Annotated in this window: 45 protein-coding genes, 1 pseudogene and 1 riboswitch; of the genes and pseudogenes, 31 read left to right on the top strand and 15 right to left on the bottom strand. The window is 59.2% G+C overall.

Annotated features, from left to right (window positions below; all coding sequences use genetic code 11):
• From RCH93_RS13150 to hrpA, 4 genes and pseudogenes are all read right to left on the bottom strand, one after another.
• Positions 1-1079: pseudogene (locus RCH93_RS13150) on the bottom strand (ATP-binding protein); the annotation flags it as partial.
• A gap of 547 nt (positions 1080-1626) precedes the next feature.
• On the bottom strand, positions 1627-2442 hold the full coding sequence (locus RCH93_RS13145) for a DUF882 domain-containing protein (protein ID WP_306548872.1): 816 nt from the start codon (positions 2440-2442) through the stop codon (positions 1627-1629).
• 266 nt (positions 2443-2708) lie between these two features.
• Positions 2709-3002 carry a hypothetical protein gene (locus RCH93_RS13140; protein ID WP_306548871.1) on the bottom strand — a complete coding sequence of 98 codons (294 nt, stop codon included), beginning with the start codon at positions 3000-3002 and terminating at the stop codon, positions 2709-2711.
• 133 nt (positions 3003-3135) lie between these two features.
• Positions 3136-6876, bottom strand: a complete 3741-nt coding sequence (hrpA, locus tag RCH93_RS13135) for an ATP-dependent RNA helicase HrpA (protein WP_306548870.1) — start codon at positions 6874-6876, stop codon at positions 3136-3138.
• 236 nt (positions 6877-7112) lie between these two features.
• Here hrpA and galU point away from each other — a divergent pair, with 236 nt between their 5' ends.
• Together galU and priA are read left to right on the top strand one after the other, a co-directional pair.
• Positions 7113-7994 (top strand): UTP--glucose-1-phosphate uridylyltransferase GalU, encoded by an 882-nt coding sequence (galU, locus tag RCH93_RS13130; protein ID WP_306548869.1) that lies wholly within the window; start codon positions 7113-7115, stop codon positions 7992-7994.
• A 27-nt stretch (positions 7995-8021) separates the two neighbouring features.
• Positions 8022-10325 (top strand): primosomal protein N', encoded by a 2304-nt coding sequence (priA, locus tag RCH93_RS13125; RefSeq protein ID WP_306548868.1) that lies wholly within the window; start codon positions 8022-8024, stop codon positions 10323-10325.
• 125 nt (positions 10326-10450) lie between these two features.
• Here the strand turns inward: priA and RCH93_RS13120 are convergent, their stop codons facing one another.
• Entirely contained in the window at positions 10451-10882 is a 432-nt protein-coding gene (locus RCH93_RS13120) for a hypothetical protein (RefSeq protein ID WP_306548867.1), read from the bottom strand.
• 197 nt (positions 10883-11079) lie between these two features.
• Here RCH93_RS13120 and RCH93_RS13115 point away from each other — a divergent pair, with 197 nt between their 5' ends.
• The gene (locus tag RCH93_RS13115) at positions 11080-13068 is read left to right on the top strand and encodes a nitrogen regulation protein NR(II) (protein ID WP_306548866.1); all 1989 of its coding nucleotides are present in this window, start codon (positions 11080-11082) and stop codon (positions 13066-13068) included.
• A gap of 39 nt (positions 13069-13107) precedes the next feature.
• Here the strand turns inward: RCH93_RS13115 and RCH93_RS13110 are convergent, their stop codons facing one another.
• Positions 13108-13293 carry a hypothetical protein gene (locus tag RCH93_RS13110; RefSeq protein WP_306548865.1) on the bottom strand — a complete coding sequence of 62 codons (186 nt, stop codon included), beginning with the start codon at positions 13291-13293 and terminating at the stop codon, positions 13108-13110.
• A 187-nt stretch (positions 13294-13480) separates the two neighbouring features.
• Between RCH93_RS13110 and RCH93_RS13105 the strand changes: the two genes are divergently transcribed.
• The 12 genes from RCH93_RS13105 (at position 13481) to RCH93_RS13050 (ending at position 22941) form a co-directional block, all read left to right on the top strand.
• Positions 13481-14032 (top strand): YqgE/AlgH family protein, encoded by a 552-nt coding sequence (locus RCH93_RS13105; protein WP_306548864.1) that lies wholly within the window; start codon positions 13481-13483, stop codon positions 14030-14032.
• Positions 14033-14103: 71 nt separating this feature from the next.
• Positions 14104-14538, top strand: a complete 435-nt coding sequence (locus tag RCH93_RS13100; RefSeq protein ID WP_306548863.1) for a YkgJ family cysteine cluster protein — start codon at positions 14104-14106, stop codon at positions 14536-14538.
• A complete protein-coding gene (locus tag RCH93_RS13095; RefSeq protein ID WP_306548862.1) occupies positions 14535-15002 on the top strand; it encodes a 23S rRNA (pseudouridine(1915)-N(3))-methyltransferase RlmH in 468 nt (155 codons plus the stop codon). The genes RCH93_RS13100 and RCH93_RS13095 overlap by 4 nt, the downstream gene beginning before the upstream one ends.
• A 164-nt stretch (positions 15003-15166) precedes the next feature.
• Positions 15167-15727, top strand: a complete 561-nt coding sequence (gene tsaE, locus RCH93_RS13090; protein ID WP_306548861.1) for a tRNA (adenosine(37)-N6)-threonylcarbamoyltransferase complex ATPase subunit type 1 TsaE — start codon at positions 15167-15169, stop codon at positions 15725-15727.
• A 57-nt stretch (positions 15728-15784) separates the two neighbouring features.
• On the top strand, positions 15785-17548 hold the full coding sequence (locus RCH93_RS13085) for a YcaO-like family protein (RefSeq protein WP_306548860.1): 1764 nt from the start codon (positions 15785-15787) through the stop codon (positions 17546-17548).
• Entirely contained in the window at positions 17545-18606 is a 1062-nt protein-coding gene (gene waaF, locus RCH93_RS13080; protein WP_306548859.1) for a lipopolysaccharide heptosyltransferase II, read from the top strand. Before RCH93_RS13085 ends, waaF begins: the two co-directional genes overlap by 4 nt.
• Entirely contained in the window at positions 18603-19232 is a 630-nt protein-coding gene (gene gmhB, locus RCH93_RS13075) for a D-glycero-beta-D-manno-heptose 1,7-bisphosphate 7-phosphatase (RefSeq protein WP_306548858.1), read from the top strand. The genes waaF and gmhB overlap by 4 nt, the downstream gene beginning before the upstream one ends.
• A 95-nt stretch (positions 19233-19327) precedes the next feature.
• Positions 19328-19879: a LemA family protein gene (locus RCH93_RS13070; RefSeq protein ID WP_373693296.1), complete on the top strand. Its 552-nt coding sequence runs from the start codon at positions 19328-19330 to the stop codon at positions 19877-19879.
• Between the two features lie 16 nt (positions 19880-19895).
• Entirely contained in the window at positions 19896-20777 is an 882-nt protein-coding gene (locus RCH93_RS13065; protein WP_306548856.1) for a YgcG family protein, read from the top strand.
• Positions 20771-21469, top strand: a complete 699-nt coding sequence (locus RCH93_RS13060; RefSeq protein ID WP_306548855.1) for a TPM domain-containing protein — start codon at positions 20771-20773, stop codon at positions 21467-21469. The genes RCH93_RS13065 and RCH93_RS13060 overlap by 7 nt, the downstream gene beginning before the upstream one ends.
• Positions 21470-21499: 30 nt before the next feature.
• Positions 21500-22063: a hypothetical protein gene (locus tag RCH93_RS13055; RefSeq protein WP_306548854.1), complete on the top strand. Its 564-nt coding sequence runs from the start codon at positions 21500-21502 to the stop codon at positions 22061-22063.
• A 38-nt stretch (positions 22064-22101) separates the two neighbouring features.
• The gene (locus tag RCH93_RS13050; RefSeq protein ID WP_306548853.1) at positions 22102-22941 is read left to right on the top strand and encodes a glycerophosphodiester phosphodiesterase family protein; all 840 of its coding nucleotides are present in this window, start codon (positions 22102-22104) and stop codon (positions 22939-22941) included.
• Positions 22942-23184: 243 nt separating this feature from the next.
• Here the strand turns inward: RCH93_RS13050 and RCH93_RS13045 are convergent, their stop codons facing one another.
• Positions 23185-23835 (bottom strand): PolC-type DNA polymerase III, encoded by a 651-nt coding sequence (locus RCH93_RS13045; RefSeq protein WP_306548852.1) that lies wholly within the window; start codon positions 23833-23835, stop codon positions 23185-23187.
• 173 nt (positions 23836-24008) lie between these two features.
• Here RCH93_RS13045 and RCH93_RS13040 point away from each other — a divergent pair, with 173 nt between their 5' ends.
• From RCH93_RS13040 to RCH93_RS12970, 15 genes are all read left to right on the top strand, one after another.
• Positions 24009-24515 (top strand): C-GCAxxG-C-C family protein, encoded by a 507-nt coding sequence (locus RCH93_RS13040; RefSeq protein WP_306548851.1) that lies wholly within the window; start codon positions 24009-24011, stop codon positions 24513-24515.
• Between the two features lie 72 nt (positions 24516-24587).
• Positions 24588-25439, top strand: a complete 852-nt coding sequence (locus RCH93_RS13035) for a hypothetical protein (RefSeq protein ID WP_306548850.1) — start codon at positions 24588-24590, stop codon at positions 25437-25439.
• A 473-nt stretch (positions 25440-25912) separates the two neighbouring features.
• A complete protein-coding gene (locus RCH93_RS13030) occupies positions 25913-28036 on the top strand; it encodes a chemotaxis protein CheB (RefSeq protein WP_306548849.1) in 2124 nt (707 codons plus the stop codon).
• A 25-nt stretch (positions 28037-28061) separates the two neighbouring features.
• Positions 28062-28925: a PAS domain-containing protein gene (locus RCH93_RS13025; protein WP_306548875.1), complete on the top strand. Its 864-nt coding sequence runs from the start codon at positions 28062-28064 to the stop codon at positions 28923-28925.
• Positions 28922-32359: a PAS domain S-box protein gene (locus tag RCH93_RS13020; protein ID WP_306548848.1), complete on the top strand. Its 3438-nt coding sequence runs from the start codon at positions 28922-28924 to the stop codon at positions 32357-32359. The genes RCH93_RS13025 and RCH93_RS13020 overlap by 4 nt, the downstream gene beginning before the upstream one ends.
• 153 nt (positions 32360-32512) lie before the next feature.
• Complete coding sequence (locus RCH93_RS13015; protein ID WP_306548847.1) at positions 32513-35374, top strand: PAS domain S-box protein; 2862 nt, start codon at positions 32513-32515, stop codon at positions 35372-35374.
• A gap of 513 nt (positions 35375-35887) precedes the next feature.
• Positions 35888-36487: a sigma-54 dependent transcriptional regulator gene (locus tag RCH93_RS13010; RefSeq protein WP_306548846.1), complete on the top strand. Its 600-nt coding sequence runs from the start codon at positions 35888-35890 to the stop codon at positions 36485-36487.
• A 165-nt stretch (positions 36488-36652) separates the two neighbouring features.
• Positions 36653-37198 (top strand): universal stress protein, encoded by a 546-nt coding sequence (locus RCH93_RS13005; RefSeq protein ID WP_306548874.1) that lies wholly within the window; start codon positions 36653-36655, stop codon positions 37196-37198.
• Positions 37199-37347: 149 nt separating this feature from the next.
• On the top strand, positions 37348-37548 hold the full coding sequence (locus RCH93_RS13000) for a hypothetical protein (RefSeq protein ID WP_306548845.1): 201 nt from the start codon (positions 37348-37350) through the stop codon (positions 37546-37548).
• Between the two features lie 55 nt (positions 37549-37603).
• Positions 37604-37936, top strand: coding sequence for a hypothetical protein (locus RCH93_RS12995; RefSeq protein ID WP_306548844.1), 333 nt, complete (start codon positions 37604-37606; stop codon positions 37934-37936).
• 7 nt (positions 37937-37943) lie between these two features.
• Complete coding sequence (locus tag RCH93_RS12990) at positions 37944-38129, top strand: Hsp20/alpha crystallin family protein (protein ID WP_306548843.1); 186 nt, start codon at positions 37944-37946, stop codon at positions 38127-38129.
• 173 nt (positions 38130-38302) lie between these two features.
• Positions 38303-40483, top strand: a complete 2181-nt coding sequence (locus RCH93_RS12985) for a PAS domain-containing sensor histidine kinase (RefSeq protein ID WP_306548842.1) — start codon at positions 38303-38305, stop codon at positions 40481-40483.
• Positions 40422-40874 carry a response regulator gene (locus RCH93_RS12980; RefSeq protein ID WP_306548841.1) on the top strand — a complete coding sequence of 151 codons (453 nt, stop codon included), beginning with the start codon at positions 40422-40424 and terminating at the stop codon, positions 40872-40874. Before RCH93_RS12985 ends, RCH93_RS12980 begins: the two co-directional genes overlap by 62 nt.
• Positions 40856-41308: a universal stress protein gene (locus tag RCH93_RS12975; protein ID WP_306548840.1), complete on the top strand. Its 453-nt coding sequence runs from the start codon at positions 40856-40858 to the stop codon at positions 41306-41308. Before RCH93_RS12980 ends, RCH93_RS12975 begins: the two co-directional genes overlap by 19 nt.
• Positions 41308-42297, top strand: a complete 990-nt coding sequence (locus RCH93_RS12970; protein WP_306548839.1) for a hypothetical protein — start codon at positions 41308-41310, stop codon at positions 42295-42297. The genes RCH93_RS12975 and RCH93_RS12970 overlap by 1 nt, the downstream gene beginning before the upstream one ends.
• Positions 42298-42439: 142 nt before the next feature.
• Here RCH93_RS12970 and RCH93_RS12965 read toward each other — a convergent pair whose 3' ends face one another.
• The 8 genes from RCH93_RS12965 to RCH93_RS12930 form a co-directional block, all read right to left on the bottom strand.
• Positions 42440-43393: an ABC transporter substrate-binding protein gene (locus RCH93_RS12965; RefSeq protein ID WP_306548838.1), complete on the bottom strand. Its 954-nt coding sequence runs from the start codon at positions 43391-43393 to the stop codon at positions 42440-42442.
• Positions 43390-44142 (bottom strand): ABC transporter permease, encoded by a 753-nt coding sequence (locus RCH93_RS12960; protein WP_306548837.1) that lies wholly within the window; start codon positions 44140-44142, stop codon positions 43390-43392. Before RCH93_RS12960 ends, RCH93_RS12965 begins: the two co-directional genes overlap by 4 nt.
• A complete protein-coding gene (locus RCH93_RS12955; RefSeq protein WP_306548836.1) occupies positions 44139-44906 on the bottom strand; it encodes an ABC transporter ATP-binding protein in 768 nt (255 codons plus the stop codon). Before RCH93_RS12955 ends, RCH93_RS12960 begins: the two co-directional genes overlap by 4 nt.
• 9 nt (positions 44907-44915) lie before the next feature.
• The gene (thiD, locus tag RCH93_RS12950; protein WP_306548835.1) at positions 44916-45731 is read right to left on the bottom strand and encodes a bifunctional hydroxymethylpyrimidine kinase/phosphomethylpyrimidine kinase; all 816 of its coding nucleotides are present in this window, start codon (positions 45729-45731) and stop codon (positions 44916-44918) included.
• A 2-nt stretch (positions 45732-45733) separates the two neighbouring features.
• Complete coding sequence (gene thiE / locus RCH93_RS12945) at positions 45734-46375, bottom strand: thiamine phosphate synthase (protein ID WP_306548834.1); 642 nt, start codon at positions 46373-46375, stop codon at positions 45734-45736.
• A gap of 1 nt (position 46376) precedes the next feature.
• A complete protein-coding gene (thiM, locus tag RCH93_RS12940; RefSeq protein ID WP_306548833.1) occupies positions 46377-47183 on the bottom strand; it encodes a hydroxyethylthiazole kinase in 807 nt (268 codons plus the stop codon).
• 69 nt (positions 47184-47252) lie between these two features.
• Positions 47253-47341, bottom strand: a riboswitch (TPP riboswitch).
• A gap of 98 nt (positions 47342-47439) precedes the next feature.
• Entirely contained in the window at positions 47440-48087 is a 648-nt protein-coding gene (locus RCH93_RS12935; protein WP_306548832.1) for an HAD family hydrolase, read from the bottom strand.
• Between the two features lie 140 nt (positions 48088-48227).
• Positions 48228-49832, bottom strand: a complete 1605-nt coding sequence (locus RCH93_RS12930; protein ID WP_306548831.1) for a YdiU family protein — start codon at positions 49830-49832, stop codon at positions 48228-48230.
• Positions 49833-49934: 102 nt separating this feature from the next.
• Between RCH93_RS12930 and RCH93_RS12925 the strand changes: the two genes are divergently transcribed.
• On the top strand, positions 49935-50822 hold the full coding sequence (locus RCH93_RS12925) for a DMT family transporter (RefSeq protein WP_306548830.1): 888 nt from the start codon (positions 49935-49937) through the stop codon (positions 50820-50822).
• Positions 50823-50879: the final 57 nt, after the last annotated feature.

Below are 50879 nucleotides of genomic sequence, written 5' to 3'. Positions count from 1 at the left end.
GGCACAGGGCCTGCTATTGCGGCAAGCGCGAGTACCAAGAGGGTATCGAGGTCGCTCTTCTGGTGTTGACCAGAAGGACGAGGTAAAATTTTATCAGCCCATTGTGCCAATGCGTCAAAATAATTAATTGCCCCACCGAGAAACAGAATGAGTGCCTTTCGAGGACGACCACTAATCTGGCTGAGTAAACAATGTTGTTCAAGCATAGAAGGCTTGAGGATTTCAACTAACTGCTTTACAGCTTCGGACGACAATCCTTCTAAACAGAACTTTTTCGAACCTTTATACCTCGCAACTTTTGCATTCGATAATTTCTGCCCATTTTTCTCCTGAAGAGTTTGTTCAATTTGGTCCACCACCAATACTCGGACAGGATTTTTCCGGCTTGCTCCTTCAGACAGGTCCACCAACATTTGTACTAATTCCTGGGCGTTCTTGGGTTCATCAATGACAAATGCCGTTGGCTTTCGTGCTCGCCAACCGGAAATATTTTCCGCATCCTCAAAATCAACTGTTCCTACATCCCAACCTTGTTGCCTGGCGACCTCAAGCCATTCAATAGCCAATCGGGTTTTGCCAACACCGCTTGGCCCTGTAAGAGACCACCAGAAGAACTGACCTGTCGGATCCAGTAAAAATTCCTCAAGTGCCGCCAAATCATTCTCCCGCCCAACCAGTGGGAGAAAAGGGAGTGTTTCATTGGGAGACTCAGGATCAATAAAGAGAAACATCGTATCTTGACGAGCTTCATCCAGGTTACTGCGAACAAAATGAGGAGGATCGACAATCCATTTATTCAGTATCTTACGAGTCAACGGGAACCCATAGAGCCATGGGGCAAGAGTTGCCAACGAGATCGGGGCGGCCAACCATTGCAATTTACCGTACCACGCGTTAGGGATGAAGAAATCGAGGAGAAAAACTTTAAGAGTGAGAAATTTGTTGGCAAGAACATCCGTCGGTCGAAAATGGAGGTAATACTCGAGGAAGCCTCCGATTATCAGTCCAAATAAACCAAGCAATAGGATCTTAGAAATTTTCCACTTGAAAAGTGCCTTTTTGGTTTGTTGGTCTGCCATGATCCCCACCCAAGCTTACTCATCGTTAACAATCGCCTGCACAACAGCCGATTGTTAACGATATTGGTGCAAATAATCAACAGGATATGGCCTGCTATTCCTTGTATGGCAATTGCTGTCTGCATTTTAATTCCCGATTTACAACTCGGTCCGCACCTGCGACCGGCTTCCTTCCTTCTTGCCCCTTGAGTACTTCAGATCGATCTCCTCGATGAGCAGCTACAGGGTGAACTCCTGGCGTATCGAGGCGGCGATGATTGGCCGCGACAGGGACAGGGGTATCTGCGAAAATGATAAAAGGGGCGATGGCGAAAGATACTGATGTTGTTGGGGTTGGTTCCTCACCACCAATCTACGTGCTGCCCAACTTACGCAACATCTCCCACCTCCGTCATTTCGACGAGCGCAGCGAGGAGAAATCTCAACTCAAAGGAAAGGCTTGAGATTTCTCGCTACGCTCGAAATGACGCAGCCTTTTCGGGCAAGGTTTTCTTGTGCGCGTCAGGTTTCGTTTGCTTGAGCAAGGAAATAAGCCGATTGCCGTAGCTCAGCGGTGCAGTTCGATGGGATTGGAAAAGGTCTCGGAGGGCATTTGCGGGAAGGGTTTGTCGCAAAACTCAGTTTTGATCAGGTAGCGGCCGGGCGGGGTGTTGGCCGGCAGGCGGGCGGTGAGCGCGTGGGCCGCCTTGCGGTTGCCAATTTGCAGGCAATCGGCGCCTGCGCTTTGATCGAGGCGGACACTGCCAACCGGCTGCTGCGGATTGGCGGCAGCGAAGAGCTGCACCGTTGGCCGCACGCCAAAGGCAAAAGAGCTGAGGCTGGAGAGCGACAGCCGAACCCGATCCTGCGGCGCATAGCGGTCAAAATCGGTGGCCAGGTAGAGGTGACGGTTGTTGTCCGGCTCCGGGGCGCGGGTTCCCGAGGTGGCGGCCTCCCAGAAACGCGGGCGACCGGCGTCGAAATGCACGGTTTTGCCGCCGTAATGGCCGATGCCGCCGCAATTTTTAGCCTTGATCGTCTCCCACAGCCGTTTGCCGTCCACCCCTTCCAGCCAGAAATCAAGCGCCAGGCCGTCCATGTGGGTGCTGGTTTTGGCCGCGTTGTTGCCCTGGGCGCGGATCTGGTCGTTGTATTCCGGGCTGCGATAGGCGGACTCGATGTTGATGGTCTTGCCGGGGGCGAGCCGCTCGGCAAAATAGCTGAGCATGAACAGCATTCGGGGTGAGATGTGCTCGCCGGTCTCCTCAGTGGGATAGCCAAACACCCAGTCCACCTTGGAAAACGCCGGTTCGTTGAACGAGCCGTCGGGCTTGAGCAGCTCGACCTTGGCTTCGCGGTTGTTGCGCAGGTTGTTTAAATGCATGGCGCCGCTGCCCATGACAAAAAAACGTCCCGGTTGTTGTTCGGCAAGGCAATCGTTTGCTGACAACAACGAAAGAACAGAAAATAAAATTGCATATATGATGTTCTGGATAAAGAAAGGCATGTCCGGTTGATTGGTTGGTTGAGACCATCTGGGGTCGGGTGAGGAGAACGCGAATTGGCAGACTAGGCGGATCAATGGATCGGCGGATCAGTGAACTGGCAGACTGGCGGCGACCGGCGGGCAGCCGCAAAGTGGAAAGCCGGTTACTCCGGCAGCTGCTCCACCACAATGCCTTTGCTCTGCACGCCGTGCAGCAGTTCATCGCGGGCGCGTTGTTTGCTTTTGATCTGCAACTGCAGCCAGGCGCGCCATTCTTCCCGTTTCTGCGCCCCGGGCGAGCCGGGCTCCAGGGGCGGACTACTCGCCAGTTGCACCTGGACCTGCTGCATTTCGTGGGTCAGCCGGTCGTACTGCTCTTGAAAAAAGGCCAGATCGCGGATGGTTTCGTAACCAATGACAATTCTCGGGGAAACTGTTTTTTGCGATTCGTTGTCCATGTGGGTGCGCCTCGTTGTGGTTCGGTCGCCTCAACCGTGCAGCCACGGTCCCGGCGGCGATGTCGAAAGGGAGGGAATGGACAAACTGTAGGATAAGAAACAAAAAAACGCAACCAGGGATCAGGCTGGGCAGCTACTCCACCCGCCGGCAGACGCTTTCCACCTCCTGCCATTTCTGCGTGAGCCGCTGTTCGGAAACCGGCTGGGCCGTGCCCAGTTCCGGGGCAAAGATCGAGACCCGGAATTCCTCCAGCAGATCGAGATATTCCTGCTGGCAGAGCCGACAGGGCAGGGTGGGGGCGTTGAAATGGGTCATCTGCTGCAGGCGAGCCAGCGGCGCGCGCAGGCGTTCGGCCTTTTTGTCGTCCTTGAGCGGCGAATGTTCGGCTCGTTCGATCCGCAGGGCCAGGGCCTGGAGGTAGCGCGGTTTGTGCCGCAACTGTTCGGCGTGGAGGGTGTGGAGGAAATGCTCCGGCACGATCTGCTCCAGGGCCAATAAATATTCCTGGTGGCGGGACTGCTGATAGTTTTTGTTCGCCTTGGCCCGGGCGGCCCATTCCATGATCGCGTTTTTGACTAGGCGCCGCTGCTGCAGGGTTTCATGGACCGTGTCGAGCAGGGCGGATGCGATGCGCAGCAACCCCTGTTCGTTGGTCTGCGCCACGGTTTGCTGAAACTCGGCGCAGGAGGGCAGATTGCCCGCATGGGTGGCAAAAACCGCATCGAGCAGAAAGGCCTGAAGGGCAACGCGCAGCTCGGCGGCCGAGGCCTTGGCGCCCAGGCTGAGCCAGGAGGCGGAGCGGCTGGTGAGCGAACCCTTGCACAGTTTGCGCAGCGCGGTCATTTCCTTGGTGAAATGCAGGCCGTAGAGGAATTGCAGCCCCAACCGGTTTTGACGCCTGCTCTGGGGTTCGCTGTCGATAAAGTGCAGCTGCACCGCGCCGCGCGTTTCATCAACCTGCAAGGCCGGAAAGAACAGGCCGATCACCCGGCCGTTTCCGTCGGTCAGCGGCAGCTTGGGGTCAATGCTGTCCAGGTCCTGATCAGTGATTTCGCGCGGCCCCGGCAGTTCAAGACGTCCGCCCTCGGCCTGGGCTCCGCCCCTGTGCTGCTCAAAGGCCAGCAGCTCGTCAAAGACGCGGCTGGCGACCAGGGGTTTGCCCTGATCGTCCACCAGGAGAAAGCGCATCCGCAGATGGGGCGGCAGGGCGTCGGCCTGCCAGTCGCCGCGCTGCACCGTCACCTGATAGGCGCGGAGAATGGCCCGCTCCAGTTCCTGGTAGAGCGAGCCCTTGGTCAGCATCAGGCCGTCCATGATTCGATCCACCGCATCGGGCAGCGGCGCCAGACGGCGGCGTTGCTGCTTGGGCAGCCGTTTGCACAGCAGCAGCAGCTTTTCCGGCAGCAGACCGGGCACCAGCCATTCAAAGATCTGCGGATTGAGATGGTCGCGCAGGGTGCGGGGAATGCGCACCGTGACCCCGTCCGCCTCGTCGCCGGGGGTAAAGAGATAGCTGAGCTCCAGGTCAAACTCGCCCACCCGGATGGTGGCCGGAAACCGGTACAGCTCCTCGGCGTCGGGCACGGCCAGGCAGATGTCCTCCTCGCTCATGCGCAGGAAGGCGTCGCTTTTCTTGCCCCGGAGCATCCGGTTGAGGGTGAAGCGGTCGTACACCTTGCCCAGGCGGGCGTCGTAAAAACCGTAGAGCACCTCGTCGTCGACCACGATGTTGCGGCGGCGGAACCGCTCTTCCATCTCCTGAAACTGAGTCACCAGGGCGTTGTTGTGCTCAAGAAAGGGGTACTGGCCGCCCAGCTGGTTGTCGATCAGGGCCGAGCGGATGAAGATGTCGCGCGCCTCGGCCAGGGTTTGTTCGTTGATCCGGCCGTATTCAACCTTGCGGCCGGCCACGATGGTCAGGCCAAACAGGCTGACCCGTTCCAGGGCCAGGACCTTGCCGCTTTTCTTTTCCCAGTGCGGGTCCGACCAGGAGCGCTTGCACAGCTCGCCGCCCAGCCGCTCCAGCCAGTCGACCTCAATGGCGGCTGCGGTTCGGGCGAACATCTGCGTGGTTTCAATGAATTCGGCGGCAATGGCCCACTGCGGCCCCTTGTTGTACAACCCGGAACCGGGAAACAGCACCACCTCCTTGTTGCCGGCGGAGAGGTAGACGTTTTTCTCTTTTTTCAGGCAGATGTTGCGCAGAAATCCACTGGCCAGAGCGATGTGAACGGAGTCGTAGCCCGCAGGCGATTCGCTTTGGTGAAACCCCTTATCCTCGCGGAGCAGCCGGCTGATCTGTTCGTGCACGTCCATCCATTCGCGCATCCGCTGCCAGGAAAGGAAATGGGCCTTGCAGAATCGCGACAGTTTTGATTTTGACGGCGGCTCCTCGCCGGGAACAAAAAATCCGTTCCAGATGTTGAGCAGGGTGAGGAAATCGGATTTCTTGTCGACAAACTGGCGGTGAACCTCGTCGGCCTTGTGTTCCTTGTCCGGCGGCCGCACCCGTGGGTCCTGGATGGAGAGGGCGGCGGCGAGGATCGTGACCTCGCGGCTCGAGCCCAGGGTCATGGATTCGATGATGATCCGCGAGATGCGCGGATCCAGCGGCAGCCGGGCCATCAACCGGCCGTTGGCGGTGAGGCGATGGTCGCTTGTGAGCGCGCCCAGCTCCCGGAGCAAGCGGTAGCCTTCCCGGACCGCTGTGGAAGGCGGGGCGTCGATAAAGGGAAACCGGGTGGGATCGCCCAGCTTGAGGTTGATCATCTGGAGGATGACTTCCGCCAGGTTGGAGCGCTGGATCTCCGGCAGGGTGTAAGGCTCGCGGCTAAGGAAATCCTCCTCGCTGTAGAGGCGGACGCAGGTTCCCGGCCCGGTGCGGCCGCAGCGGCCCCGGCGTTGCTGGCACGAGGCCTGGGAGATGCGGCTCACCTTGAGGCTGGTGGTTCCGGTGCGCGGATTGTAGCGGGCAATCCGGGCCAGGCCGGTGTCGACCACGTAGCGGATGCCGGGGACGGTGACTGAGGTTTCGGCCACGTTGGTGGCAACGATGATCTTGCGCCGGTTTGTTGGCCGGAAGATCTTGCGCTGATCAGCGGCCGGCAACCGGCCGAAAAGCGGCAGCAGCAGATGGCTGTCGCCCAGGTGCTGCAGGCCGTCCAGGGTGTCGCTGATGTCGCGCTCGGTGGGCATGAACACCAGCACGTCGCCGCCCTGGGGCAATGTGGCCAGTTCCAGAACTGCGGCAACCGCCTGATCGACATAGGAAACTTCCTCGTCGTCCTCTTCAGGCGCTTCTTGGTGCAGGGTGGTGATTGGGTAGGTGCGGCCGGACACCGCGATCACCGGCGCGCCGTCGAAATGGGCGCTGAATTTTTCGGCGTCAATGGTGGCCGAGGAGATGATCAGTTTCAAATCCGGCCGCGCGGGCAGCAGGTTTTTCAGATAACCGAGCAGAAAATCGATGTTGAGGCTGCGCTCGTGGGCCTCGTCGACAATCAGGGTGTCGTAGCGCTTCAGCTGCTGGTCCTGGCGGGTTTCGGCCAGGAGCACGCCGTCGGTCATGAATTTGATCAGGGTGTCTTTGGTGGTGTGGTCGTGGAAGCGAATCTTGGAGCCGACCAGGTTCGGGGCGCGCATTTCCTCGGCCACCCGATCCGCCACCGAGAGGGCGGCAATCCGGCGCGGTTGGGTGCAGCCGATCATGCCGGCGGTTCCGCGTCCGGCCTCCAGGCACATTTTGGGCAATTGGGTGGTCTTGCCGCTGCCGGTGTCGCCGATGATGATCAACACCTGGCTTTCCCGGATGGCGGCAACAATCGATTCCCGCCGCTCGCTGACCGGCAGTTCGGGAGGATAAGAAAGATGCATGAAATTATGGAAATTTTCTTGAGGATGTCTGGGCGTTCGGAGTACAATCAGGAGACGTGCCGCTTGTTCAGGCCTCTATACCTGAATTTCAGGGCCATCACATCTGAAATGTGACCACCCGGCGGAAACCCTTGAAGCGAAAGCCTGGGAAACCTACAAACAGCATGTTGCGAGCAGGGAACGCTGTTCTCTGGGCTTTGCACGAGAACGACCAATAATCGCACAGCGAGGATCAAATGAAACCTATCAGAAAAGCCGTCATCCCGGTGGCGGGATTGGGAACGCGATTTTTACCGGCAACCAAGGCTATTCCCAAAGAAATGCTTACCATTGTTGATCGTCCCACCATCCAGTACATCGTCGAGGAGGCGGTGGCCTCGGGCATTGAGGAGATCATTTTGGTCACCAGCGCCGGCAAATCGGCGATTGAAAACCATTTCGACTACGACTTCCAGCTGGACACGATCCTCAAAGATCGGAAAAAAGATCAGTTGCGGGAAGAGCTGAGCAATATTTCGAACCTGATCGACATCATTTCCGTGCGCCAGAAGGAACCGTTGGGCCTGGGGCACGCCATCTGGATGGCCCGCAATGTGGTCGGCGACGAACCGTTCATGGTGCTGCTCGGCGACGACCTGGTGATGAGCAAGGTCGCCTGCTGCAAGCAGATGATCCAGCTCTACGAAGAGGTGGGCGAGTCGATTGTGGCGGTGCAGCGGGTGCCCATGGATCAGACCCACCAGTACGGCATTGTCGAAGGCGTTGCCGTTGAGCAGGAACGGACCTACAAGGTCGACCGGATGGTCGAAAAACCAGCCCCCGGCACTTGCAATTCGGACATGGCGATCATCGGCCGCTACCTGTTGATGCCGGAGATTTTTGAGCTGCTGGAGCGCACCACCCCCGGCCACGGCGGCGAAATCCAATTGACCGACGCCCTGCTGGCCCTGTCCAACAAACGGGCGATGTACGCCTATGAATTCAACGGCAAACGCTACGACGCCGGCGACAAACTGGGCTACCTGAAGGCGATTGTTGATTTTGCCGTCAGCCACAACAGCCTGGGCAAACCTTTTCAAGCGTATTTACGTAAAGTTTGCACTGAATTGGGACAATAACAGGCATTTTTTTCGTCCGGAGCGTCAGTGGAGTTTGTGTATGAAGTCGCGGTTGACGCGCCGCTTGCCGCTCCCCTGACCTACAGCCAGCCCGTCGGAAGAATCGAACCGATTCCGGCGGGCTGTTGCGTTCGCGTGCCGCTGGGCAACCGTCGGGCCATCGGCTATGTGCTTGGCCTGGCCCCGCCGGTCAACCCCGACGCTGCCGCCTTTGTGATCAAACCCATTGCCGAGGCGCTCACTTCGGCGCCTGTTTTCCCTCCTGGCCTGATTCCCTTCTATCGCTGGATTGCCCGCTACTATCATCACCCCCTGGGCGAGGTGCTGCGCACCGCCCTGCCGCTCTCGCCCACCTCGCGAAGCACCCGTCAGGTCAAGGCCAAGATGCAGGAGACCCTGGCGCCGGGGCGGGCGCTGGCGCTGTTGCTCCAGGCGCAGGGCATGAACGATGTGACTGGGATTGCAGCGGCGCTGGAAAAAAACGCAGGCATTGTCCTGAAAAAAGCGGAATTGAAAACCCTGGGGATATTTTTAGCGCTGCATTGTCAGGGCAGCAGCCAGCCTGTGCCGCGCACCCTGATCAATCATCAGTATGCCGGCGCCGGGCCCCGGTTAAACCGGTTGCTGGAACTGGACGTTTTGCGCTCTGCCAGCGAACGCGTCTACCGCGACCCTTTTCGTGAAGCGCCCGCCTTTTTTCCGGCTCCGGAACAGCTGACCGTCGAGCAGGAGCAGGTGCTGGCGCGCCTCCTCCCGGCGGTGGACGCGGCCGCCTTTGCCCCTTTTCTCCTTTTTGGGGTCACCGGCTGCGGCAAGACCGAGGTCTACCTGCGGGCGGTCCGGCATGCCCTGGAAGCAGGCAAAACCGCCCTGGTGCTGGTCCCCGAGATTGCCTTGGCCGCGCAGCTGGAGGCCCATTTCCATTCCCGCTTTGGCTCGCAGTTGGCGGTGCTGCACAGCGGCCTGGGCGACGGCGAACGATTTGACCAATGGCAGACGGTGCTTTCCGGAACCGCCAAGGTGGTGTTGGGGGCGCGTTCGGCGGTGTTTGCGCCGCTGGAAAATCTGGGGATTGTGATTGTCGACGAAGAGCACGAGCCCGCCTACAAACAGGAAGACGGGCTGCGCTACAATGGCCGCGATCTGGCGGTGTTGCGGGCGCAGATGTTCGGGTGTCCGGTGCTGCTGGGGTCGGCCACGCCCTCGGTGGTCAGTTTTTATCACTGCCGGGAAAAGAAATACACCCTGTTGACCATGCGCAAACGGGTGGCGGAACAGCCCCTGCCAACGGTGGAGATTGTCGATCTGGCCTCGGTGAAAAAATCCCGGCCCGATCTGGTGTTCTCCGACCGTTTGATCAGCGCGCTGGCGGAAACCTTGGAGCAGAACAAGCAAAGCCTGTTGTTCGTCAACCGGCGGGGTTTTTCCTCGTCCATGCTCTGCCGCGACTGCGGCGCCATTCTCCAGTGCAAGCACTGTCAGGTGTCGCTGACCCTGCATCGCGGCCAACGGGTGCTGCTCTGCCACTATTGCGGCTACACCCAGCATCCGGACACCATCTGCCCGACCTGCGGCTCCACCCGGATGGCGGGCATGGGCATCGGTTCAGAGCGGATCGAGGAAGAGGTGCGGCAGCTGTTTCCCGAGGCCAGGGTCGCGCGGCTAGACAGCGACACCACCGGCAACCGCAAGCACTATCTGGCCACGCTCAAAGCGGTGCGTTTGCGGCAGATCGACATCCTCATCGGCACCCAGATGATCGCCAAAGGATTGCACTTTCCCCACATCACCCTGGTGGGGGTGGTCTGGGCCGACGCCGGTCTGGCCATGCCCGACTACAAGGCGGCGGAGCGCACCTTCTCCCTGCTGGCCCAGGTCACGGGAAGGGCAGGGCGGGGCACGGATCCCGGCCGGGTGATCGTTCAGACCTATCAGCCGCATCATTACTCAGTCCGGTTGTCGCAACGCCACGATTACGAGGCGTTTTTTGAACAGGAGATCGCCGCGCGCGGTCCCTTAGGCTACCCGCCGTTTTCGCGGCTGGTCAATATCCGGTTCAGCGGCTTGCAGGAAAAGCAGGTGGCGCAGGCCGCAACGCAGGTCGCGGAATTTCTCCGGAGCCGTTCGCAAACCGCTCATCTCGAGATCCTTGGCCCCTCGCCGTCGCCGCTGGTCAAAATAAAAGACCGCACCCGCTGGCAGTTGCTGCTCAAAGGGCGATCGTCGGCACTGTTGCACGAGGTCTGCGAAGCGTTGGCGGCCGAGAAAAAAACACTCTGCCCGCGTTCGGTGACTATGAGTTTTGACGTGGATCCGGAAAATATGATGTGAGCGGTCAGTGAAACCGCAATCGCAGGAAGGAAGAGAGAAAAAAACGCCCCGACGGAAAGGAGGGAGGGAACCGCCGGGGCGACAGGAGGGCGTTGGAGGGGTGTTCGTACAGCTGTGTTATTTCATCATTTCATCATGTGGTGCATGCTGCCGCAGGGCATAGCGTCGTTGTCCATACCCATCAGCAGCATGGGCAGCGGCATGCCGGCTTCCATGGCTTTGAGGCGCAGTTTCTCTCGCAGTTCAAACAGTTCGCCGGCAACCTGCGAGGCTTTGGCCGTGTCTGGGGTTCCGGCGTGCATAAGGGCCCGCATCACTGCGCTCTTTTCGGCCATTTCCTTGCGGATAGGCGTGGTGTCGGCGAGGAATTTCTCTCGGGCTTTCTGCATTTCCGTGTTCATCTGATGCTGACCGGAATGCGCCGCCGGTTTGTCCTTGGGCCCCGGTTCGGCCGCTTGGTTGGGCTGGGCAAATGCCGCCTGGCTGATGGCCAGGGTCAAACCACTGGTCAGAATGGCCGCTAACATTATTTTTTTCTTGGCGCTGGTTGTTTCCATGGTTTCATGCTCCTGAGATACATGCGATTGATGTTTGCCTGTTGTGCCTGTTCTTAAGCGACAACCGTGCCAGAATATTTTTTTATTTTAAGGTGCTGAAATGGCGTGTGATTTTTTTAACGGCCGCAATTCTTCGCTCCCCCACGGGGAAAAGCAAGCGGCGTCTGTTCCCTTCCTATCCAGGTGTGGCGGCTTTGATGCGTAAAAAGTATCCAGACGATTGTTCGCAAGCATCAAGTTCGACCAACAAGAGCGGCCCTGGTCGGAAGACGCCCTGGTTTGACCCCGCTGGTTTGATCCTTGCAGACAAACCCGGCATGAAGATGCGATTGCTCAAAAAGTTCAACCGCCCGGCCTACATCTTTTCCTCGCCCTGGCTGTTGGCCGCGGCCGCCGGCCTGCTGATCATGATCGTGGTCACCTTTGCCTTTCACAACCTCAGGCTGGAAGAGCGGCTGATGACCAACGCCATGCTGCAGAAGGCCTCGACCCTGATGCGGGTGATTCACTCCGGCTCACGGGCCTCCTTTCTCAACGACCTGCGCAAAGACTACTGGAACAACGAATCGTGGACCGTTCATGTGCAACGGGTGATTGATCATCTGTCCGAGGACCCGGATCTGCGTTTTCTCTCCCTGGTCGACGCCAAAGGCAAGGTGATTGCCCACAGCGACCACGCCCGCGTCGGCGCAAACGAACCCCTGCCGGAAAAAAAAGGCAACCAGACGGCCAGCGAAGAGCAACCGCAGATGGCCTACTCCATCCAGGCGCTGCGGGAGTATGGCCGGGTTTTCGAGACGGTGCGGCAATTTTCGCCCGCCTTCCCGGCCATCATGCCGACGCTGCCGACGCCTATGCGGCCGTTGCGCGAGGGGCAGCCAGGATTTTTTCTGCATGAGCATGAGGAAAGGCGTCCGATGCTCAGGCTCTATCCCGAAGGCATTCCCACCAGCGAACAGTATTTCGTGGTGGTGGGGCTGGATATGAAAGAATTCGACCGCACCCTTGGCCGCTTGCGGATGCAGATTTTTATGCTGTCGCTGGCCATGCTGTTGGTGGGTCTGGGCGGTTGGTTTTCTCTGTCCGCAGTCCAGGGCTTTCGCATTTCCCAGAAAACCATTGAAGACATCCAGGCCTACACCTCGCTTTTGATCGCCAAACTGCCGGTTGGCGTCATCGCTACCGATGCCGCCGGCAGAATCACCACCTGGAATCAGGCCATTGCCGACCTGCTGGGGCTGAGCAGAAGCGCGGCCGCCGGCAAAAGACCGACGGAGGTTTTGCCCGAACCGCTTGCCGCTTTTTTTCAACCCAGCGACCAACCCGACGACGAACCAGCCGCCGCGCCCCGGGAGAGCAGCGTGCGTCTCACCGTTGGCGCCCGCCGGTGCGAACTGCTCTGTCATCCCTTGACCATCACCGACAGCGAGCAGCAGTTTATGGGCCGGGTGCTGCTGATCTCAGATGTGACCGAGATCCGGTCGTTGGAACAACGGATGCGGGAAAACGAACGGCTGGCCGCAGTGGGCCGGATGGCGGGCGGGGTCGCCCATGAGGTGCGCAACCCCTTGAGTTCGATCAAAGGATTGGCCTTGCTGCTGAAAAACAAATTTCCGGCGGGCAGCAGGGAGCAGGACACTGCGGATTTGCTGATCCAGGAAACCGAGCGGATGAACCGGACCATCACCGAAATGCTCAGCTTTACCCGGCCTTCGGCCCTGCATCTGGGCCGGGTTGACCTGGGGCGTCTGCTGACGCGCAGCCTGGATCTGATCCGGGCGGAGGCGGCGGAGAACGGCATTGCCACCGTGCTGGAGGCGCAGCCGGATTTGCCCTCGGTGCTCGGCGACGTCGACCGCTTGCAGCAGGTGGTGATGAATGTGCTGCTCAACGCCATTCAGGCCATGGAGCAGGGCGGAAAGCTGACGGTCGCTCTCTCCGCCCGCGCGGAAGGGCGCACGGTGGAACTGCGCATCAGCGACACCGGCCAGGGCATTGAGGCCGACCTGCTGCCCCAGGTCTTTTACCCCTATTTCACCACCAAGCAGGGCGGCACCGGCATTGGCCTGGCAATCTCCCAGAAGATCATTGCCGATCACGGCGGCTCCATCGAGATGGAAAGCGAGCTCGGCCAGGGCGCGACCGTGATCATCCAACTGCCGGCCGCTCCCCTCCCTCCCGTCTGAGACCGGTCGCGGCCGGCGCGGCTGCGGGGGCTTCGAACTTCAGCAGTCGCTGAAATGTTTGTCTAAAAATTGGCACTCCAGCGGGGTGAGATCAAAGCGCAGTTCCGCTTCCTGCAAAACAGTCTGCCGTTTTTTTTGAGGCTGTTCCTGCAGGGCCTCCGTCATCCATACCAGTGCTTTCTTGAGTTTGTCCGCGTGCGACTGCGGCGGTGCGTGTTTGCTCATATGCTTCCTTGATTTCCTTGATAGCGGTTGCTTGTTCCGGGGGATGCGATTAAACTGTACCTGAGAGGCAACAAAGCGGCAACTCCATTGGTTTTGCCGGGTTGCCGCGCCGGCGGAAAAACCGGCTTGACCCAGATTGTTCGCTGATGATAGCATGAAAGCAGAAGACAACCGCACAGGAACGATTATGGACAGTCTGGCAGGACATTTTCTCATTTCCACCCCGCAGATGCCTGATCCCCGATTTCAGGAGCAGGTGATCTATCTCTGCGCGCACAATGAGGAAGGGGCCATGGGGCTGGTGATCAACAACCCCAATCCGGAAATCACCCTGCTGGACGTCTTTCACGGCTCGAATCTGACCATTCCCGACGGCCCCATCCCACCGGTGTACATGGGCGGACCGGTGGAAACCGACGCCGGTTTCATTCTCTACTCCACCGAAACCCCGGACCGCTATTCGGTGGAAGTGAAGCCCGGCGTCTATCTGAGCCGCGATTCCCGCCTGCTTGAAGACATTTCCCTGGGGCAGGGCCCCAAGCATTTTCTCTTCATGCTGGGCTACGCCGGTTGGGGCGCGGGCCAATTGGAGGGCGAACTGGTGGACAACAGCTGGCTGACCGTCCCGGCGGACTTGGAGGTGCTCTTCCACACCCCGGACGATCAAAAATGGAAAAAAGCGGCCCAGACCTTTGGCATAGACATTTCCACCTTCGGCGACGTCATCGGCTACGCCTGATCGTCGATCCCTATTCCCTTTTCCTTAAGAGAGACAGCGTCGGCCCGAGTGGACCGGCGATTTTTTTTGCCATGAACAACGACACAACTCCTTCTTGCCAGGTATCCGACATCTACCAATGCGCCCGTTGCGGCTTTTGCTGCCACGGAGAGACCACCGTTTCCCTGGACGAACGCGATCAGGAACGGATGATCAAGGCCCTGGGCCTCAGCCGCGAGGAAACCAGCACGCGCTACTGGCGGGTCACCGGTTCGGTGGTGCAGATGCAGGTCCGCGACGGGCACTGCATCTTTTTTGATGCGGAAATCGGCTGCACCGTCCACGAGGGCCGTCCCTGGCGCTGCCGGCAGTGGCCGTTGCATCCCAGCATGCTGGCCGACGAAAACAACTACCGCACCATCACCGAGTCCTGCCCAGGATTCAAGAAAGGACTGAATTACGACGAGTTCTGCCGTATTTTCAAGGCGCTGCTTGAACAGGGCGCAGCCGGCAAATTTGGCGGATGAAAATCCTGATTCCCTTCCTCGGCAAGACCAAGGAAGCCTATCTTGACGCCGGCATCCGCGACTACGCCGGCCGGCTCAGTCGGTTTGCCGCGGTCGAGTTGCCGGTGCTGCGCGAGCGCCACAGCCGCAAGGACCCGGACGAGGTGATCAAAACCATCGAGGCCGGCCTGCTGCTGGAGCAGGCGGCTGCGGCCAACCTCCGGGTTGCCCTGGATCCCGGCGGCAAAACCCCGGATTCCTTTGAGTTGGCGGCAATGCTGACCCAGTGGGAAGACCAGGGCCTGGGCACGGTCTGCTTTCTCATTGGCGGCCACCTGGGGCTGCACCGCTCGGTGCTGGATCAGGCGCAGGTCACCCTTGCCCTCTCCCGTTTGACCTTCACCCATGAAATGACCCGGCTGATCCTGCTTGAGCAGTTGTACCGGGCCTGGACCATCAAGGCCGGCCATAAATACCACAAATAGACGTTTGCCCGGCGCCGAACATTCCCCGGTTCCTTGCCTGCCCGCCTGAACATCCGCCAGCGTAATTCCGACTTCATAATTTACGCGTCCTGTGTTACTGATGGGCCAACGGGCACGCCGTGCGCCCCCCGCAACAGAGGCAACAGAGGCAACAGAGGCAACGGATGACCACAGACGCGCAGCAAGGGACATGGACCCAGGAAGCCGACGGATCGCTGACAGTGGTCTGCCCTACGCCCGAGGCCCTGGCGCCCTTGGCCGAAGCCTTGGCTGGGGTGCTTGCGCCCGGCGACCTGGTGCTGTTGCAGGGCGACCTGGGCGCAGGCAAAACCACCCTGACCCAACACCTGGCGCGGGCCCTCGGGGTCGGCGACGACCAGTACGTGGCCAGCCCCTCCTTTGCCTTGGTGCATGAATACCGGGGCCGTTTGCCGATGGTGCACATGGATCTGTACCGGCTGGCCGACGAGGACGACGTCGAGGCGGCGGGCGTCCTTGAGTATCTCGAGCAACCCAGCGTGACTGTTGTTGAATGGCCGGATCGGCTGGGTTCCCTGACTCCCGACGACCGGCTGGAGATTTGCCTGGAACACGCTTCGGTTGAGGCGCGGCGGATCATTCTGATCCCCAAAGGAGCGAACTGGCGGCGGAAAATCGACCGAATCGCGGAACAGCTCGCCCAAACAACCATGCAACAGTCCAACAACCAACCAGGCCCGCGCTGATCGTTGCAGCATGCAGCACAACGCCGGCCGATTTATCCTCTACTCACCCAAAAGTTCATGAACAAAAGAATCATCACCCTGCAGTCGTGCCGGAAAAACTACACCTACGATCAAGACAAAGCCTGCACCCCCGAAGAAACCGTGGCCCGGTTTCAGGAGCGGCTGAAAGCAATCAATCTGGACGTGCTCAAGGAAATCCGCCGGATTGACAACGGCCGGCTCGATATTCCGGTCTATTTCAGCGTCTGCGGCGAGGACGCGCAGCGGATCATCGGCAATAAAAAACAGATGGGCAAGGGCTCGACGCCCGAGCAGTCACGGGCCAGCGCCTGCATGGAATTGGGCGAACGATTCAGTTTCTTCAGCTTTCTCAAGAATGCGGACAACTTCCTCAGCGGCGATTACGCCGCCATGGAGGCCGCGGGCCACCCGGTGCTGGACATCGAGGTTTTGCTCGCCTCGGTCCACGACGGTGCGCTGCCGCCGGCCATGCTCCGCCAGTTGCTGGCCGATTTGCCCCTGCAATGGACCTGGGCCCTGCGCCTGTCCGACAACACGCCGCTGCTCGTGCCCTTTTCCTGGTTCTACGCCATCAACGAGTTCAACGGCCCTTCGGCGGGCAACACCTATGAAGAGGCGGTGATCCAGGGGATCAGCGAGGTGGTCGAGCGGCACGTCTGCGCCCTAGTCACCCGCGACCGGCTTGCAACCCCGCAGATCGATCAGGATTCGATCACCGATCCGGTCGCCCGGGAGTTGCTGGCCAAGTTTCGCGCCAATGGCATTGAGGTGGCGCTGAACGATTTCTCGCTCGACACCGGCATCCCCACCATCGGCGCCCTGGCCTGGGACCCGACCACCTTCCCGGAGCAGAGCGAGATCGTCTACACCGCCGGGACCACCCCCGACGCCAACAAGGCCCTGATCCGCGCCCTGACCGAGGTGGCCCAGCTGGCCGGCGATTTCAACAGCGGCTCCAACTATGTGGCCAGCGGTTTGCCCAAACCGCTCAGTCTGGACGAGGTGGCCCATGTGCTCCACAGCGGTCGGACCATCCGGCTTGACCAGGTGGTTGATCTCAAGGATCCAGACATCTACGAGGAGGTCCGCAACTGCGTGGCCGCCCTGCAGCGGATCAACCTGGAAGCCTTGGTGGTGGACGCCACCCATCCGCAGCTGCAGATTCCGGCGGTCTACACCATCATTCCCGGGGCCCATTTCCGCGAGCGGGCCATGGGCGGCAATGCGGCCCTGTTCGCCGCCAAACTGGCCGCCAGTCTGCTGACCGGAGACGCGCTGGACGCCAAGCTGGCCGTCATGCAGCAGTTGCTGCCCAAGTCCTATGCGCTCCACTTTTACCGCGGTCAGAATCTCTATGAGCAGGGCGAGATCGAGGCGGCGCTGGGCTGTTTTGACGCGGCCCTGAGCTTGCAGCCCAATGCGGAGGACCTGCCCTACCTCTATTCCTACCAGGGCTGCTGCCTGCGCGATCTTGGCCAATACCACGAGGCCATTGTTGCCCTCAAGCAGGGGTTGAGCTTCGACGAGGAGCGGCCGGACATCTACAACACCCTGGGCGTCTGCTGCTACAAGACCGGGCAATACGCGGCCGCGGTCGAGCATTTCCGCCGCGCGGTCGAGCTTAATCCCGCCTCGGCCATCGACTACGCCAATCTGGCCCTGAACCTGGAGCGGTTGGGCGACAACGAACAGGCCATGGTCAATTATGAAATAGCCCTGAGCCAGGACACCTCAATCAGTTTTGCCGCCGAACGTCTGGCCGGATTGCTGGCTGCGGCGGCTGGAGAGCGCACCCCATGAAATCCCTGCCCCTGCATCCCAAAAAAATCCTGGTGCGTTCCACCAACTGGATCGGCGACGCGGTGATGTCCACCCCGGCGGTGCGCACCATCCGCGAGAATTTTCCGGAAAGCGAGATCACCCTGCTGGCGCATCCATGGGTCAGCGACGTCTTTCGCTACAGTCCCCGGGTGGATCGGCTGATCATCTATGAGAAAAAAGGCCGGCACCAAGGCGTGAAAGGGATGCTGCAGCTGGCGGGCGAACTGCGTCAGGAGCAGTTTGACTGCGCGATTTTGCTGCAAAACGCCTTTGAGGCGGCTCTGATCACCCTGGCGGCAGGCATTCCGATTCGGGCCGGCTACACCACCGACGGCCGGGGCCTGCTGCTCACCCACGGGGTGCGCAAAGTCACAGAGTTGAACAAGAAACATGAGGTGCATTATTACCAGCGGATTCTGCTTGGCCTGGGGTTGCAACCCGCGCCCAACGAGCTGGAGCTGTTCATTCCCGGCGACCAGATCGACCGCGTCAAGCAACGGATGCACGAGTTGAGCGGCGTTCGGGTGGGCGCGACGCCCTTGATCGGTTTCAACCCCGGCGCCGCCTTTGGTCCGGCCAAACGCTGGCCGGCCGAGAAGTATGGCGAACTGGCCCAGATGCTGTGTCGCGGCAGCGAGGCCCGGATCGTGCTCTTTGGCAGCGCCGCCGACCGTGAAACCGCAGCCGCCGTGATTGCCGCAGCGGGTTCGGCCGCCTCGCGGATGATTGATCTCACCGGGGCCACCAGCCTGATCGAGGCCATGGCCCTGATCGGCGAATGCGACGTGTTCGTGACCAACGATTCCGGCCTGATGCATGTGGCGGCTGCTCTGCATACCCCGCTGGCGGCCATTTTCGGTTCCACCGACCACATCGCCACCGGCCCCTACGCCGACAATGCGGTGGTGATTCGCAAGTCGCTGCCCTGCAGCCCCTGCAAAAAGACCCATTGTCCGGAAAAACACTTCCGCTGCATGAAACTGATCGAAAGCGACGAGGTCTTCGCCGCAGTGCAGCGCATTCTTGCGGAGGCATGATGACCGATCAGCTTGCATCAAGCAAAGCAACCGACCCGACCACCCGCCGGCCGGCGGTCTTTCTTGACCGCGACGGCACCATCAACGAACAGATGGGCTATATCAACCACATCACCCGTTTTCATCTGCTGCCGGGTGTGGGGCAGGCGATCCGCAGCCTGAACCAGGCCGGTCTGCCGGTGGCGGTGGTCACCAACCAGTCAGGTCTGGCACGCGGCTATTTTCCCGAATCTCTGCTCGACGAGGTGCATGAAAAAATGCGCCGCCAACTGGCCCTTGAGGGCGCCCGCATCGACGGCCTCTACATCTGCCCGCACCATCCCGAGGCCAAAGAAGAACGGTTCCGCTTGGCCTGCAACTGCCGCAAACCCAAAACCGGGCTGCTCGAACAGGCGGCGGCCGAGCTGGGGCTGGATCTGGCGCGTTCCTATATGGTTGGCGACCGCTGGTCCGACCTGCGCTGCGGGGCCGCCGTCGGCGCAACCACCGTTCTGGTGCTGACCGGCTATGGCCGGGGCGACGCCTGTTACATCGGCCCGACCCAGCCGGTGCAGCCCCATTACGTGGCCGAGGATTTGCAGGATGCGGTGCAGTGGATTCTTGCCCGGGAAAGCAAAAAATCGTAAACCAAACCCCTGTCATCCTGGGAATCTTTCCCTCCCTTTATGAACCAAAGGAGAATGCCGTGAAAAGAACAGCCGCTCGACTGGTAACCGCGCTGATGATGTTGGTGATGGTTTCCGGGTGTGGATACAACTCCCTGCAGACCAAAGAGGAGGCCGTATTCAAGGCCTGGGGCGATATTGAGTCGAATTTGCAGCGGCGGGCCGATCTGATCCCCAACCTGGTTGCAACCGTCAAAGGATACGCTTCCCACGAAAAGGAGACCCTGGAAGCAGTGATCAACGCCCGTTCCAAGGCGACCTCGGTGCAACTGACCACCAAAGATCTGTCCAATCCTGCGGCCATGCAGCAACTGCAGGAAATCCAGGGCAGTCTGAGTTCGTCCCTGGCCCGGTTGATGGCGGTGTCGGAACGGTATCCGGACCTGAAAGCCAATCAAAATTTCCTTGATTTGCAGAACCAGTTGGAAGGCACGGAAAACCGGATCAACGTCGCCCGCCAGCGGTACAATCAGGCGGTCGAAATCTTTAACGCGTCGATTCGCAAATTTCCGGAAAGTATGACCAATAATTTTCTGCTCCATCTCGAGCGCAAGGAATATTTCAAGGCCGCGACCGAGGCCAAGGAAGCGCCCAAGGTCAAATTTTAACCTTGGGGAATTTGCTATGAAGATCGTTCGCTGCTTCATCGTGCTGCCGTTTGTCGCCCTGCTCCTGCTGGCCGCAAGCGGGTTGATCGCTCCCTCGCTGGCCCTGGAGGTTCCGCCCCTGACCGGCAGGGTCAACGATCTCGCGCATGTCCTCTCGCCGGGTTCGGTCCGCCTGCTTGACCATTCCCTGCAGGTCCTGGAGCAAAGCGATTCCACCCAGATCGTCGTCCTCACCATTCCCAGCCTGGATGGGGCCGTTTTAGAGGAGTATGCGCTCAAGGTGGCCGAAACCTGGAAGATTGGGCAAAAAGGGGTTGATAACGGCGCCTTGCTGCTGATTGCGGTCAATGACCGCAAGGTTCGCATCGAGTCGGGCTACGGGCTGGAAGGCCGGTTGACCGATCTTGTTGCCGGCCGCATTATTCGGGAGAAGATCGTGCCGGCGTTCCGGCGGGGGGCTTTTGACCAGGGCGTGATTGACGGCGTGTCGGCGATGATTGCCGCCGTCAAAGGCGAATATGCGGGCAAAGGCGATTCGACCCGTCGATCCGGGCAACAGGATCCGGGCGGATTTCTTGTCTTCCTGGTTGTTGGTCTGTTCTTTATCGGCAATGTCTTCAAATGGAAGAGACCGCTGGCCATTGGTTTGGGCGGCGTGTTTGCCCCTGTGCTGGCGGCGGCCCTGTTCTCTGGCCTGTTTGGCTGGCTGATTACGGTGCTGCTCATTCCGGTCGGCATGTTGGGCGCATTCATCGCCAGCATCCTGGCCGGGACTTCCGGCATCCACCGCTCCGGCGGCATATTTCCAGGGTTCGGCGGCGGCAGTTTTCGCGGCGGAGGCGGCTTCAGCGGCGGTGGCGGCGGGTTTGGCGGCGGAGGCGCTTCAGGAGGATGGTGACAATGCACATGCTGGCGCAACAATTTTTCACCGGGGAAGAACAGCAACAGATCACCCGGACGATCCATGCGGTGGAGCAGCAGACCACAGGAGAAATCGTGCCGATGGTGGTTTCGTCCAGTCACGCCTACCCCGAAGCCGTGTTCATCGGGGCGGCCCTGCTGGCCTTGCCCGCCGCGCTGCTCGCCGCCTTTGCCACCAGTGTGCTGCTGTGGTGGCGGGGCGAAGTCTTGTGGCTCTTTCTCATCTATTTTCCGCTCTTCTTTTTGGCGGCGCGTCCGTTGATGCGTTATCCGGCGCTGCTCCGGCTGTGTATTGGTCGACTACGAGCGGAAGAGGAGGTGGAACGGGCGGCCCTGGCCCATTTTCACGCAGAAGGATTGCAGGCCACCAGAGATGCGACCGGCGTGTTGATTTACATCTCGGTGCTTGAACGCAAGGTGTGGATCCTTGGTGATCGGGGCATCAATGAGCAACTGAATCCGCAGGTCTGGCAGGCCTTTGTCGATGCGCTGGTCCGCGGCATCAGGGAAAACCGCCAGTGCGAGTCCCTGTGCGCGGTGATTGCAGAGATAGGCGCGTTGCTGCACACGCATTTCCCGCCCAAAGCCGATGATCGCAATGAACTCAGCGATCTGATGATTGCCGGGCCAGACGGCGCCGTCCAAAAACGCCGCTTGGTGGTGCAATAAACCTGTTATGTTCAAAAACAAAAAATAAACATGCCTATCACTCTTGTTGAAGTATTAGATACAGCTATAAAAATAGGCCTTGGCTCTTTAATTGCAGCGGTTTCAGGGTATTTTGTATTAAAGAAAACCCATAGTAATGAGCGACATAAAGAAAAGATAAATCGGTATTACATTTCACAGGGAGAAAGAAAATGTAAATACATTGAATTCATTGCGCAATCTCAAATTATCACCCAGAAATATATTTATTCAAGCTGTAATTGCCAAGAAGACGACTATATAAATTATCTAACAATTTTTAGTGAGGTCCAAATAATATCGGATAATCAAATGAGAGTTGCTGCCTACAAAGTATATTCCGCAGTGAATGAATACATCGTATTTAACTCTTCGAACGATTATGAATTAACCCTTAAAATGCGTAAAGGTGTTAATGATGCTGTAGGGGAATTTTTTGCATTTGCACAAGTTGATGTTAGTAAAGAATTTAAGAGTGAAGAAAGTGAGCAGTGTAAATACATTGTAAATATTAATAATAAAATAAGAAAGATAACAAAACACTTCACTGGGCCCGCAAGCAGCGCGGGCAAGTGAGCTTACCGATGGGTTCCAAGGAGCAGACGGCTGCAGGAATGACAGAACCGGCGTGCGATTTTTTTAATCGCCTCGCCAACCGGCAGCTAGTCATTGCCCATCGCGGCTACCGAGCCTGCTATCCGGAAAACACCCTCTGCGCCTTTGCCCACAGCCTGGGACGCAGCGACATGGTGGAGCTCGACGTCCAGCTGAGCGCCGACGGTGTGGCAGTGGTGTTTCACGACGACCATCTGGCCCGGACCAGCAACGCCGCTGCATTGGCCCCGGAACTGGGTGTGAGCAACCTGGCGCTCCGCGACTGGAGCCTTGCCCAGCTGCGGAGGCTTGATGTCGGCTCCTGGTTCCTGGCCGCCGATCCCTTTTCATCCATCAGCAAGGGAGTGGTGGACGGCAAGCTGTTGCGCGACCTGATGCCGCAACAGCTGCCCACCCTGGCCGAGACCCTGGCCTGGGCGGTCGGCAACCAGATGCCGCTCAATGTCGAGCTCAAAGACATGGGGCAAACCCGGCTCAATGACGCCCTGGTCGCCCAGGTTGTCGCCGACGTTCGGGCCGCCGGCGCCAGCGCCCAGGTAATCGTTTCTTCCTTCAACCACCACGCCCTCCGCGCCTGCCGGCAGACGGCCCCGGAGATCGCGGTCGCCGCCTTGCAGGAAGGCGTCCATCCTCCCGATCTCACCTCCTACCTGCGCGATCTCGGGGCCTGCGCCTACCATCCGGCAGACGACGTCACCGACCAAGCCCTGGTGACAACTCTGCGCGCGGCGGGTTTTGCGGTCAACGTCTTCACCGTCAACGATCCCGGCCGTCAGCGCCAGCTTTTTGCCTTCGGCGCAACCGGCGTTTTTACCGATTTTCCCAAACCTTGTCTCTGAAAAAAAATTACTGATGAGCCGTTTTTAACGGAATGCCGAGCAGTCGCCTGCAGATATTGTTTGAGGCGCCGGCTTTACGCGGTTTGAATCCTTGTTCCAACCCGTAGCCTGGATGAAGTGCAACGGAATCCGGGAACACCTCACATCAAACCCCGGATTCCGCAGGCTGCATCCGGGCTACGGTCGCCGGCCCTCTCGCGTTCTCTGGTGTAAACGCGTTTCATTATTGAAATAGAAACGGAATCATGGCGTGTTGGTGCTGGCGAGGCTGCTCGCTTGTCGGTCGGCATAGGCGCGCACATAGCGATCCACCTTGGCGCGAGCGATCCGCGTTAGTTCCTGGATCAGGGTGAAGGGAATCTCGTCCAGGCCGTAGCGTTCGCGCAGCAGGTCGGTCATGGCGATCCACAGCTGGCCGGTCATCTCGGCATCGGCTAGGGCGCGGTGAAAGGTCCCGTCGGTGCAGATGCCCAGATGGCCGACCAGTGTGGCCAGTTTGTGGTTGGGGGATTCGGGGAAGAGTCTGCGCGCCGCAAGGACTGTGCAGGCCATGGGGTTTTCCCGACTCCGACCGATCAGGGCCAGTTCGGCGTCGAGGAATTTGCGGTCAAAACCGGCGTTGTGGGCCGCCAGGGGCGCGTCGCCGATCCAGTCGGCAAATCGGGCCATGACCGTTTCGCAGGGCGGCGCCTGGGCCACCAGTCGATTGCTGATTCCGGTCAGGGATTCGATGAACCCGTTGATGCGAAAACCGGGATTCATCAGCTCTTGAAATCGGTCGACGATGCGCTCGTTTTCAATCCGCACCGCTCCCACCTCGATTGGCCGGTCGCCGTAGGTCGGCGACATGCCGGTGGTTTCAAAGTCAAAAACAACAACAGGGGTGTTGAACATATTGTTTAGCTTGGTCAGCATTCCTGCAAACAGAGGCAGGATCTGTTGCCCCGGAAAAAACAGCGTTATCAGGGGCTTTGCGGTAAAATCGCAATGCGCGCCCAGAGGGAATCGGGTACATTCAGCCCGTTCATACTCTATTTCACCTTCAAACTCAATGCAGGGAGGACAGGATGCAGCCGGATGAAATGCGCGACAAGGCGATAGACCTCTTTACGAAACGGATGCACTGCAGTCAGGTGCTGGCGATGATCGGCCTCGAAAAACTCGGCGTCAACGACCCCTCGGTGATCAAAGCCCTCGGGGCCTTTGGCGGCGGCATCGGCGGCACAGGCAACATCTGCGGAGCCCTGGTGGGCGCGGTCAGCGTCATCGGCAGCCTGTACAGCCGCTCCAGTCTGGAGGAGAAGGAAAATCCGCGGATGTGGGCCGCCACCAAGGCAGTGATGAAACAATTTGAGGAGCTAACTGCAGCCCACGGCGGCATTAACTGCTGTCAGATCGCCCGGGTCGACTGGATGGACCGGGATCAGGTCAAAGATTTTTACGGCAATCCGGAGAGTCGCCGGCAGCACTGCATCACCGTGGTCGGCGAAACCGCCAGGGCCCTGGGCGAGTTGCTGGAGCAGGAAGCGAAGGTTATGGCTGCAAAAGAAGCGGAAAAAAACGCCGCGAAATAAACGCAGTCGTTGCAGGATGCAAGGCAGTCTGTCTCAGGCTGCCTTTTTTCATTGATTGTCATGGAGCGTGTTATGGAGATGTTCAATTTTTCCACCGGGGAAACCAACCGGATCAACCTGGCGCTGGGGTTCATCGGCAAAAAAGAAGTCGACCTTGAGCGGTTGGCGGACCGGACCCTGATCGTCAAAACCGAGAATTTCGCGGACGAGTGCGAACAACTCGCGGCCTACTACGCCCACCTCGGTCTGGAGAACGGCAATGCGCGGCTGGCGTATAATCCCTCCGCCAACGGCAATCATAAGATTCTGGTCAACAAGGCCGCTGTTTCCGGCCTTTCCTATATTCACACCCTGGTGACCGAACTGGTTCATCTGGGCAATCTCAGCCAGTACGGCGCCGACCACGGCAACGTCTACCGGTTTGAAGCGGATCAGGCCATTGCCGAATACTATTACGAGTTTCTCCTCTGGAGCAAGTTTCAGGCCATGAAGATCGCCACCCGCGCCCACGCCCTGGTATCCTGGCACGAGGTCAACGGCGATGCCCCGCCGGCGGACGGCCGGTATCAGTTCGCCCAGGTGGCCTTTGCCGTCGACGATCTCAACGCCGGCCTGCAACGATTGCAGACAAGCGAAACCATTGCCGTCTGGCGGGAAGAATTCTGGGACGTTTTGGAACAGCTCGTTTTTTATTTCGGCAGGCTGGCGTTTTATCAGCAAACAGCCCGACCCGGCGACCTGGACGAGCAATTCCCCGCCGAGGCCATCGAGGAGACGGTGGGCCTGGACAACTGCCTGGCCCTGTACGCCGCCCTCCAGTCGGCCCGGGACTATCCCCGCTGGCGTGCCGAGAAACAGGGCATCCGCAAATGGATTGTCGCCATGCAGGAGCAGGGCAAACAAAGATTTGCGCCCCAAGTTTGAATCGCTCCCACAAGGGGGGCGGGTTTGAGGGTGTGGCCTGTTTGGCGAGACAACGGCAACGTTGTCTCGTCTTTGGTCATATAGATTCAGCGCCTTCCGCCTTCCTTGCCAACGTCCTCCTTGTCAAAGCGTTGCAGCAACACCCGCCTCGCTCCTCGCTACATCCTAATGAACAGATCTCCGGCATGGAGTCCACCAAGGCCTTCTTGACGTCTTTGGTGGATTCCGCCTCGTTGTGCTCGCCGAAGCCCCAAAGAAACTCCTGAAAAACGATTGTTTTATCCCTTGGCCAACGTTCATATTTTTTGTCATCTCGACCGAAGGGAGAGATCTCGCCTTTATATGACAAACTCAAGGTCATCTTTTTCTTGAAAAATCCAAGGCTCTAGTGTCACTGTAAGCAGACAACGGCAGCTGCGGCGGGATCGATCACGATCACCCGCAGCGCCTTGGCCACAGGGGGGAAGCATGCTATGACCGGCAAGAAAAGAGCGCCAAGAAAACCCGGCAAGCAGCGACCAGCCGCTGCACCGGACACGCCTCCGGAATCTCGTTTCCCCATTGTTGGCCTCGGCGCCTCGGCCGGGGGGCTCTCGGCCTTTGAGGCTTTTTTTTCCGCTCTTCCCACCGAAGTCGATCCCGGCATGGCCTTTGTCCTGGTGCAGCATTTGGCGCCGGACCACAAGAGCATCCTCACCGACATCATCCGCCGGTATACGCGCATGCAGGTCTGTGAGGCGGAAGACGGGATGCGGGTCCGTCCCAATTGCACCTATATCATCCCTCCCAATCGCGACATGGCCCTGCTCAACGGCACGCTGCAATTGTTGGAGCCCTCTGCGCCGCGCGGGCAACGCCTCCCGATTGATTTCTTCTTTCGTTCCCTGGCGCAGGATCAGGGCGAACAGGCCATTGCCATTGTCCTTTCCGGAACCGGCAGCGCCGGCGCCCAGGGGGTGCGGGCGATCAAGGCGGAAGGGGGGCTGGTGCTGGCGCAAACCCCCGAATCCACCGAATACGACGGCATGCCGCACAGCGCCCTGGCCACGGGAGTAGTGGACTACGCGCTTTCGCCGGCCGAAATGCCCGGCCAACTCAATGCCTACACGGCTCACGCGTTTAACCAGCCCTTGAGCGCAATCGCCGATCAGGCGATTAGGAGAGCAAACACCCTGCAAAAAATTTTTGTGTTGTTGCGCGACCAAACCAGCCACGATTTTTCCCAGTACAAACCCAGCACCATCCTTCGCCGGATTGAACGGCGCTTGGCCATACACCAGATTGAATCGGCGGACGACTACGTCAAGCTGCTCCAGCAGACGCCGGCGGAAGTGGAGGCCCTTTTCCGCGACCTGCTCATCGGGGTGACCAATTTTTTCCGCGATCCGGAAGTGTTCCAGTTTCTTGAGCAACAGGTCGTGCCCGCCCTGTTTGCCGGCAAGCCCGCCGGCGCCGTGATCCGGGTGTGGGCGCCGAGCTGCTCCACCGGCGAGGAAGCCTATTCGCTCGCCGTCCTCCTCCAGGAACACCTGGAAACAGTGAAGCAAAATTACAAAATTCAGATTTTTGCCACCGACATCGACAACCGGGCGATTGCCGCGGCGCGGGCCGGAATCTACTCGGCTGGAATCAGCGCCGACGTCTCGCCCGCACGGCTGGCGCGTTATTTCACGCTCGAACCTGACGGAGCCTCCTACCGCATTCACAAAAGCATCCGCGACATGCTGATTTTTTCCGAACAGGACGTGCTCAAAGACCCGCCTTTTTCTAAAATGGACCTCATCAGTTGCCGCAATTTATTGATCTATCTCGGCGGCGATTTGCAGAAAAAGTTGATTCTTCTGTTTCATTACGCCCTCAACCCGGGTGGGTTCCTCCTGTTGGGGACTTCGGAAACTGTGGGTGATTTGGGCGATTACTTTGCCGTGATCGACCGAACGGCAAAAATTTATCAACGTCAAGAAGGCGCCCACAGCGCACAACGCTTACCGCTGAACCGCTTCGTGCCGCTCTTAGCGACGCTGCCCATGGAGCGTCCCCGGATCACAGAACAGAGAGGAGGGCACGTGAAGCTGCCGCTGCGTGAACTCGCCGAGCAAACACTTTTCAAGCAGATTGCCCCGGCGGCGGCCCTGGTCAACAGACAGGGCGATATTCTCTACCTCCACGGCCGCACCGGGATGTATCTGGAACTCGCGCCCGGCGAGGCCGGGGTCAACAACATCCTCAAGATGGCGCGCGAGGGATTGCGTCGGGATTTAACTACCTGCCTGCACAAGGCGGCCGGGGAGAAAATCACCGTGCGCCGATTTGGCCTGCGGGTGCGAACCAACGGCGACTTCACCACCGTCAACCTGACCATTGCCCCGGCCGTGACCAGCGTTGCTGCGCCGTCGGCGGAGCAACTGTATCTGGTTGTTCTCCAGGACGCGCCGTTGCCGGACCCCCCAGCAACTGTCGCCGGCGATTTTGCTCGCCGCTACGGAGGAGGGTCTCGCTGCAGACGCCGACATCCGCATCGAAGCCCTCAGGCAGGAACTGCTCGCCAAAGAGGTGTATCTGCAGACGGCCAACGAGGCATTGGAAACCTCCAATGAAGAGCTCAAATCCTCCAACGAGGAGATGCAGTCGATCAACGAAGAGCTGCAATCCGCCAATGAGGAGTTGGAGACCTCCAAGGAGGAGCTGCAATCGGTCAACGAGGAACTGAGCACGGTCAACAACGAACTGCAGATCAAGGTGGCGGACCTGTCGCGGGCCAACAACGACATGAACAACCTGCTGGCCGGGACCGGCATCGGCACGGTGTTTGTCGATCATCAGCTGCGCATTCTGCGCTTTACCCCTGCCGCCACCCAGTTGATCAATTTGATCCCCAGCGACGTCGGTCGCCCGGTGGGCCATCTCGCTTCCAATATGGTCGACTATGATCGCTTGGTGGCCGACGTGCAGGCGGTGTTGAACACCTTGAAGCCACACGAACTTGAGGTGCTGACCACCGAGGGCCGGTGGTACGCCATGCGCATCCAGCCCTACCGCACGCTCGAAAATGTGATTGAGGGCGCGGTGATTACCTTTGTGGACACAACAGAGCTGAAAGAGGCCCAGGATGCTTTGCGGCGCTTGGCGGTGGTTGTCCATGACGCCCACGACGCCATTACGGTTCAGGATCTTGAGGGGAGGATTCTGGCCTGGAACCCTTCGGCGACCCGAATCTACGGCTGGAGCGAAGCAGAGGCCTTGGCGATGAATGTCCGCGACCTTGTTCCCGCCGCGCTCCAAGAGGAAACACTCGCGCAGATGCGGAAACTGAGCCGCTCCGAGAGCGTGGAGCCGTATCGCACCCAGCGGCTGACCAAGGACGCCGCAGTGATCGACGTGTGCGTCACGGCCACGGCCTTGGTGAACAAAGCCGGTCAGATCTATGCAATCGCGACCACGGAACGAAAGGAAAAATTCGCCGGCAACAAGGAGGCCTCGTCATGACGAGCAAAGATTTTCACCTCAAGCACGCCGCCATGCTCCGCCAAAAGGCCGAAGCAAAGGCCCGGGAAGAAGGGCTGCCCGCAGACAATATCGCGGCCCTGTCGCTTGAAGAACTGCAGCAGACCTTTCATGACTTGCGGGTGCATCAGATCCAACTGGAAATGCAAAACGAGGAACTGCGCCGGACCCACGCCGAACTCGACGCCGTGCGAGAACGCTATTTCGACCTCTACGATCTGGCTCCGGTGGGTTACGTCACCCTCTCCGACGCTGGAGTCATCCTCGAAGCCAACTTCACTGCCGCAACGCTGTTGGGGGTTCCCCGCAGCATGTTGATCCGCCAGCCTTTCTCCCGCTTTATCCTCACCCCTGAAGAGTGCGATCATTTTCACCACCACTGCCGACAAGGAACCGACAGCGGCAAACCCTGCATGTGCGAATTGCGGATGGCAAGGCCGGACCACACCGTTTTTTGGGCGCATCTGGTGACCACGGTCATCCCGGCGCAGACCGAGGGTGCGCCGGTATGCCGGGTTGTACTGTCGGACGTCACCGAGCATAAGCAGACGGAAGAGGCGTTGCGCGAGAGCGAGGAGCGTTTCCGGAAGGTGCTGCACGACGTGCAATCGGTTGCGATTCAAGGGTACGGTCCGGACGGGACGGTGCAACACTGGAACGAAGCCTCCGAGCGGCTGTACGGCTACAGCGCGCGCGAGGCGCTTGGCCGCAACCTGACGGATTTGATCATTCCGCCCGAGATGCGGGAAAAGGTCGAGCAGGCGATACGGCAGATGGCGCAGACCGGGCAACCGATCCCGGCTGCGGAATTGTCGTTGATGCGCAAGGACGGTTCCCGCGTGGCGGTTTATTCCAGCCATGCCGTCGTCCAGGTTGCCGGGCGGGGGTCAGAACTGTTTTGCATCGACCTCGACCTCACCCCCTACAAGCAAATCGAGACCGCCCTGCGGGAAAGCGAGGAACGGCATCGGCTGTTGTTTGAAGCGGCGTCTGACCCCCTGTTCCTTTTTGACGCTGACACCTTGCAAATCGTCAATGCCAACAGACGAGCGGTGGCGCTCTACGGATACGACCAGGACGAACTGTTCGCCATGAAGGGCGTCGAACTCTCGGCCGAGCCGGAGGAGACGAGCCGCGTCCTCCAGGAGACCATGGCAATTCCTGGTCGGATCACCACGGTCCCGCTGCGGCTGCACCGCAAAAAGGACGGCACTGTTTTTCCGGTCGAAATCACCGGTCGGACCATCCCCTTTGGCGGCCGCCAGGTGGTGTTTGTCGCCATTCGGGACATCAGCAAACAAAAGCGCATTGAAGCGGTGATGGCGGCCCGATTGCGCCTCCTGCAGTCGGCAGGCTCGCAAACCCTTGCCGAACTGCTCCAAGCCACGCTTGACGAGGCCGAGGCGCTGACCAACAGTCAAATCGGGTTATATCATTTCATGGAAGCGGATCAGGCGACCCTGACCCTCCATGCCTGGTCAACCAACACCTTGGCGCACATGTGCAAGGCCGAGGGGGCCGGGTTGCATTATCCGGTGAGCCAGGCAGGGGTTTGGGTGAACTGTCTTCATCAACGCAAACCGGTGACCCATAACGATTACGCCGCGCTGCCGCATCGCAAGGGCTTGCCCCCCGGCCACGCCCCGGTCGTTCGCGAACTGGTGGTTCCGGTGCTGCGCGGCGACGCGGTTGTCGCACTGCTCGGCGTGGGCAACAAGGCAACCAACTACAACGATGATGATGTGGAAGCCGTGACGGCCCTGGCCGACCTTAGTTGGGAGATTGCCGAGCGCAAGCAAGCCGAGGAGGCCCTGCGGGAAAGCGACGAGCGTTACCGCCTTTTGTTTGAATCGGTGATTGACGCGTTGTTCCTGATTGATCCCGAAACCTTGCAGATCGTCAAAGTGAACCGGAGGGCAACCGAACTCTACGGATACAGCGAAGAGGAGCTGCTCGCCATGCGCTGTCTCGATCTTGCCGTTGACCCTGAGGCGACGCTCGAAAGCGTCCGGAAGGCGCGAGGCGCTCCCAATACATTGCTCAATATCCCTTTGCGGCATCATCGCAAAAAGGACGGAACCATTTTCCCGGTCGAAATCACCGGCCGCACCATCCCGCTCAGGGGCCGGGACATCATTTTTTTTGCCGCCCGCGACATCTCTGAACGCAAGCGGGTCGAAGCGGCCTTGCGGCACAGCGAAGAACAACGGCTCCAGGTGCAGCAGGCGGCCAACGCCATGCTCAAGGAGCAGGCGGACAACCTCCAATCCGTCTACCAGGCCCTTGACAGCGTTGGCCTCATTGTCTGCAACCTGGAAGACGGCGACGCCCGCATTGCCGTTTTTAACGCCGGCGCGGAAAAAATGTTCGGCTACCAGCAGGAGGAGGCGATCGGCCGCTCCATTGCGCTCATTTATCCCCCGGAACTGGTTGAGATCATCCCGGCCAGGGTGAGGAAATTTGCGCAAGGGAAGTCGATGCAATCGTTTGACATGCCCCTGCGCCGTCGATCAGGGGAGCGGTTCCCCGCTGTTGTTTCGGTGCATCCATTTGACGCCCACGAGGGGCAATTCAGGAAGGTTGTGGGCGTTTTTCGCGACATTTCCGAGCTGATGCAGATGCAGGAACAACTGAAACTCGCCAACTCCGAATTGGAGAGACGGGTTGAACAGCGAACCCGCGAGCTGCAGGAAACCCAGAAGCAGTATCTGCATGCGGAAAAACTTTCGGCCATTGGCAAGTTGTCCGCCTCCATCGCCCATGAATTCAACAATCCCTTGCAAGGCATTCTCTCCATCCTCAAAGGGGTTAAAAAAAGGGCGATCTTGGCAAAAGAAGACCGGGACCTGCTGGAGGCCGCAGTGGGCGAGGGTGATAGGATCAAAGAATTGATTCGCAGTCTCCAGGAGTTCAATCGTCCTTCCTCAGGCCGCAAGATGCTGATGGATGTGCATAAGTCGCTTGATTCCATGCTTCTGTTGCATAAGAGTGATTTTCGGGGCAAGCGAATTTCTGTGGTGCGCGGCTATGCCGAGCAGTTGCCGCAGATCATGGCGGTTCCCGACCAGATCAAACAGGTTTTTCTGAATCTGCTGACCAATGCGGCGGATGCGTGCCAACAACCCGGCGGCGTGATTACCGTGAGCACCTGGCAAGAAAACGATCAGGTGGCCGTGGCGATCAAAGACACCGGCATTGGCATCCAGCCGGAGATGATGGAGTTGATCTTCCAGCCTTTTTACACCACCAAACCCGCAGTCAAGGGCACCGGCCTGGGGCTGTCGGTCAGCTATGGCATCATCAAAGACCACGGGGGAGAGATTCGGGTCGACAGCCAGCCAGGGCACGGGGCGACGTTTACTGTCCGGCTGCCCATTAAGGGCCAACAGAACGCAATTGCATCCAACCGGGTCTGAAGTGTTCCGCGCGGTGCGCCGGTGCATGACGCGGCGCGGGGCGCCCAGCGTTTTTCATCGGCGTGCTGTTTTTTGGGCCGACATGATGTAAAATAGAGGCATGATCTTCCCGCATGCCTCGATGCGCCACAGGAAACCCCACAAGGGCACGATATGAACAGTGACGATGCATTCTGCGACAATGACGGTCAGCCGGGCAAACAGGCCAACCTGAAGCAGCGCGTCAACGAACTCCTGGCGCAGGGAAATCTCGCGGCTCTGTCGCTTGCAGAGACACAAGCCTTGCTCCACGAGCTGCAGTCGCATCAGGTGGAACTCGAACTGCAAAACGGGGAGTTGCGCCGGGCTCAATCGGATTTGGCAATCTCGCAAGCGCGATATTGCAACCTGTATGACGTGGCGCCTGTGGGATATTGCACCCTTTCGCAAGAAGGTAGCATCCTGAACGCCAATCTGACCACCGCAACCTTGCTGAACGTCGCTCGGCAAGAGTTGATCGATCAACCGATAACCCGCTTCATCTGCAAAGAAGATCAGGACGTTTTTTATCTGCACTGCAAGCAACTTTTCCAGACGGCGGCCCCGCAGGCCTGCGAACTGCGATTGTTGCCCGCCAACAGCGCCCCCTTCTGGGCGCGGCTTGAATCCTCGCTGGCGCCCAATGACGGCAACGCGCCCGAATGCCGGATGGCGCTGAGCGACATTACCGAGCACAAGCTGGTGGAACAGGCCCTGGAAAAAGAGTCGACGCGCCGGCGGGTTTTATTTGAGCAGTCTCCTGACGGCGTGTTGATTCTTGATCCTGAGACGCAACGATTCCTGGATTTCAACACCGCCGCACACCGGCAACTGGGGTATTCCCGGGAAGAATTCGCACAGCTGGGCGTGGCTGACGTCGAAGCGATGGAGACCCGCGAAGACATAGGGGCGCGTATTGCCCAGGTGATGCGGGACGGGAAGGCTGATTTCGAGACCATGCACCGCGCCCGGAGCGGTGAACTCAGGAATGTCCTGGTTCTGGCGCGGGCTGTAGATTTCCATGGACGCCCAATCTGTCACTGCGTATGGCGGGACATTACGGAACGAAAGTGCGCTGAAAGCGCCTTGCGGGAGAGCGAGGCCCGGCTCAGAGCCATCACCGAAACCGTTAACGAGGCCATCGTTGCCATGGACGAGAGGGGCCTGGTCACTTTTTGGAATCCTGCCGCGGAACGGATGTTCGGCTACACCAGCGATGAAGCGGTCGGCATGAACCTCCATCAGCTGATTGCGCCTCAGCGTTACCAGCAAGCGTTTCAGGCGGCTTTTTCCCGCTACCTGCAAACAGGGCAGGGCAAAGCCGTCGGTGCAACCATCGAGCTCCAGGCCCGCCATAAAACCGGCCGCGAATTGTCTATCGAGCTCTCTCTTGCGGCGCATCCGGATCAACGGGGATGGCATGCGATAGGGGTTGTCCGTGATGTTTCCGAACGAAAGAAGTCCGAGGAAACATTGCGGGAAAGCGAGGAACGCTTTCGCGTGCTTCATGACGCCTCTTTCGGCGGCATTGTGATCCATGATCAAGGCGTGATTTTAGACTGCAACCAAGGTCTTGCCGACATAACCGGTTACTCTCGCCAGGAGTTGATCGGCATGGATGGGCTCAAGCTGATTGCGCCGCATTGGCGTGAAACGGTGCTGGAAAAGATTCGTCAGCAGGTTGAGCAGGCCTACGACATTGAAGGGCTGCGCAAAGACGGCACCGTGTTTCCCCTCAATGTTCGAGGCTCCACCATCCCCTACAAGGGGCGATTGGTCCGAGTCACCGAATTTCGCGACATCACCGAACGCAGACGGGCCGAGGAAGAGCGGAAAAATCTGCAGCGGCAACTGGTCCAGTCGCAAAAAATGGAGGCCATCGGCGCCTTGGCTGGAGGCATTGCCCATGACTTCAACAACATCCTGGGCGCAGTGCTCGGATATACCGAACTCGCCAAAAGGGCGCTTCCACAGCAATCGCTTGCCGGCAAGAGTCTGGATAAAGTTCTGGAGGCCTGCGACAGGGCCGCCTCCCTGGTCAGGCAGATTCTTGCCTTCAGCCGCCAGACCGACAGCGAGCGCGTTCCCCTCAGGCCGGGCCAGATTGTCAAGGAAGCGGTCAAACTCCTTCGTCCCACCTTGCCGTCCACTATCGTCATCAAGCATACAATCGACTCCTCCCGTCTTATTCTGGCCGACCCAACCCATATCCACCAAATTGTCGTCAATCTGTGCACCAACGCCTTCCACGCCATGGAGCACACAGGCGGCAAGCTCGACGTCACCCTGACGGATCGCGAACTCGGTCGGGACGATCTTGGCCAACAGTGGGCCATGGAACCGCGCAAATTCGTCATGCTGGCGGTCGGCGACACAGGTCCGGGCATCCCTGCGGAGATCAAGGCCCGAATCTTTGACCCCTACTTCACCACCAAGGAGATCGGCAAAGGCACCGGCATGGGGCTGGCCATTATCCATGGCATCGTTTCCAGCTATGGCGGTTTTATTGACTGCACCAGCGAGCTGGGCAAAGGAACGCTCTTTGAGGTCTATTTTCCCGCCGTCGAACAGGCGTTGGATGCGCCTTTGCAGCCTGCGGAAATGATTCCCATGGGCAAGGAGAGGATTCTCTATGTTGACGACGAGGTGATGCTGGCCGAGATGAACAAGGAAATCCTTGAACAACTTGGTTATCAAGTGGAAATCCACACCAGCAGTCAAGAGGCGCTCGCCGCCTTTCAGAATACCCCTGATCAGTTTGATGTGGTCGTCACCGATCAGACCATGCCGGGTATGACCGGGATCGATCTCGCTCGGCGGATGTTGCAAATCCGCCCACATATCCCCATTATCCTGTGCACCGGCCACAGCACCCTGATTACCCAGGAACAGGTCAAAGCTTTGGGTGTCCGGGAATTTGCCTTGAAACCGTTGACCCGGAAAGAGCTCGCCACGCTGGTCAGGAAGGCGTTGGACGGCAATCAGCAGCATCCATAATCACCCCGCAACCCAAACAATTCCCCTGGCAATCGCCTTATCCCGCTCCGTTCCTCCGCAATCGTTTCTCGCCTGTCCCTCGTCTCATTCTTTTCAAAATCAAGTGAAGCATGATGCACAGCGCAAAACATCGCCGACGAAGGTGTGTCATCTCGACCGCAGGGAGAAATCTCAGGATCTTTGCGAGATTTCTCCTCGCTGTGCTCGTCGACAGCCCCAAAGAAACTCCTGAATAACGATTGTTTTATCCCTTGACCAACGTTCATTTTTGTCATCTCGACCGAAGGGGGAGATCTCGCCTTTATTTGACAAACAAACACAACGCACTTTTGAAATGGAATACGACTCGAACGCCACCAATGGATAGTTTTTTGTCCATTAAATAGCTGATTTTATCCCATTGTCCTTTTGTATGCCGCGCGTCATAGTATTCGCAGTATCCACCCGACAGATCAGCCAGAGAAGAACCGACATGGGCAACACCAGGGCATGTACGGGGTGCGGACGGAATCCATGGATCATAAATCAATACTGCTTGTCGATGATGAACCGATCATTCTTGAGAGCCTTGCCCGGGAATTAACAAGCGACAACCTCAACCTTGAGGTGAGCTTGGCGACCAACGGCGATGAGGCTGTCGCCAAGATCGAGAGCGGCTCCTGGGATCTGGTCGTCACCGATTTAATGATGCCCGGCCGCGATGGTTTTCAGGTCCTGAAGGAGGCCAAGCGTAAGGATCCGCATATTATGGTGATCATCCTGACCGGATACGCGGACGTTGATTCCGCCGTCGACGCCCTGCGACTGGGCGCTGATGATTTTTTGCAGAAGCCGTGCGATGCCGATGAGTTGCTGTACAGGATGTCCAACTGCTTTGCCAAACAAGACCTGCAGCGAAAAGTGCGCCTGTACGAGAGAATCCTGCCTGTCTGCAGTTACTGTAAGAAAATACGAGTCGACCAGCGGATTGAGCATGGCCAAGAGCATTGGTACAGCCTGGAAGAGTATTTTCTCAGGATGCAAGGCGTCCACGTTTCTCATGGCTGTTGCCCGGATTGTTTTGCGCAACAGATGGTGGACATTCAGGACATTCTTGCCAACAACAAACAATGAAGCGAAGAGCGGGCGGGGAGCAAGGCGCTGGTTGTGATGGATATATACAGTATCCATTTTGTAATTATTTATCCTCTATGTGCAAACCGATTCCAGTGATCTATTGTTTTTTTTAGGAAGAACAGGGAAAAAGGAACCGCAGCGGTCCTCGCCGATTTGGCGTGGATGGCGTGGGGCTCTTACTCAGCATTTTCCAAGGAGGAGCATATGTCAGACATTCAACAGATTATCGTGCCGGTTGATTTTCATCAGCATACCGATGATTTGGCTGATTTTGCCGTCGGTGTTGCGAATAAACTTGGAGCAAAAACAACCTTCCTTCATGTGGTTGAGCAATTCGCGCAGGTTGTTGCTTATTCTGACGTCGATTCCACCTCATTTTTGCAGGCGGATGAGGAATTGTTTGGCCGCGCCCAGAAAAAAATGACCGAATTTATCACAAAAATCAAAGCGTCCTGTCAGTTCTGCGACGGTGTGGTGCTTCGGGGCAACGCGGCGGACAGCATTGTGGAATATGCGAGGGACCAAAAGATCGACATGATCATCATGGGCACGCACGGCGCCCAGGGCATTGAAAAAATTCTGTTAGGCAGCGTTGCTGAACGGGTGCTGAAGAGAGCGGCCTGCCCGGTTCTTATTTTCAACCCATACAAAGGGGACAGCGGTTATTCGCTCAACGCTCCGATCAATGCGGCGGTGCAACCCCTGTAGCGCCATCTAACGCGGTTTGGGCTCCGGGAGAAGTTGCCAGAGGAATCTTTCAGGCGCAGGGCCTGAAAACCAACCTGCCGTTGCAAAGCAGCGGGTCCGCATCAGCGGGTGTTGCCTGAAGAGTCACTGGGAAAGAGGAGGATCTGCTTGTGCATCTTAACGCCATTCGAGACATAGCGAAAAAGAAGCGCCTGGACCCTGGGGCGATGAACAAAAAAGAACTGATTCGATATATCCAGGAGCAGGAAGGACATATCCCCTGTTTTAAGACGGATCAGCCGTTCTGCGATCAGGAGGATTGTTGCTGGCGCAGCGACTGCAAACCAGGCGAGCCGATAGCCATGTCGTAGGCGCCTTGACGGTCGAAATGAGGCCGCTAAGGCCGATAAGCACGGAGCACGAACCATGAATGAAAAAACGAAAAAAATACAGCAAGTGCAGAAAAAGCCGCCGCCAGATCTGCCTTCGCCCGTTGAGGGTTTGGATCTCTTGTCCGAGGCTGGTTTATTCAAGGAAATGGATCGATTCTTTGAGGAGTACCGTCCTGGGCACTGGTGGCATCAACTTTGCTTTGGGGGACGGGAGAGGGCCGGGGACCATTCGATGTCGTCATTTGAGGCCCCCCCCTGTGTGGGCGTTATTGATCGGGACGACAATTCTCTCATTAAGGCAGAGTTGCAGCGAGTGGATAAAAAGGCATCAATATCAGCATTGCCCCAACAATGTCCTCACCATTGAGGCCACTATGAACAGGGAGGAAAAAGCTGAATATTACCGCCAGGAAATTTGCCGCGGCTCCTACCAGCGTTCCATTGCCTTGCCCGCCGCAGTCAAGGAAGACGAGGCCAAGGCCACTTTTCAGAACGGCGTCCTGGAACTGACCATCCCCAAAATGGAAAAGACCAAACGCTCGACGATCAAAATCGAATAAGCGAAATTTTTCGGCACAAATCGAGGGGGAAGCGTTCCGTCCCCCTCGATTTGCTGACGATTTCGCCTGTTCTGGTCTAAGCCCAATCCGCTGCTTTCCCCTGGGGCTCCTGAAGCGAACTGAACGCCCCTTCCGCCCATACGACGAGACGTCGAACAGTACGGAGTGTCTGCATGATCAACCCGGAGAGCCGAGCACACGAGGGCGATCAATTGCGTCCGCTGGCCGAGGAAGCGGTCAACGCAAAAGAAGGCGCCTTGGCGGGCGCGATTGACCCCCAAACAGCTGAAGATTCCTGCGTGATGAGCAGTGAACTGAGTGTGCAACAGATCGAACTGGCCATGCAGAATGAAGAACTTCGCCGGATGCAAAAAGAACTGGCCAGTGAACGCGCCCGATATTTTGATCTCTACGATCTCGCCCCTGTCGGTTATTGCACCCTCTCCGCCAACGGATTGATTCTGGAGGCCAATCTCACCGCGGCAACGCTGCTGGGGGTTGCCCGGGCAACGATGATCAATCAACCGTTCGCCCGATACATTGACGGCAACTACCAGGATTTTTTTTATCTTCAGATGCTCCATCAGAACATTGGCGCCCCGCAGGTCTGTGAACTCCAGATGGCAAAACAGGATGGAACCCTGTTCTGGGCCCATGTAGCCGCCACTGGCGTGCAAACGGCGTCCGGCGCCTTCGAATGCCGGTTGGTGATCAGCGACATGACGGATCGCAAGCGCGTCGAAGACGACCTCCATGAGCGCGAGGCGCAATATCGCCGCATTGTCGACACTGCCCAGGAAGGCATCTGGGTGTTTGACCAGGACTGGCGCACAACCTACGTGAACTCCAAAATGGCGGCGTTGTTGGGCTATGGCCCCGAGGAAATGGCGGGAAAAACCTTTGCCGACTTCATCTCTACAGACGATGCGGATGACTGCGCCCGGCGTCGGCGGGAACGAGAGCAAGGCGGAAACGATGTCTTCGAACGCCGATTGCGCCACAAGGACGGGCACGACATATGGGCGCTTGTCTCCGCCACGGCGCAACTGGGGCTTCAAGGTCAATTCCTTGGTTCTTTTGCCATGCTGACCGACATCACCGCGCGCAAACGAACCGAGGAAGCGCTGAAACAAAGCGAACAGCGGGCCAAAGAAACAAAAAATCTGCTTCAACTGGTGCTCGACACCATCCCGATCCGTCTGTTTTGGAAAGATCTGGCCTTGACCTTCCTGGGTTGCAATACGCTTTTTGCCCAAGACGCCGGATTGAACGTGCCGGAGGAATTGATTGGCTTAAACGATTACGACATGGGGTGGAGAGCCCAAGCGGACCGCTACCGTCAGGACGACCTTGAGGTCATCGTCTCGGGGAAAGCCAAATTGCAGTATGAAGAGCTGCAAACCACGCCCGACGGCAAGCAGATATGGCTCTCGACCTCCAAGGCCCCCTTGCGCGACGGCAACGGCGCCGTCATCGGAATTTTAGGAGCCTACGAAGACGTCACCCAGCGCAAATTGATCGAGGAAGAACTCCTGAGAGCCGAGAAGATTGAATCGTTAGGCCTATTTGCCGGCGGCATAGCCCATGATTTCAACAATATCCTCATGGCGGTGATGGGCAACATCGCGTTCGCCAAAATGTTCCTGGCGCCTACCGACAAGGCCTATGAACGCCTGACCATTGCGGAAACCTCGGCCTTGAACGCCAGAGAGCTCGCCCGGCAATTTCTCACCTTTGCCAAGGGCGGCGCCCCGGTCAAACACTCTGTTTCCGTGGACAATCTGATCACGGCCTATGGGCGCTTAACCCTGCAAGGGACAAGGTCAACCTGCGAATACGCCATGGCCGACGATCTCTGGAAGATTGAAGCAGACGAGGGGCAGATCGGTCAGGCCTTGGCCAACATCATCCTCAACGCCGATCAGGCCACCCACGAGGGAGGCGTCGTCAAAGTCGCCTGCGAAAATGTGGTTGTCTCCGAAGACGACGACTTGGGGCTTGCGCCCGGTCGGTATGTGAAAATATCCATCAAAGACCAGGGCGACGGCATATCGCAAGCACATCGCGGCAAGGTTTTTGATCCCTATTTCACCACCAAGGGCAAGGGCAGCGGACTCGGGCTGACCTCTGCCTACTCGATTGTCAAAAAAACATGGGGGCCGCCTGACCGTGGAGTCGACCGAAGGGGCAGGCTCGACCTTTACGATGTTCCTGCCGGCCTCGCTCGCGCCGGTTGCGGTGTCCGAACCAGAAGAAGCGGGTTTGCATTGCGGGAGCGGCAAGATACTGGTCATGGACGACGACGAAATCCTGCTCGACGTCATCGGGGCCATGCTGGAGGGGATGGGGTATGAGGCCGAGTTTGCCCAAGACGGCAAACAAGCCTTGGAGAAATACGCGCTTGCCCAGCAAGACGGCGCGCCCTTTGACGCGGTGATCATGGATTTGATCATCCCCGCCGGCATGGGCGGCAGGGAAGCGATGGAACAGCTGCGGGCCATTGATCCGCAAGCGCGGGTGATCGTCAGCAGCGGCTACAGCAACAATTCGGTCATGGCGGATTACGAGAGCTACGGCTTCAGCGACGTCATCGCCAAACCCTATCGGTTTTCCGACTTGAGCAAAAAACTGCGACAGGTTTTGCGCAACCGACTCCCAACCCGGAGCAGCCAGCCGGAGGACGGCAACAAGCAGGCGCCGCCAATCTGCGGCAAGGAAACCAACCTATGGACTGGAAACGAATAATTGTCGCCATCGATGATTCCCCCCGGTCGATCAACGCGGTTGAGTATGTGGGCAGTCTCGTTGGCGGGCGGGATGATGTTTTTCTCTGCCTGCTGCACATTTATCCGGAACCGCCGCCGGATTATTATCGGTCCGGGGCGTCCCTGGACGAGTACAAAAAGAAGCAGGACGAGCAGGCCAGCACGCTTTTTGACCGGGCGGCAACCATCCTCGCGCGGCATGGGGTTCCACCGGTCAGCCTGACCTCCAGGTGTTTGATGGCGGATCGCAAATCGATCAGCGCCGCGATTCTCGACATGCAGGAGCAGGAAGGCTACGGCACCATCGTGGTCGGCAAACGGGGCATCCCCAAGGCAGAGGAGTTTCTCTTCGGTTCCATCTCCAGCGCCCTGATCCATACCGGCAAGGATATCGCCGTCTGGGTGATTGGATAATGGCCGGGTACAACGCAATCAGTTCGCTGCCCGAGCCTATCGCCCGTTGTCTGAAAGAGCACCGGGTCACCCGGAGTCTGCGGCGGGCCTCGCGGGTCTTTGTCGACACAACCGATTTCACCTCGATTGACTACGGCGACATTCTCCAGGTGGAAGACCGGTATTTTTTGATTACCTCCTACACCAAGGAGGGGCGGTTTGGGGTCGACGAGCAGGTCAAGCAGTGGGTTCCCAAGGTGGAAGAGCTGGCCACCGGGACGTCATATATCGTGAAATTGGTCTTTCACGAGACCTTTGACATCCGTCTGGGGGAATTCGTCATTCCCTGCTACCGCAGCCCTGAAAAGGAGGCGCGCATCCTGGAATTGGTGCAGGGGCGGCCGCATTTCATGCAGGGGGAACTCCTGCTCGACGCGGTCGGCAATCTGGTGCGGGTTATTGTTCCGGTCAACGGCAATCGCCTGGACAAGGTCATTCAAAGCAGCGAGCTGCCGCACCGGGACTATTTTTACAAAGAACTGCCGAGCGTACTGGCCCGCTTTCTCGAAGCCCTGCAGGCCATCAGCTTTCTCCACGACAATGGCTTCCGCCATGGCGACATCAGACGCGATCATGTTTTTGTGGATCGCCACACCGGCGTGTTTTACTGGATCGATTTTGATTATGAGTTTTATCTACCTGAAAAGCCGTTTGCCCTTGATCTGCTTGAGCTCGGCAACATCCTGATCTATCTCGTTGGCAAGGGAGATTATAACCCAAGGGAGATTCTTGCTGATCCGCGCCTGGGGGATGCGGTGCTGCAATCGATTGTCCCCTCGGATTTTGCGCTGCTCTCACAGAACAAAATCGTCAATTTGCGTAAAATTTTCCCCTATATCCCTGAGAAATTAAACAACATCCTGCTGCATTTCTCCGTCGGGGCCGAGGTCTTTTACGAGACGGCGGACGAGTTGCGCGCCGATCTCAGCGACGCCCTCCAAGCGTGGTGATCGACTCCATGGGAAAAACGGCCTCTTGTTGAGACCAGCGGCGTTGCCGCTCTCCTCAAGGTCGACAGCGTATCCGAACCTTTGAGATTTCGGATACGCTGTTTTCGGCGGCGTTTTAAGGCAATTACGTCAATTACGTCAATTACGGCAATTCAACGGCCCAGGCGTCCAGCGGCGGCACCTTGGTCACGATATTTTCCTTCTGGAGAAAGGCGGCAAAGCGGTTGTAGCGGTTTTTGTCCAGGGCGCCGGGCCGCAGGGCAAAGCGGGGCAGGGTGTCTTTCCAGGCGCGGCGGTTGAGCTCGTCGTCGAGGTTCTCCCGTCCGTGGCTGACAAACAATTTCCAGCTCTCGTCCGGATGGTTGATCACGTACTGCACCCCTTGCTCCAGGGCGTTGACGAATTTACGCATCTTGGGGTCGCCCACTGCCTTGGCGTTTGCCACCAAAATCAGCTCGTCGTAGGACGGCACGCCGTATTCCTCCACCAGAAAGGCCCGGCCGGGTCGTTTTTCAATCGCCATCTGGTTCAACTCAAAATTGCGAAAAGCGCCGATCACCGCATCGGTCTGACCAGTAAAGAGCGACGGCGACAGGGAAAAGTTGACGTTGACCAGTTTGACGTCGTCCAGTTTCAGCCCTTCTTTTTCCAGCATCACCTTTAACAGCGCGGTTTCAAAGCCGCCCACCGAATAGCCGATGGTCTTGCCCTTGAGGTCGGCGATGGTCTTAATCGGGCCGTCCTCCAGCACCACCAGCGAGTTGAGCGGAGTGGCGATCAGGGTGGCGATGCGCACCAGCGGCAAGCCCTGGTCTACCTGCATCTGATGCTGGTGCTGGTAGGAGACGGCAATGTCCGCCTTGCCGGCCGCCACCAGTTTAGGCGGATCGTTGGGATTGGAGGGGGCGATCAGTTCGACCTCAAGCCCCTGTTCCTTGAAAAAGCCTTTTTCCAGCGCCACATAGAGCGGCGCATGGTCCGGGTTGATGAACCAGTCGAGCAGCACGGTGATTTTTTCCGCAGCCCTGGCTGGCGCAAGCGGCGAGAGCAGGGCGACAAAGAGCAGGGACAGCAAGCAGATGGAGATTTTTTTCATAGTGATGTTCCTTGGTTGGGTTGCCAGTAAATGAGTCTGTCGAGCAGACGGTCGATCACAAAATAGAGCAGCAGCGAGACGGCGGCCAGCAGGGTCAGGGCCGCGAACATCAGGTCGATCTGCATCCGGGCGTTGGCGTGGAGCATGTAGAAACCCAAACCCGCACTGGAGCCGACCCACTCGCCGACCACCGCGCCGATCGGCGCCACTGCCGTGGCCACCCGGACGCCGGCGGCAAAAGCGGGCAGGGCGGAGGGGATAACGATGGTCCGGAGCACGGCCAGGGGACGCGCGCCCATGATCCGGGCCAGTTCCAGCAGGTCTGGATCGGTGCGCTGCATGCCGGAGTAGAAGGACGAGGTCACCGGGAAAAAGATGATCAGCACCGCCATGGCGACCTTGGAGGCCATGCCGTAGCCAAACCAGAGCACCAGCACCGGGGCCAGGGCAAAGACCGGAATGGCCTGACTGATCACCAGCACCGGCAGCATCCACCGCTTGAGCAGGGGCGAGACGATCATCGCCAGGGCGCTGGACGTGCCCAGCAGCGTGCCCAGCAGCAGGCCGAGCAGGATTTCGGTCAGGGTGGTTGCGAGATGGCCGCCGAGTAGGGGCAGGTGGGAGAGCAGGGCCCTGACCACCGGCAGCGGCCCGGGCAGGATGTAGGGCGGGGCCTTGGTCGCGAAGACGACCAGCTGCCAGAGGGCCAGCAAGCCGGCCAGCAGGACGAAAAGACGCAGCGCCTTCATGCGGTTTCGCCGTTCATCAACAGGGCCAGCAAGCCGGCGTATTGGCCGGTGATTGTCGGATCGTCGGGAGCGCGCGGCGGTGTGCCCTCAAGATCGAGCATGGCGGCCACCTGCACCGGCGAACCGGCCAGAACGATGATTCGGTGGCCCAAGCGCAGGGCCTCAAGCGGATCGTGGGTGACCAGGACCACGGTGGCCCCTTGGGTCAGTCGGGCGGCCAGATTCTGCAACCGGACCCGGGTCAGGGCGTCAAGGGCGGAGAAGGGCTCGTCCATCAGCAGGACCGGCCGCTGTTCCATCAGGGTGCGGAGCAGGGCGCCGCGCTGGCGCATGCCGCCGGATAGGGCCGAGGGCAGGGCCTGTTCATAGCCGGTCAGGCCGGCTTCGCGGATGAGTTGCAGGGCTTTATGCCGCAGGGCGTCGCTCAGTTCGCGTCGCAACCGGGCGCCGAGCAGGACGTTGTCCAGCAGCGGCAGCCAGGGCAGGAGCAGATCGTTCTGCCCCATCCAGGCCACAACGCGGTCGCCTTGGAGCTGCGGATCGAACCCAATATTGCCGCAAAATTGAGGAGAATGTTGAGAATCCTTGGCGGAGGCGATCAACTTCAGCAGGGTTGATTTGCCGCAGCCGCTGGGGCCCAGGATGCAGGTGGTCTGCCCGCCCGCCAGCCGCAGCGACAGTTCCTGGAACAGCGGCTTGCCGTCAAAATCCAGGCTGACCCGGTCAAAGACAATGGCCGGGGCCAAGCTCTGGGATTGACTCATGCGCGCGGCTTAGAACCAGCGGAAAAAATGATGCACCGGCCCGTGGCCATGGCCAATAAGGTAGTCGGCCCCGGCCTGGATGGCGCCGGTGATGTAGTCCTTGGCCTGGCGCACCGCGTTTTCAACCGAAGCGCCCCGAGCAATGAACGAGGCAATGGCCGAGGAGAGGGTGCAGCCGGTGCCGTGGTTGTTGTTGGTGGCGACGCGTTTGCCCGGCAGGACGACAATCCGTTGCTCTGCGCCGAGATAGAGACAATCGTCGCTGTCGCCCCCTTCCAGATGGCCGCCCTTGATCAGCACGTTGGCGCAGCCCATGGCGGCGAGCTCGACGGCCGCGCGCTCAATGTCGCCGGTGGTGAAGGTCTCGCGGCCCAGCAAAACCGAGGCTTCGGGCAGGTTGGGGGTGATCAGCTCGGCCATGGGGATGAGATATTCTTTCAGGGCGTCGACCGCCTCGTCCTGGAGCAGTTTGTCGCCGCTCTGGGCCACCATCACCGGATCAAGAACAATGGCGCGAACATCGAATTGCCGCAGCTTTTCCGCCACGGTCCGGATCAGTTCCGGCGAGAAGAGCATGCCGATCTTGACCGCGTCCACGCCGATGTCCGAGAGCACCGCTTCCATTTGGGCGGCGACAAAGTCAACCGGCACGGCATGGATGCCGGTGACGCCGAGGGTGTTCTGGGCGGTCAGGGCAGTGATCACGCTCATGCCGTAGCAGCCGTTGGCGGCAATGGTTTTCAGATCGGCCTGAATGCCTGCCCCGCCGCCGCTGTCCGAGCCGGCAATGGTCAGGACCCGGCGGTACACCTTGTGTTGTTCCATGGTTATCCTTGTTGTTTGGCTGTCAATATCTGGTGTTTGAGATCCGTGGCCGCGCTTTTGGGGCAGGCGGCGGAGACAATGGCCGAAACCACCGCCACCCCGTCGGCTCCGGCGCGGATGATGTCTGCCGCGTTGCCGGCATGAATGCCGCCAATGCCCACCAGGGGCAGGCCCACGGCGGCCCGAATGCTGCGCACGCCGTCAACGCCCAGGGGCGGGGCCGCGTCGGTTTTGGTCGGGGTGGCAAAGACCGGGCTGACGCCGAGGTAGTCTGCGCCTTCGGCTTCGGCGCGGACGGCGTCCTCCACTGATTCGGCGGACACGCCGATGATCATCGCCTTGCCGGCAAGACGCCGGGCGTCGGCAAGGGGCATGTCGCTCTGGCCCAGATGGACGCCGTCTGCGCCAACGGCCAGTGCCAGGTCGATCCGGTCGTTGATGATCAGGGGAATGCGCGTCTCCAGGCTGTCCAGCAGCGCCTTGATCGCCCGTGCCTCCGCGATGAATTCGCGGGCGGAACAGTGCTTTTCACGCAACTGCACGCAGGTGACGCCGCCGCGAACCGCAGCCCGGACCACGTTAACCGTGGATCGTCCCTGGGAGAGGCCCCGGTCGGTCACCAGGTAGAGGGAAAGGTCAATCATTTCAGCTCTGACGAATCCGGCTGCGCGCTTCCGCCTCGTCGGGGCTGAGGCTGTAGAGGGCGTCAAGCAGATGGATCATGAACGATCCCGGCCCGCTGGACTTGGCGCCGGCCGTCTCGCCGGCGACGCCGAGAAAGGCCAGGGCGGTGGCGGCGGCGGAAACCGGATCTTTGTCCACCGCATGGAAGGCGCCGACAAGGGCGGTGGCCGCGCAGCCGGTTCCGGTGACGTAGGGCATGAGCGCGTGGCCGCCTTCGATGGTCAGGGTGCGCCGGCCGTCGGTGACCAGATCGACTTCTCCGGTGATGGCCAGGGTTGTGCCCAGTTCGCGGGCCAGGGCGCCGGCGGCCAGGGCTGCGTCGGCAAGCGAATCGGCGGCGTCAACGCCCTTGGCGGCGGAATGCTGACCCGCGAGCGACAAAATTTCCGAGGCGTTGCCGCGAATCACGCTCACCCAGGTCTGGGCCAGGATTGCCTTGGCGGCGTTGGTGCGCAGGTTGGTGGCCCCTGCGCCCACCGGGTCGAGGATGATTGGTTTGCCCAGTTCCGAAGCCTTGCGGCCGGCCTTGATCATGGAGCTCACCCAGGCGTCGGAGAGGGTGCCGATGTTCAACACCAAGGCCCCGGCGTGTTCCACCATCTCCTCCACCTCGTTGTCGGCATGGGCCATGACTGGCGAGGCCCCGCAGGCCAGGAGCGCGTTGGCGGTGAAGTTCATCACCACAAAATTGGTGATGTTGTGGATCAAGGGCTTGGTTTTCCTGATTTTGCTCAGGTTCTCAGCGGTTTTCCCGGCAAGTGCGGACATGGACGGCCTCGGTCGGTAAAGGAATGGCGATCAATCGCAAACACAGGAGAGGGAAAAGCGGGGAGAGAGAAGGGGAGATTTGCAATTCCCTCCGCCGGAATTGTCCGGATCAGGTTCAATGGGTCTCTCTCAGGCTCGCGCCACCCCTGCAAAAAGCTGAATCAAAGCCTGTCTATAGAAAAAGAAGCCCCTGGTGTCAAGGCGAACCTCACGGCCGGAGCAGGCCTGGGGAGGAAAGGCGGAATGCGGCCGGGGCCTACGGCAGCGCGGTGGTGACTGTTGATGCGGTCGGCGTGTCTTCGGGGAAGATCGACGGGCGCCCTTCAGGGACTATGCCCAGGAAGCGCAGGCCGGTGTTGCGGGCGGCGCGGTAATCGGCCAGGGCGTCGCCAATGAACAGGCAGCGCTCGGGAAGATAGCCGTAGCGGCCAAGGACGTTCTCGATGATCTCGGTCTTGGCCCGGGGCGAACCATGGACCTCGACGAAAAAGGGCTGCAAGCCCTTGCGTTCAACAATCAGCCGCATCTCGTCCTCCGGCGTGCCGGAGACGACAAAGGCGGGAACGCCGGCCTGCTGCAAGTGCTGCAAGGTCGCCAGGGTGCCGGCGACGTAGGGCGCGGCCACCACTTCGTCGAGCACCAGGTTGGAGAAGGCCTGCCCCATGCGCTGCAGTCCGGCCTCGGCAAGAGGCTGGCCGACCAAGGTCTCGAAACAGTGGCGAATTTTCTGATGCCTTGGCATGCCGCCGTTGTTCAGGTGATAGCGGACCACCGCCGCCTGCACGGTCGGGCCATAAGGCGCAAAGAGCACGGCAAAGGCCCGGGTCTTGACCTCGGTGGAATCGGCGACAACGCCATCAAAATCGAAAAAAACTGCCTGCCAGGAAGGGGCTACTGTGCGCATCGCAAGCTCCAGAAAAGAGATTTGGTTGTGAGCCTGTGGTTTTTGCAGCGACGTGGGGGCGACAGCCAAGGTTCTGGTTCTGCGCAGCTGCATCCACCATCAACAGGCTGCAAACCCACCGGCTCTCAGCCGTACAACCATCACGAACTGCAGGAGAGCATCGAGCATCCGGCCCGGTGGCGGGCCCACTCGGGCCGCTTTTCGGCAAATTGCTCCTTGTCGGACTGTTCGTCGTAGGGGTGACGTAGGACTTCGAGCAGTTCCTCCACCAGGGAATACTCGCCTTCCATCACCTTGTCGATGGCCAACTGCGCCAAATAGTTGCGTAGCACGTATTTCGGGTTGACCGCGTTCATCCGCGCCCTGCGGACGGCTTCCGGCTGGTTGTCCCTGTTGAGGCGGGCGGCGTAGCGGGCAAGCCAGTCGATCCATCGTTCGCGCCAGGCGGCTGTTAACTGTTCTGGCCGGTAAAAGACGTCAACCAGCGGAGCCATTCGATCTTCGGCGGATGCCTGCAGCGGCGTCAGGGCCAGGCGCCGAAAAAAGAGGGTCATGTCGGTCTCGATTTCGGGCAGCAACCGGAGCAGATCGTCGACTAGGGGACGATCGGTTGCCGGTTCAAAGGCAATCAGCCCCAGCTTGCCGGCCATCATCGTCTGCCAGCCCTGCTCGAAATAGAGCGAGTAGTCGCGCAGCGCCTGTTCCAGCGGGGCGGTGTCGCCAATCAGCGGGTAGAGGGCGTTGGCCAGTTGGGCCAGATTCCAGTGGGCGATCTGGGCCTGACGGCCGTAGCAGTAGCGTCGGCCCTGGGCGTCGGTGGTGTTGGGGGTCCAGGTGGGATCGTAATCCTCAAGCCAGCCGTAGGGGCCGTAATCGATGGTTAGGCCGTGGATCGACATGTTGTCGGTATTCATCACCCCGTGGACAAAACCCACCCGCATCCAGTGGACCATCAGCTCGGCGGTGGAGCGGCAGATTTCGGCAAACCAACGAACATACACGGCGGGCGAGGGCTCGCCCAGATGGGGGAAACCGGTGCGGATGGTGAAGTCGGCCAACTGTTGGAGCAGGGCAATTTCACCTCGGGCGGCGAGAATTTCAAAATTGCCGAAGCGGACAAAGGTCGGCGCCAGACGGCAGACCACCGCCCCAGGTTCCTCCTCGGGGTGGCCGTCGTAGAACATGTCGCGCTCCACGGGGTCGCCGGTGAGGATCAGACTCAGCGCCCGGGTGGTGGGCACACCCAGGTGGAACATGGCCTCACTGCAGAGAAATTCGCGCAAGGAGGAGCGCAGCACCGCCCGGCCGTCGGCGTTTCGCGAGTAGGGCGTTGGGCCGGCGCCCTTGAGTTGCAGGGTCCAGCGTTCGCCCTGTTGGTTGACGATCTCGCCCAGGTTAATGGCCCGACCGTCGCCCAACTGACCAGCCCAGTTGCCGAACTGATGGCCGCCGTAGCAGGCGGCGTAGGGGTCCATGGCCGGGAGCAGTTGATTGCCGGAAAAAACCTGGGTGAACGCTTCGCTGCGGCAGTCAGCCTCGGTCAAATCAAGCAGCCCGGCCGCTTCTCTCGAAAAGGCGACCAGCCGGGGAGCGCTGACCGGCTGTGGCCGCACCCGCGAAAAGCAGGCCTTGACCACCTGGCGGCGGCTGTTGGTTTCGATGGGGTCCGCCGGCAGTTCCCTGGTGAAGCGGTTGTCAAAGGTCAGGGAAGGGAAGGGGGGCGAGGTCTGCGGGGGGCGGCTCATGGCGTGTCTCCTTGATGGTTGCGTGGTCCGCCGGCGCCGGGCGGGCTGCCGCATTCTGTGAAAGGCTTGCGGGGAGGGCTGTTTCGGAGTATCTGGCTTCCCATGAAAACACTCAAACCTTACCTTGCCGGCCTGGCCGTGGTCTTCATCTGGTCCGGCTGGATCACCCTTTCCCGGTACGGGGTTCACACCCAACTGCACCCCTCCGACATCACCCTGCTGCGCTACTGGACCGCCTTTATCGCGGTGCTGCCGTTGACTGTCCGCTACCCCTGGCAACGGGACCGCATTGTCCAGTATCTGGTGATTGGCCTGGGGGTCGGCTTTCCCTACACCATGCTCTCTTTTTACGGGCTCAAGGTGTTGCGGGCCGCCCACGCCGGGGTGCTGGTCAACGGCATGCTGCCGGTGATGGGGGCCGTGGCCGCCTGGCTGCTGTTCCGGCAGCGGATCGCCCTGCATCGCTATGCGGCCATTGGCGTTATCTTTCTGGCCAACATGGTCATGACCGGCGGCTCGGTGTTCGCACTCGACCGGGCGGCCGGAATTGCCCTGCTGCTGATCGCCGCGTTCTGCTACACCTGCCACATGACCGGCATCCGCTTGTGGCAGATGAACTGGCGGGACGTGGTGGTGGTTGTGCCAACCGTCAACGTGATCCTGTTTACCCCATTGTGGTACTGTTTGCCGTCCGGAATGGCCCAAGCTTCCTACCACGATATGGCGGTTCAGGCCATTTATCAAGGCGTGATCGTCAACGTCCTGGCCCTGATCTGCGTGGCCTACGCCATCCGTCACCTGGGCACGATCACCGTGGCTCTGTTCATGTCCTTTGTGCCGGTGACCACGGCGCTGCTGGCCTGGCTGGTGCTGGGCGAGGCCCTCAAACCCTGGGAGATTGCCGGCATCGTTGGCTGTTCGTTGGGATTGTTGTGGTATTCGCGGGAACCGAGATCGCAGGCGTTGAACGCGGTCAAGGAAAAGGGGTAGGACAATCGGGGGCAGCCGCAAGGGCGGTGGTTGCGGGGGGATTGGTTGAGCGCTGAG

Source organism: Desulfobulbus sp. (assembly GCF_030824455.1).
Taxonomy (GTDB): domain Bacteria; phylum Desulfobacterota; class Desulfobulbia; order Desulfobulbales; family Desulfobulbaceae; genus Desulfobulbus.
Note: the sequence above shows the minus strand (reverse complement) of the source record. Positions and strands in the feature narration are given on the sequence as shown.

Coding starts and splice junctions, on each gene's coding strand:
- RCH93_RS13145 (WP_306548872.1), bottom strand. CDS start 2,442: ATGCATTTAAACAACCTGCGCAACAACCGCGAAGCCAAGGTCGAGCTG.
- RCH93_RS13140 (WP_306548871.1), bottom strand. CDS start 3,002: ATGGACAACGAATCGCAAAAAACAGTTTCCCCGAGAATTGTCATTGGT.
- hrpA (WP_306548870.1), bottom strand. CDS start 6,876: ATGCATCTTTCTTATCCTCCCGAACTGCCGGTCAGCGAGCGGCGGGAA.
- galU (WP_306548869.1), top strand. CDS start 7,113: ATGAAACCTATCAGAAAAGCCGTCATCCCGGTGGCGGGATTGGGAACG.
- RCH93_RS13120 (WP_306548867.1), bottom strand. CDS start 10,882: ATGGAAACAACCAGCGCCAAGAAAAAAATAATGTTAGCGGCCATTCTG.
- RCH93_RS13115 (WP_306548866.1), top strand. CDS start 11,080: ATGCGTAAAAAGTATCCAGACGATTGTTCGCAAGCATCAAGTTCGACC.
- RCH93_RS13110 (WP_306548865.1), bottom strand. CDS start 13,293: ATGAGCAAACACGCACCGCCGCAGTCGCACGCGGACAAACTCAAGAAA.
- RCH93_RS13105 (WP_306548864.1), top strand. CDS start 13,481: ATGGACAGTCTGGCAGGACATTTTCTCATTTCCACCCCGCAGATGCCT.
- RCH93_RS13100 (WP_306548863.1), top strand. CDS start 14,104: ATGAACAACGACACAACTCCTTCTTGCCAGGTATCCGACATCTACCAA.
- RCH93_RS13095 (WP_306548862.1), top strand. CDS start 14,535: ATGAAAATCCTGATTCCCTTCCTCGGCAAGACCAAGGAAGCCTATCTT.
- tsaE (WP_306548861.1), top strand. CDS start 15,167: ATGACCACAGACGCGCAGCAAGGGACATGGACCCAGGAAGCCGACGGA.
- RCH93_RS13085 (WP_306548860.1), top strand. CDS start 15,785: ATGAACAAAAGAATCATCACCCTGCAGTCGTGCCGGAAAAACTACACC.
- waaF (WP_306548859.1), top strand. CDS start 17,545: ATGAAATCCCTGCCCCTGCATCCCAAAAAAATCCTGGTGCGTTCCACC.
- gmhB (WP_306548858.1), top strand. CDS start 18,603: ATGATGACCGATCAGCTTGCATCAAGCAAAGCAACCGACCCGACCACC.
- RCH93_RS13070 (WP_373693296.1), top strand. CDS start 19,328: ATGATGTTGGTGATGGTTTCCGGGTGTGGATACAACTCCCTGCAGACC.
- RCH93_RS13065 (WP_306548856.1), top strand. CDS start 19,896: ATGAAGATCGTTCGCTGCTTCATCGTGCTGCCGTTTGTCGCCCTGCTC.
- RCH93_RS13060 (WP_306548855.1), top strand. CDS start 20,771: ATGGTGACAATGCACATGCTGGCGCAACAATTTTTCACCGGGGAAGAA.
- RCH93_RS13055 (WP_306548854.1), top strand. CDS start 21,500: ATGCCTATCACTCTTGTTGAAGTATTAGATACAGCTATAAAAATAGGC.
- RCH93_RS13050 (WP_306548853.1), top strand. CDS start 22,102: ATGACAGAACCGGCGTGCGATTTTTTTAATCGCCTCGCCAACCGGCAG.
- RCH93_RS13045 (WP_306548852.1), bottom strand. CDS start 23,835: ATGTTCAACACCCCTGTTGTTGTTTTTGACTTTGAAACCACCGGCATG.
- RCH93_RS13040 (WP_306548851.1), top strand. CDS start 24,009: ATGCAGCCGGATGAAATGCGCGACAAGGCGATAGACCTCTTTACGAAA.
- RCH93_RS13035 (WP_306548850.1), top strand. CDS start 24,588: ATGGAGATGTTCAATTTTTCCACCGGGGAAACCAACCGGATCAACCTG.
- RCH93_RS13030 (WP_306548849.1), top strand. CDS start 25,913: ATGACCGGCAAGAAAAGAGCGCCAAGAAAACCCGGCAAGCAGCGACCA.
- RCH93_RS13025 (WP_306548875.1), top strand. CDS start 28,062: ATGCAGTCGATCAACGAAGAGCTGCAATCCGCCAATGAGGAGTTGGAG.
- RCH93_RS13020 (WP_306548848.1), top strand. CDS start 28,922: ATGACGAGCAAAGATTTTCACCTCAAGCACGCCGCCATGCTCCGCCAA.
- RCH93_RS13015 (WP_306548847.1), top strand. CDS start 32,513: ATGAACAGTGACGATGCATTCTGCGACAATGACGGTCAGCCGGGCAAA.
- RCH93_RS13010 (WP_306548846.1), top strand. CDS start 35,888: ATGGATCATAAATCAATACTGCTTGTCGATGATGAACCGATCATTCTT.
- RCH93_RS13005 (WP_306548874.1), top strand. CDS start 36,653: ATGGCGTGGGGCTCTTACTCAGCATTTTCCAAGGAGGAGCATATGTCA.
- RCH93_RS12995 (WP_306548844.1), top strand. CDS start 37,604: ATGAATGAAAAAACGAAAAAAATACAGCAAGTGCAGAAAAAGCCGCCG.
- RCH93_RS12990 (WP_306548843.1), top strand. CDS start 37,944: ATGAACAGGGAGGAAAAAGCTGAATATTACCGCCAGGAAATTTGCCGC.
- RCH93_RS12985 (WP_306548842.1), top strand. CDS start 38,303: ATGATCAACCCGGAGAGCCGAGCACACGAGGGCGATCAATTGCGTCCG.
- RCH93_RS12980 (WP_306548841.1), top strand. CDS start 40,422: ATGGACGACGACGAAATCCTGCTCGACGTCATCGGGGCCATGCTGGAG.
- RCH93_RS12975 (WP_306548840.1), top strand. CDS start 40,856: ATGGACTGGAAACGAATAATTGTCGCCATCGATGATTCCCCCCGGTCG.
- RCH93_RS12970 (WP_306548839.1), top strand. CDS start 41,308: ATGGCCGGGTACAACGCAATCAGTTCGCTGCCCGAGCCTATCGCCCGT.
- RCH93_RS12965 (WP_306548838.1), bottom strand. CDS start 43,393: ATGAAAAAAATCTCCATCTGCTTGCTGTCCCTGCTCTTTGTCGCCCTG.
- RCH93_RS12960 (WP_306548837.1), bottom strand. CDS start 44,142: ATGAAGGCGCTGCGTCTTTTCGTCCTGCTGGCCGGCTTGCTGGCCCTC.
- RCH93_RS12955 (WP_306548836.1), bottom strand. CDS start 44,906: ATGAGTCAATCCCAGAGCTTGGCCCCGGCCATTGTCTTTGACCGGGTC.
- thiD (WP_306548835.1), bottom strand. CDS start 45,731: ATGGAACAACACAAGGTGTACCGCCGGGTCCTGACCATTGCCGGCTCG.
- thiE (WP_306548834.1), bottom strand. CDS start 46,375: ATGATTGACCTTTCCCTCTACCTGGTGACCGACCGGGGCCTCTCCCAG.
- thiM (WP_306548833.1), bottom strand. CDS start 47,183: ATGTCCGCACTTGCCGGGAAAACCGCTGAGAACCTGAGCAAAATCAGG.
- RCH93_RS12935 (WP_306548832.1), bottom strand. CDS start 48,087: ATGCGCACAGTAGCCCCTTCCTGGCAGGCAGTTTTTTTCGATTTTGAT.
- RCH93_RS12930 (WP_306548831.1), bottom strand. CDS start 49,832: ATGAGCCGCCCCCCGCAGACCTCGCCCCCCTTCCCTTCCCTGACCTTT.
- RCH93_RS12925 (WP_306548830.1), top strand. CDS start 49,935: ATGAAAACACTCAAACCTTACCTTGCCGGCCTGGCCGTGGTCTTCATC.